This window comes from Bacillus sp. ISL-78 (genome assembly GCF_018613455.1).
Classification (GTDB): Bacteria; Bacillota; Bacilli; order Bacillales; family DSM-1321; genus Peribacillus; species Peribacillus frigoritolerans.
This window is the reverse complement of record NZ_JAGGQC010000012.1, coordinates 1-54,674: the sequence shown is the minus strand read 5'-3', so window position 1 is coordinate 54,674 and position 54,674 is coordinate 1. Positions and strand designations below refer to the sequence as shown.

The 54,674-nt window shown below is 39.9% G+C and carries 53 protein-coding genes, 15 tRNA genes, 1 rRNA gene and 1 riboswitch; of the genes, 55 read left to right on the top strand and 14 right to left on the bottom strand.

Annotated features, from left to right (window positions below; genetic code table 11):
- Positions 1 to 143: 143 nt before the first annotated feature.
- The 17 genes from rrf (at position 144) to J7I96_RS13825 (ending at position 4,553) form a co-directional block, all read left to right on the top strand.
- Positions 144 to 259 (top strand): 5S ribosomal RNA (rrf, locus tag J7I96_RS13905).
- 9 nt (positions 260 to 268) lie between these two features.
- A tRNA-Asn gene (locus tag J7I96_RS13900) sits at positions 269 to 343 on the top strand.
- A 5-nt stretch (positions 344 to 348) separates the two neighbouring features.
- Positions 349 to 440 (top strand) — tRNA-Ser (locus J7I96_RS13895).
- Positions 441 to 449: 9 nt separating this feature from the next.
- Positions 450 to 524, top strand: a tRNA-Glu gene (locus J7I96_RS13890).
- A gap of 15 nt (positions 525 to 539) precedes the next feature.
- A tRNA-Val gene (locus J7I96_RS13885) sits at positions 540 to 615 on the top strand.
- Between the two features lie 103 nt (positions 616 to 718).
- Positions 719 to 792: transfer RNA gene (locus J7I96_RS13880), tRNA-Met, on the top strand.
- 5 nt (positions 793 to 797) lie between these two features.
- Positions 798 to 873 (top strand) — tRNA-Asp (locus J7I96_RS13875).
- A gap of 12 nt (positions 874 to 885) precedes the next feature.
- Positions 886 to 961 (top strand) — tRNA-Phe (locus tag J7I96_RS13870).
- Between the two features lie 7 nt (positions 962 to 968).
- Positions 969 to 1,044 (top strand) — tRNA-Thr (locus J7I96_RS13865).
- A gap of 16 nt (positions 1,045 to 1,060) precedes the next feature.
- A tRNA-Tyr gene (locus tag J7I96_RS13860) sits at positions 1,061 to 1,144 on the top strand.
- Positions 1,145 to 1,154: 10 nt separating this feature from the next.
- Positions 1,155 to 1,228, top strand: a tRNA-Trp gene (locus J7I96_RS13855).
- A 17-nt stretch (positions 1,229 to 1,245) separates the two neighbouring features.
- Positions 1,246 to 1,321 (top strand) — tRNA-His (locus J7I96_RS13850).
- Positions 1,322 to 1,356: 35 nt separating this feature from the next.
- A tRNA-Gln gene (locus J7I96_RS13845) sits at positions 1,357 to 1,431 on the top strand.
- A gap of 3 nt (positions 1,432 to 1,434) precedes the next feature.
- Positions 1,435 to 1,509, top strand: a tRNA-Gly gene (locus tag J7I96_RS13840).
- Positions 1,510 to 1,518: 9 nt separating this feature from the next.
- Positions 1,519 to 1,592: transfer RNA gene (locus tag J7I96_RS13835), tRNA-Cys, on the top strand.
- A gap of 8 nt (positions 1,593 to 1,600) precedes the next feature.
- A tRNA-Leu gene (locus J7I96_RS13830) sits at positions 1,601 to 1,681 on the top strand.
- A 187-nt stretch (positions 1,682 to 1,868) separates the two neighbouring features.
- Positions 1,869 to 4,553, top strand: coding sequence for an Ig-like domain-containing protein (locus J7I96_RS13825; RefSeq protein ID WP_214926081.1), 2,685 nt, complete (start codon positions 1,869 to 1,871; stop codon positions 4,551 to 4,553).
- Positions 4,554 to 5,618: 1,065 nt separating this feature from the next.
- On the opposite strand, the gene J7I96_RS13820 is transcribed toward J7I96_RS13825, so the two are convergent.
- Both J7I96_RS13820 and J7I96_RS13815 read right to left on the bottom strand, forming a co-directional pair.
- The gene (locus tag J7I96_RS13820) at positions 5,619 to 5,909 is read right to left on the bottom strand and encodes a hypothetical protein (protein ID WP_214774123.1); all 291 of its coding nucleotides are present in this window, start codon (positions 5,907 to 5,909) and stop codon (positions 5,619 to 5,621) included.
- 382 nt (positions 5,910 to 6,291) lie between these two features.
- On the bottom strand, positions 6,292 to 6,498 hold the full coding sequence (locus J7I96_RS13815; protein WP_133352275.1) for a hypothetical protein: 207 nt from the start codon (positions 6,496 to 6,498) through the stop codon (positions 6,292 to 6,294).
- A 470-nt stretch (positions 6,499 to 6,968) separates the two neighbouring features.
- Here J7I96_RS13815 and glsA point away from each other — a divergent pair, with 470 nt between their 5' ends.
- A complete protein-coding gene (gene glsA, locus J7I96_RS13810) occupies positions 6,969 to 7,910 on the top strand; it encodes a glutaminase A (protein WP_214926091.1) in 942 nt (313 codons plus the stop codon).
- 128 nt (positions 7,911 to 8,038) lie between these two features.
- On the opposite strand, the gene J7I96_RS13805 is transcribed toward glsA, so the two are convergent.
- Positions 8,039 to 8,233, bottom strand: a complete 195-nt coding sequence (locus tag J7I96_RS13805; protein WP_053533812.1) for a hypothetical protein — start codon at positions 8,231 to 8,233, stop codon at positions 8,039 to 8,041.
- A gap of 49 nt (positions 8,234 to 8,282) precedes the next feature.
- Positions 8,283 to 8,741, bottom strand: coding sequence for a tyrosine-type recombinase/integrase (locus tag J7I96_RS13800; RefSeq protein WP_214774145.1), 459 nt, complete (start codon positions 8,739 to 8,741; stop codon positions 8,283 to 8,285).
- Positions 8,742 to 9,099: 358 nt separating this feature from the next.
- On the opposite strand from J7I96_RS13800, the gene J7I96_RS13795 reads away from it, so the two are divergent.
- The 4 genes from J7I96_RS13795 (at position 9,100) to J7I96_RS13780 (ending at position 12,080) form a co-directional block, all read left to right on the top strand.
- Positions 9,100 to 9,426: a hypothetical protein gene (locus J7I96_RS13795; RefSeq protein WP_214926073.1), complete on the top strand. Its 327-nt coding sequence runs from the start codon at positions 9,100 to 9,102 to the stop codon at positions 9,424 to 9,426.
- A 341-nt stretch (positions 9,427 to 9,767) separates the two neighbouring features.
- Positions 9,768 to 10,475: a sigma-70 family RNA polymerase sigma factor gene (locus J7I96_RS13790; protein WP_214926070.1), complete on the top strand. Its 708-nt coding sequence runs from the start codon at positions 9,768 to 9,770 to the stop codon at positions 10,473 to 10,475.
- 30 nt (positions 10,476 to 10,505) lie between these two features.
- The gene (gene clpP / locus J7I96_RS13785; RefSeq protein WP_034305312.1) at positions 10,506 to 11,090 is read left to right on the top strand and encodes an ATP-dependent Clp endopeptidase proteolytic subunit ClpP; all 585 of its coding nucleotides are present in this window, start codon (positions 10,506 to 10,508) and stop codon (positions 11,088 to 11,090) included.
- Positions 11,091 to 11,492: 402 nt separating this feature from the next.
- Entirely contained in the window at positions 11,493 to 12,080 is a 588-nt protein-coding gene (locus J7I96_RS13780) for a DUF6241 domain-containing protein (RefSeq protein ID WP_214926068.1), read from the top strand.
- A 135-nt stretch (positions 12,081 to 12,215) separates the two neighbouring features.
- On the opposite strand, the gene J7I96_RS13775 is transcribed toward J7I96_RS13780, so the two are convergent.
- Together J7I96_RS13775 and J7I96_RS13770 are read right to left on the bottom strand one after the other, a co-directional pair.
- Entirely contained in the window at positions 12,216 to 13,109 is an 894-nt protein-coding gene (locus tag J7I96_RS13775; protein WP_214926065.1) for a TauD/TfdA dioxygenase family protein, read from the bottom strand.
- A gap of 29 nt (positions 13,110 to 13,138) precedes the next feature.
- Positions 13,139 to 14,128: an aliphatic sulfonate ABC transporter substrate-binding protein gene (locus J7I96_RS13770; protein WP_214926062.1), complete on the bottom strand. Its 990-nt coding sequence runs from the start codon at positions 14,126 to 14,128 to the stop codon at positions 13,139 to 13,141.
- Between the two features lie 379 nt (positions 14,129 to 14,507).
- Here J7I96_RS13770 and J7I96_RS13765 point away from each other — a divergent pair, with 379 nt between their 5' ends.
- Positions 14,508 to 15,275: an ABC transporter ATP-binding protein gene (locus J7I96_RS13765; protein WP_214926053.1), complete on the top strand. Its 768-nt coding sequence runs from the start codon at positions 14,508 to 14,510 to the stop codon at positions 15,273 to 15,275.
- 26 nt (positions 15,276 to 15,301) lie between these two features.
- Entirely contained in the window at positions 15,302 to 16,135 is an 834-nt protein-coding gene (locus J7I96_RS13760) for an ABC transporter permease (RefSeq protein WP_396020107.1), read from the top strand.
- 61 nt (positions 16,136 to 16,196) lie between these two features.
- Here J7I96_RS13760 and J7I96_RS13755 read toward each other — a convergent pair whose 3' ends face one another.
- A complete protein-coding gene (locus J7I96_RS13755; RefSeq protein WP_214926051.1) occupies positions 16,197 to 17,141 on the bottom strand; it encodes a sensor histidine kinase in 945 nt (314 codons plus the stop codon).
- 850 nt (positions 17,142 to 17,991) lie between these two features.
- On the opposite strand from J7I96_RS13755, the gene J7I96_RS13750 reads away from it, so the two are divergent.
- The 7 genes from J7I96_RS13750 (at position 17,992) to J7I96_RS13720 (ending at position 25,045) form a co-directional block, all read left to right on the top strand.
- Entirely contained in the window at positions 17,992 to 18,921 is a 930-nt protein-coding gene (locus J7I96_RS13750; RefSeq protein WP_396020104.1) for a glycerophosphodiester phosphodiesterase, read from the top strand.
- A 159-nt stretch (positions 18,922 to 19,080) separates the two neighbouring features.
- Positions 19,081 to 20,220, top strand: coding sequence for a zinc-dependent alcohol dehydrogenase (locus J7I96_RS13745; protein ID WP_214926042.1), 1,140 nt, complete (start codon positions 19,081 to 19,083; stop codon positions 20,218 to 20,220).
- A gap of 325 nt (positions 20,221 to 20,545) precedes the next feature.
- Complete coding sequence (locus tag J7I96_RS13740) at positions 20,546 to 20,998, top strand: hypothetical protein (protein WP_214774141.1); 453 nt, start codon at positions 20,546 to 20,548, stop codon at positions 20,996 to 20,998.
- 219 nt (positions 20,999 to 21,217) lie between these two features.
- Positions 21,218 to 21,763, top strand: coding sequence for a histidine phosphatase family protein (locus tag J7I96_RS13735; RefSeq protein ID WP_214774982.1), 546 nt, complete (start codon positions 21,218 to 21,220; stop codon positions 21,761 to 21,763).
- A 150-nt stretch (positions 21,764 to 21,913) separates the two neighbouring features.
- Positions 21,914 to 22,702 carry an HAD family hydrolase gene (locus tag J7I96_RS13730; protein WP_214926032.1) on the top strand — a complete coding sequence of 263 codons (789 nt, stop codon included), beginning with the start codon at positions 21,914 to 21,916 and terminating at the stop codon, positions 22,700 to 22,702.
- A 118-nt stretch (positions 22,703 to 22,820) separates the two neighbouring features.
- Positions 22,821 to 22,935, top strand: a riboswitch (TPP riboswitch).
- 135 nt (positions 22,936 to 23,070) lie between these two features.
- Positions 23,071 to 24,852: a phosphomethylpyrimidine synthase ThiC gene (gene thiC, locus J7I96_RS13725; protein WP_214774978.1), complete on the top strand. Its 1,782-nt coding sequence runs from the start codon at positions 23,071 to 23,073 to the stop codon at positions 24,850 to 24,852.
- Between the two features lie 22 nt (positions 24,853 to 24,874).
- On the top strand, positions 24,875 to 25,045 hold the full coding sequence (locus J7I96_RS13720) for a hypothetical protein (RefSeq protein ID WP_214774976.1): 171 nt from the start codon (positions 24,875 to 24,877) through the stop codon (positions 25,043 to 25,045).
- An 81-nt stretch (positions 25,046 to 25,126) separates the two neighbouring features.
- On the opposite strand, the gene J7I96_RS13715 is transcribed toward J7I96_RS13720, so the two are convergent.
- On the bottom strand, positions 25,127 to 25,627 hold the full coding sequence (locus J7I96_RS13715; RefSeq protein WP_214774974.1) for a DUF3231 family protein: 501 nt from the start codon (positions 25,625 to 25,627) through the stop codon (positions 25,127 to 25,129).
- A 98-nt stretch (positions 25,628 to 25,725) separates the two neighbouring features.
- Positions 25,726 to 25,869 (bottom strand): hypothetical protein, encoded by a 144-nt coding sequence (locus J7I96_RS13710; RefSeq protein WP_214774972.1) that lies wholly within the window; start codon positions 25,867 to 25,869, stop codon positions 25,726 to 25,728.
- A 178-nt stretch (positions 25,870 to 26,047) separates the two neighbouring features.
- Between J7I96_RS13710 and J7I96_RS13705 the strand changes: the two genes are divergently transcribed.
- Entirely contained in the window at positions 26,048 to 26,680 is a 633-nt protein-coding gene (locus J7I96_RS13705; protein ID WP_063577311.1) for a spore coat protein, read from the top strand.
- A gap of 57 nt (positions 26,681 to 26,737) precedes the next feature.
- Here the strand turns inward: J7I96_RS13705 and J7I96_RS13700 are convergent, their stop codons facing one another.
- The 3 genes from J7I96_RS13700 to J7I96_RS13690 form a co-directional block, all read right to left on the bottom strand.
- Entirely contained in the window at positions 26,738 to 27,103 is a 366-nt protein-coding gene (locus tag J7I96_RS13700) for a carboxymuconolactone decarboxylase family protein (protein ID WP_034305272.1), read from the bottom strand.
- A gap of 111 nt (positions 27,104 to 27,214) precedes the next feature.
- Complete coding sequence (locus J7I96_RS13695) at positions 27,215 to 27,940, bottom strand: cytochrome c oxidase assembly protein (RefSeq protein WP_396020106.1); 726 nt, start codon at positions 27,938 to 27,940, stop codon at positions 27,215 to 27,217.
- A 46-nt stretch (positions 27,941 to 27,986) separates the two neighbouring features.
- Positions 27,987 to 28,505 carry a DUF2243 domain-containing protein gene (locus tag J7I96_RS13690; RefSeq protein ID WP_214926025.1) on the bottom strand — a complete coding sequence of 173 codons (519 nt, stop codon included), beginning with the start codon at positions 28,503 to 28,505 and terminating at the stop codon, positions 27,987 to 27,989.
- Positions 28,506 to 28,779: 274 nt separating this feature from the next.
- On the opposite strand from J7I96_RS13690, the gene J7I96_RS13685 reads away from it, so the two are divergent.
- The 6 genes from J7I96_RS13685 (at position 28,780) to J7I96_RS13660 (ending at position 34,561) form a co-directional block, all read left to right on the top strand.
- The gene (locus J7I96_RS13685) at positions 28,780 to 29,625 is read left to right on the top strand and encodes a manganese catalase (protein WP_034305265.1); all 846 of its coding nucleotides are present in this window, start codon (positions 28,780 to 28,782) and stop codon (positions 29,623 to 29,625) included.
- A 180-nt stretch (positions 29,626 to 29,805) separates the two neighbouring features.
- The gene (locus tag J7I96_RS13680; protein ID WP_214926024.1) at positions 29,806 to 30,786 is read left to right on the top strand and encodes an NAD(P)H-quinone oxidoreductase; all 981 of its coding nucleotides are present in this window, start codon (positions 29,806 to 29,808) and stop codon (positions 30,784 to 30,786) included.
- 199 nt (positions 30,787 to 30,985) lie between these two features.
- Complete coding sequence (locus tag J7I96_RS13675; RefSeq protein ID WP_214926022.1) at positions 30,986 to 31,753, top strand: arylamine N-acetyltransferase family protein; 768 nt, start codon at positions 30,986 to 30,988, stop codon at positions 31,751 to 31,753.
- A 329-nt stretch (positions 31,754 to 32,082) separates the two neighbouring features.
- A complete protein-coding gene (locus tag J7I96_RS13670) occupies positions 32,083 to 32,706 on the top strand; it encodes a hypothetical protein (protein WP_214926019.1) in 624 nt (207 codons plus the stop codon).
- A gap of 238 nt (positions 32,707 to 32,944) precedes the next feature.
- On the top strand, positions 32,945 to 33,523 hold the full coding sequence (locus J7I96_RS13665) for a YdhK family protein (RefSeq protein WP_214774959.1): 579 nt from the start codon (positions 32,945 to 32,947) through the stop codon (positions 33,521 to 33,523).
- 552 nt (positions 33,524 to 34,075) lie between these two features.
- Entirely contained in the window at positions 34,076 to 34,561 is a 486-nt protein-coding gene (locus J7I96_RS13660; protein ID WP_251029171.1) for a GNAT family N-acetyltransferase, read from the top strand.
- Positions 34,562 to 34,720: 159 nt separating this feature from the next.
- Here J7I96_RS13660 and J7I96_RS13655 read toward each other — a convergent pair whose 3' ends face one another.
- Positions 34,721 to 35,557 (bottom strand): RMD1 family protein, encoded by an 837-nt coding sequence (locus J7I96_RS13655; RefSeq protein ID WP_214774955.1) that lies wholly within the window; start codon positions 35,555 to 35,557, stop codon positions 34,721 to 34,723.
- A 433-nt stretch (positions 35,558 to 35,990) separates the two neighbouring features.
- Between J7I96_RS13655 and J7I96_RS13650 the strand changes: the two genes are divergently transcribed.
- The 8 genes from J7I96_RS13650 (at position 35,991) to J7I96_RS13615 (ending at position 41,683) form a co-directional block, all read left to right on the top strand.
- On the top strand, positions 35,991 to 37,175 hold the full coding sequence (locus J7I96_RS13650; RefSeq protein ID WP_214774953.1) for a glycosyltransferase family 4 protein: 1,185 nt from the start codon (positions 35,991 to 35,993) through the stop codon (positions 37,173 to 37,175).
- 20 nt (positions 37,176 to 37,195) lie between these two features.
- Positions 37,196 to 37,519, top strand: a complete 324-nt coding sequence (locus J7I96_RS13645) for a hypothetical protein (RefSeq protein ID WP_214926017.1) — start codon at positions 37,196 to 37,198, stop codon at positions 37,517 to 37,519.
- 35 nt (positions 37,520 to 37,554) lie between these two features.
- Positions 37,555 to 39,351, top strand: coding sequence for a glycosyltransferase family protein (locus J7I96_RS13640; RefSeq protein WP_214926015.1), 1,797 nt, complete (start codon positions 37,555 to 37,557; stop codon positions 39,349 to 39,351).
- Positions 39,352 to 39,640: 289 nt separating this feature from the next.
- Positions 39,641 to 40,126 carry a PaaI family thioesterase gene (locus tag J7I96_RS13635; protein WP_214774949.1) on the top strand — a complete coding sequence of 162 codons (486 nt, stop codon included), beginning with the start codon at positions 39,641 to 39,643 and terminating at the stop codon, positions 40,124 to 40,126.
- Positions 40,127 to 40,322: 196 nt separating this feature from the next.
- Positions 40,323 to 40,628 carry a hypothetical protein gene (locus J7I96_RS13630; protein ID WP_214926006.1) on the top strand — a complete coding sequence of 102 codons (306 nt, stop codon included), beginning with the start codon at positions 40,323 to 40,325 and terminating at the stop codon, positions 40,626 to 40,628.
- A gap of 84 nt (positions 40,629 to 40,712) precedes the next feature.
- The gene (locus tag J7I96_RS13625) at positions 40,713 to 40,877 is read left to right on the top strand and encodes a hypothetical protein (protein ID WP_214774945.1); all 165 of its coding nucleotides are present in this window, start codon (positions 40,713 to 40,715) and stop codon (positions 40,875 to 40,877) included.
- Between the two features lie 94 nt (positions 40,878 to 40,971).
- Entirely contained in the window at positions 40,972 to 41,187 is a 216-nt protein-coding gene (locus J7I96_RS28850; protein WP_214926002.1) for a DUF3021 family protein, read from the top strand.
- Positions 41,159 to 41,683 (top strand): hypothetical protein, encoded by a 525-nt coding sequence (locus tag J7I96_RS13615; RefSeq protein ID WP_214925999.1) that lies wholly within the window; start codon positions 41,159 to 41,161, stop codon positions 41,681 to 41,683. Before J7I96_RS28850 ends, J7I96_RS13615 begins: the two co-directional genes overlap by 29 nt.
- Before the next feature lie 72 nt (positions 41,684 to 41,755).
- Here the strand turns inward: J7I96_RS13615 and J7I96_RS13610 are convergent, their stop codons facing one another.
- The gene (locus J7I96_RS13610) at positions 41,756 to 43,822 is read right to left on the bottom strand and encodes a Na+/H+ antiporter (RefSeq protein WP_214925997.1); all 2,067 of its coding nucleotides are present in this window, start codon (positions 43,820 to 43,822) and stop codon (positions 41,756 to 41,758) included.
- Between the two features lie 436 nt (positions 43,823 to 44,258).
- On the opposite strand from J7I96_RS13610, the gene J7I96_RS13605 reads away from it, so the two are divergent.
- From J7I96_RS13605 to J7I96_RS13565, 9 genes are all read left to right on the top strand, one after another.
- Complete coding sequence (locus J7I96_RS13605; RefSeq protein ID WP_214926083.1) at positions 44,259 to 45,782, top strand: spore germination protein; 1,524 nt, start codon at positions 44,259 to 44,261, stop codon at positions 45,780 to 45,782.
- Between the two features lie 53 nt (positions 45,783 to 45,835).
- A complete protein-coding gene (locus J7I96_RS13600; protein WP_215048084.1) occupies positions 45,836 to 47,023 on the top strand; it encodes a Ger(x)C family spore germination protein in 1,188 nt (395 codons plus the stop codon).
- A 274-nt stretch (positions 47,024 to 47,297) separates the two neighbouring features.
- Complete coding sequence (locus J7I96_RS13595) at positions 47,298 to 48,398, top strand: GerAB/ArcD/ProY family transporter (protein ID WP_214925988.1); 1,101 nt, start codon at positions 47,298 to 47,300, stop codon at positions 48,396 to 48,398.
- A gap of 171 nt (positions 48,399 to 48,569) precedes the next feature.
- On the top strand, positions 48,570 to 49,676 hold the full coding sequence (locus J7I96_RS13590) for a GerAB/ArcD/ProY family transporter (RefSeq protein WP_096340298.1): 1,107 nt from the start codon (positions 48,570 to 48,572) through the stop codon (positions 49,674 to 49,676).
- 424 nt (positions 49,677 to 50,100) lie between these two features.
- Positions 50,101 to 50,838, top strand: coding sequence for an extracellular solute-binding protein (locus tag J7I96_RS13585; RefSeq protein ID WP_396020105.1), 738 nt, complete (start codon positions 50,101 to 50,103; stop codon positions 50,836 to 50,838).
- A 22-nt stretch (positions 50,839 to 50,860) separates the two neighbouring features.
- Positions 50,861 to 51,331, top strand: coding sequence for a COG4315 family predicted lipoprotein (locus tag J7I96_RS13580; protein ID WP_214925979.1), 471 nt, complete (start codon positions 50,861 to 50,863; stop codon positions 51,329 to 51,331).
- 78 nt (positions 51,332 to 51,409) lie between these two features.
- Positions 51,410 to 51,964: an RNA polymerase sigma factor gene (locus tag J7I96_RS13575; protein ID WP_214774926.1), complete on the top strand. Its 555-nt coding sequence runs from the start codon at positions 51,410 to 51,412 to the stop codon at positions 51,962 to 51,964.
- Complete coding sequence (locus tag J7I96_RS13570; protein ID WP_214925976.1) at positions 51,965 to 52,687, top strand: anti-sigma factor; 723 nt, start codon at positions 51,965 to 51,967, stop codon at positions 52,685 to 52,687. It begins immediately after the preceding gene.
- 424 nt (positions 52,688 to 53,111) lie between these two features.
- On the top strand, positions 53,112 to 54,386 hold the full coding sequence (locus tag J7I96_RS13565; protein WP_214926303.1) for an IS110 family RNA-guided transposase: 1,275 nt from the start codon (positions 53,112 to 53,114) through the stop codon (positions 54,384 to 54,386).
- Positions 54,387 to 54,674 lie beyond the last annotated feature (288 nt).

Here is a 54,674-nt window from a genome sequence, read left to right as displayed (position 1 = left end):
CTAATAGATCGAGGACTTAACCAACGCTTTTTAAAAAATGAAATACCTTCTTATTATCTAGTTTTGAAGGAATGAAAATTTCTTCTTGCATTTTCTCGAAAAGACGTTATAATAATATATGTCTTGAAAAAATGTTAACATTGTTTGGTGACGATAGCGAAGAGGTCACACCCGTTCCCATTCCGAACACGGCAGTTAAGCTCTTCAGCGCCGATGGTAGTTGGGGGTTTCCCCCTGTGAGAGTAGGACGTCGCCAAGCTTATATTGTTCCGCAGTAGCTCAGTGGTAGAGCATTCGGCTGTTAACCGAACGGTCGTAGGTTCGAGTCCTACCTGCGGAGCCATTATTGGAGAGCTGTCCGAGTGGCCGAAGGAGCACGATTGGAAATCGTGTAGACGGGTAACCCTGTCTCAAGGGTTCAAATCCCTTGCTCTCCGCCATTTATACCTGGCCCGTTGGTCAAGCGGTTAAGACACCGCCCTTTCACGGCGGTAACACGGGTTCGAATCCCGTACGGGTCACCATTTAGACAACATATTGGAGGATTAGCTCAGCTGGGAGAGCATCTGCCTTACAAGCAGAGGGTCGGCGGTTCGATCCCGTCATCCTCCACCATTTTTCAATAAGATCAGGTTGTTTCTGCATAAAGGATTGATTAATCAGACCATTGAAACGCTTAACACGAAAACTTGATGTATAATAGCAACATTATTACCGTCGCGGGGTGGAGCAGTCCGGTAGCTCGTCGGGCTCATAACCCGAAGGTCGCAGGTTCAAATCCTGTCCCCGCAATCTATGGTCCCGTGGTGTAGCGGTTAACATGCCTGCCTGTCACGCAGGAGATCGCGGGTTCGATTCCCGTCGGGACCGCCATTTTTATTGTTTGGCTCAGTAGCTCAGTCGGTAGAGCAAAGGACTGAAAATCCTTGTGTCGGCGGTTCGATTCCGTCCTGAGCCACCATAGTAGTGCCGGTGTAGCTCAACTGGTAGAGCAACTGACTTGTAATCAGTAGGTTGGGGGTTCAAGTCCTCTTGCCGGCACCATGTTTCATCCATATGCGGAGGGGTAGCGAAGTGGCTAAACGCGGCGGACTGTAAATCCGCTCCTTCGGGTTCGGCAGTTCGAATCTGCCCCCCTCCACCATTTTTATTACAGGGGTATAGTTTAAAGGTAGAACAGAGGTCTCCAAAACCTCCAGTGTGGGTTCGAGTCCTACTACCCCTGCCAATTTAAATTCTATAATGGCGATTGTGGCGAAGTGGTTAACGCACCTGATTGTGGTTCAGGCATTCGTGGGTTCGATTCCCATCAGTCGCCCCATTTTAAAAAATATGATATAATGATTACAACGTTAATGGGCTATAGCCAAGCGGTAAGGCAACGGATTTTGATTCCGTCATGCGAAGGTTCGATCCCTTCTAGCCCAGCCATATGCGAAAGTAGTTCAGTGGTAGAATACAACCTTGCCAAGGTTGGGGTCGCGGGTTCGAATCCCGTCTTTCGCTCCAAAAAACGTTGGCGGCATAGCCAAGCGGTAAGGCAGAGGTCTGCAAAACCTTTACCACCGGTTCGATTCCGGTTGCCGCCTCCAACATACATGCCGGTGTGGCGGAATTGGCAGACGCGCACGACTCAAAATCGTGTTCCTCTGGAGTGCCGGTTCGACCCCGGCCACCGGTATCATGAAAAGGGTTTAACCCTTTTAAGTCAATGCTTTGAGACAATCTCAGCATTGGCTTTTTTTTGTTTAATTGACTAAAGCAGAGTGCTGATCGTGTGGACAACAACTTCGATTATTAAATGCCTTTAAGAAATTCTCTTGTTATTATGGTAAAATTTAACTGATATTATAGAAGGGGGCGAAATTATGAAGTGGTTGCTTAAATGGGTAATAATTGTTTTTATTTGCATCATATCAGGATTCAGTATAAATCCAGTGGTTAAGGCAGAAAGTACAAAGCCAAATATTTCTTTTAGTATTATTTCACCTACGTCAAATACTACGAAAAATGATGAATTAAAAGTTATTATTTCTAAACCCAACTCCACCTATCAAGTAAGTGAAGTTAAGGCAAAGGTTGAGGGAAAGGAAATCCTTCTAACATATGATAACAATGCTTATGGTGAACATCTTCCAGGCTGGGTTGGTACATTAAATTTAAATGGTTTATCAAGAGGAATAAAAACACTTGAAGTCACTGTCTATGATGTTTATGGGAATGCTGTAGCGAAACAAACGACATTTAAGTATACGCAGCCACCAGGTTTGAATATTATTTCTCCTAAATCTTTTGATTTTGCAAATGGAGAATTACGGATCACTGCAGAGGCTTCTGATTTAGCTGGTGAAACCTCTACAATAGGGGTATATGTCTCTTCCAATGATGAAGGTTATGGGACGAAATTGCTGGAGAGAGTAAATAGAATCGATGAGACTGTTGATATTAGTAAATATAATGGAAGAGAAATCTATATGAATTTTGTAGTTTCAAATGAATCTGGGGGTACATTTACTACAACTAGGGAAATTTATGTTGATAATAGCCCACTCTTAAGCCCAAAAGACCGAATTGATGGGGAAATATTAGATTATAAGGATAATAAAATATTATATCGAACTAATAATGTTGTAAGAATAAAAGATTTACACACAACTAACGATACATTAGTTTTTTCTCATGCGAAAAATAAAGTGGATTATGGTTATTTAACTCCTTTAGGTGTGATGCTAGTTGTACAAAATGTTGATCCATATTATATCTCCAATAGTTTATTTGAATATAAAAATGGTACTCTTACTTATTTAGGGAGATTAAACTCAAATAGCTCTTTAAAGGTTAATGGTCATTACGCCATTTGGAATGGTGATTTAAAACCTCTTTCAACACCTGGTATTGCATTTGGAACCGAATTATATTTAAAGAATCTAGAGAGTGATAATATCACACTTGTATCTAACGAAGCAGGAAATTGGATGAATAATGTAACATCTAATGGTGATGTGATTTATTGGTCAGGTTCTGGATGGAATGGGTCAGGGGATACAATATTTAATTACAATATTTATAAATATTCCAATGGAAATACAAGTAGGCTTTCTTCTGATGGAAGTTATTTTAATGTATATCCAGTGTCGGATGGAAGCTTAACTGTATATGAAAGACATCGATATAATGAGAATACACATTTCTTAATTTTGAATGTTGATGGAAAAGATGAGACGATTGCTACATCATCAAATGATTTCTCACCTGGAAGAGATTACACTATTAACAATGGCTATGTGGCGTATACCAAGTATATAAATGGAACAAAGCAAATTTTTATTTGGAAAGATGGTATTTCTAATCAAATCAGTTATTTAGGATCTGATACATCAATTGTATCTCTAAATGCTAATGGTGATGTCATAGCAAGGTTTAGTAATGGATACTACCTTATCAAGAATGATGGTAGTCAACCAATAAAATTATATACAATAGGTTTGAACAATTACTGGGTTAAGAATGAGCTTTATGGCGTTATCGGTGGGTCACTTTTAAGAATAGAGACAAAACCAGTTTTAGTTACAGGAGTTACTCTTTCAAAAATGGATCTTGAATTAAAAATTGGAGAAGCATTTTATTTGACTGCTAGTGTTTTGCCTTCTAATGCAACAAATCAAAGGGTCAAATGGGAAAGTAATCATTCAGATATCGCAACTATTGATGACACAGGTAAAATAATCGCAAAAAAAGAAGGTACAGCTACCATAACAGTAACCACTGAGGATGGAATTAAGACCGCAAGCTGTACTGTGGTGATAAAAGATGTAACAGCTCCATCCATACCAACAGTCAATACTGTATATGATAATGCTACTGTTATTACTGGTAAAGCTGAATCAAATGCAAAGATATATGCGATGGTAGGAAGCAAGAAAATTGGAGAAACAACTGCAAAAAATGGTCAATATACGATTAAGATTGCAAAACAAAAAGCAGGTACAACCATCGTTGTTTATGCTAAAGATACTTCAGGTAATAAGAGTGCAAGCAAATCAGTAAAAGTTTTAGACAAAACTCCACCATCTGTCCCAACCTTCAATACAGTAACTGATAAATCTACAATAATAACTGGTAAAGCTGAAACAAATGCAAAAGTTTATGCAATGGTGGGAAGCAAGAAAATCGGTGAAGCAACAGCGAAAAGCGGTTCGTATACTTTTAAGATTGCTAAACAAAAAGCCGGCACCTCCATTACCGTTTATGCGATAGATGCTTCAGGGAATAAAAGCTCCAACAGAACCCTTAAGGTGATGGACAAAACAGCTCCACCTGTTCCTACAGTTAGTAAGATAACAAACAAGACCGTAACAGTTACGGGTAAGAGTGAAAAATCTGCATCTATTTATATGTACAATGGAAGTAAGAAGATAGGGCAAGATGTCGTAGATAGCCGAGGAAATTATAAAGTGAAAATCAAGGCACAAAAGAAGGGTTCCACAATAGCGGTATACGCTCAAGATAAATCAGGAAACAAGAGTAAAAGTAAAACGGTAAAAGTGAGTTAATATCAAGTTTAAATTAGATAAATTTGCTATTAAGCTACCTGTTTATAGATCTTGCGGTAATACTGAACCAAGTATTACCTCTTTTTTCATCTATTTATTTATATAACTATATAGCTAGGATGGATAAAAGAGAGGTTTTAAACACCTGATACAACCTAGAAATCTTATTAATAATAACACGAGGGAAGATGGAGGGAATCCTCTTACATCACCTTTAGAATACCTTTTAGTCCAAATAGTATGCTTGAAATCTATATGTTATGGTATAAAAGATGGGGAAAGTCGTATTTTGCAGAAAATTATGGTTTGAAAGTAATATACTCCTATTACTAAAGATGGTAGTATTAAGTAACAAGTTTTTTAAAAATAAACATCATATTGTAAATATGTACCTGGACTTATAAAAGAAAATATACTTTACACAGTCTAATAGATAAATGAGAGGTTAAGTTGGACGATTATGATGGACCTGTAGTAGTTCAAGGAAGGAAATTGCACAATAGAATTAATTAATTCACAAAATGGACTTTTTGTTTACTTTCAAGAAACGGAGAAGCCGTTAGATAAGTGTATTTAATAATCGTATGGACAACAACACAAATTAGCATTGATATAGACAAGCGGAAACCTATTGGTGAGGGGCTTGTGCGGAATTGGCAGACACGCTCGACTCAAAACCGTATTCCTCTGGAGTGCCGGTTCGACCCCGGCCACTGGTATCACGAATAGCGAAGGATCCTATTACAAAAAGCTTCACACTTAATTGTGTGAAGCTTTTTTGTGTTCATGACACAACAAAAAAAGTACAAGTAATGTGGGGGATTATGCAATGATTGTTTATCACTCAAGAATGAAGAAGAAGTGAAACGAAGGAGCAAACAAACTCATGGAAGTGATTAAAGGTATTAGGATATCATGTGAACACTGAGGCAGACGCCTATTGCTTACAAAACGATACATGAATTCTCCATTAAGGAGCACGTTTGTAACTACGATTAAAAATAAAAACGAATGGGTCAAAGAGTATTAACTCTACCATTCGTTTCGTAAAATTTGTTAAATGATTTAGATTTCAATATTCATAGTATTCAAGTCTGCTTCCGTATAGCCAGAAGCGGATAGTGCGATTTCAATTTTTTCAGCAGCCTTATAATCAAATAATTTGAATTTAGACATTAATGCGAAAGCATTTTGATTTTCGATCGCCAAGGCAACAGCCTCCACGTCTTGCAGTAACTTCAGGTCTTCAATGTAGAATTGGGCGGTTCTCATCGCTAAATACTCATTCATTGTAGTCGAACTGTAGAAAAGCCTTGTTAAAGTGGCGATTGCGTTAGGAACGAAAATCTTATTCATAATTACCCCTCCACTATTCATAATATTCTGTCACCCGAGTCACTTTTAGTATGAGTCACTCTAAAAATGTTGTCAATCTTTATCTTTTGAGCATTTTTACTCACCAGTTGAAAGTGGGTATATATTCAAATTGAGTAATAGAATACCTGAGATTTTCCAAAGACAAAAATCATTGCACCGAAGTGCACGAAGTAGGCGAAAGAATGAAGTTTGTTTACGAAACGAACTAAATTATATATAACATGTTCATTCAGGCTCGATCTTAACCAGTTTGATTATATACTTCATCCATTTACTTTATTCTACAAAGGGGCCATTTTTTTATAAATTCTTTCAATGATGAATTCGTTCTGTGTTCGAAATTTTAAAAGGGCATAGATCCTTATAAACTGTAAAGAAGGCGGGCTTCCACATTACGCAACTCTCCAGATGAAACACTATCAGCCACAATTATTTGCATGGTTCTCGTAGTTGTCATTCGTTTGTCTGGATGCTTCATTTGTAGCTGCTGTTGTATCGCTCGGAAAAGTTCATTATTTTCTGGACGGTTTGCGTTATAGATTTCTTGTAAACTTTTTGATTTTTCCATGACTTTTCCTACTTTCCATCAAGTATGAATACATATAAAAGCTTATGATAATATTCTTATGGTCTATATTTCCGTCTAATCGCTTCTAATTCCTTCTTTTTTCAATTAAATCTTTAAAGAACTGAGAAGTTGCTCCTGATTTTTTACAAGGCATTGGCTCACCTGTCTTACAGTTGACCTTTGTTATATATGTTGTTGTTTCCTTAGTCTTTAAAAAGCAACCTGTGCATTAAACAGGAGGGAGGTATATCAGGATCTTATAAAGGGTGAATTAAAATCAGTAAATAATAAATGGAGGAGCATTTAAAAATTTCTTTAAAGAATCATTATTTAAGAAATCCAAGACCAGGAAAGTAGCCGCTTTGCAGTTTTTTAAATAATATCGGTGGAATATGGCAATAAATAAAAAAACACTATGTAGGAACACTTCACAAAACATATTTTCTAAGGGGCGGAAAATTGTGAACAATATGGGATGTCAATGCAGGTCCAATGACGAATTACAGCAACTGGTTGATGAGGCAAAAAAATATACGGGTAACGGGACAGTGGCAGACTATATACCGGCTCTTGAAAAGGCGAATCCTGGGGATTTATCTGTTGCTATTTACTATCCTGACGGGAAAGGATATTGTGCGGGTGATGTAAGCGGTAAAATGACCCTGCAAAGCATATCAAAAGTTTTGACACTTGCACTTGTGTTAATGGAAAAAGGGGAGGATTATGTCTTTTCCTATGTAGGAAAAGAACCCACTGGCGATCCTTTTAATTCGATTGCCAAGCTAGAGACAAACAAGCCATCCAAACCGTTAAACCCCATGATCAATGCAGGAGCATTGACTGTGACCAACATGATTGCAGGTAACAGTGTAACCGAGCGATTTGAACGTGTTTTACATTTTATCCGGGAGTTGACGCAAAATCCGAATATCGGCTTTAATGAAGAAGTTGCCCGGTCAGAATATAATACAGCAGACTTGAATAGGTCGTTAAGCTATTTTTTAAAGCAGCATCATGTAATAAATGAGGATGTGGAGGATTTAATCGAATTGTATTCGAAGCAGTGTGCCATTGAAATGGACAGTCAGGATTTAGCGAGGATAGGCTGTGTGCTTGCCATGAATGGGAAAGATTTGCTGACGGGAAGGCAAATCATTCCCGGGGATATTGCCCGTATTTGCAAGACATTCATGGTTACCTGCGGCATGTATAACGCATCAGGTGAATTTGCCATTAATGTTGGCATACCGGCTAAAAGCGGTGTGTCAGGGGGAATCATGGGGGCCGTCCCCGGAAAATGCGGGATTGGAATTTATGGTGCAGCGCTGGATGAGAAGGGGAACAGCGTTGCCGGGATAAAAATCTTGGAAATGATGGCGAAAAAGTATTCCTTAAGTATGTTTAATTTGTAAACATTGAAACCAGTACCGAGTCAGTCTGATGTTAAATGAGTTCAGGATATAGCCTTAAGGAAACAAATCATTTACTTTCAAGGCAAAAAAAAGACCTCTGCGCATAAGGGCAAGGTCTTAGGACTATTTCATAACAAGTTGGAGAAAAGAGATACTTTTTTATATAAAGCATTTACCTCTTTATTTCGGTGTTCCCCGATTTCATTTTTTAGCTGGCCTTCCATATCGGTCATCAGATCAGCTAACTTCAATGCCTTTTGTCTGTCGGAAATATTGCTGCGAATGATAGATTCATATTTTGCATTGTATTCAGTCAATGACATTTCTTCGGTCCTCCCATAATGTAAAGTCATATAAGCTTTCCTCTATTCCTTAACCATTCACCCCAATGTACTTAAGTGTAATTACAGGGTGTGAATGGTTAAGGATCATTTGTAACTCAGCGAGGTTCTTACTTCGTTTATAGTGCCAGTACCCGAATGTTTTCCGCATGGTATGTGTACCGATGCCCTCGATGTCCACCATGTCCGCTGCTTTATTAAGCTGTCTGTAAGCTTGTATCTTACTTATTGGCTTATCGCCCTTGCGTGAGGGGAATAGCCATTCACCATCAATGGTGGCTATATAGGCGGCCAATTCATTACATATAGTATTAAGCTGTATCATTCTTGGCTTTTTTGTTTTCCCTTCCTTGATGATGACTTCCATCTTGCCTTCAATGTCCTTTATCTTCAGCGATAATAGATCAGTCACCCGTAAGCCGGTATTGATGCCTAACAAGAACAATATGTAGTCTCTCTCGCTGCAATGTCTTTTCAATGACCATTTCATATCATCTAATTTTTCCGTTGATCTGATTGGTTGAACGTCTATTAAATGTTCTTTTGGCAAAAGTGATCACCCTTAATTCACGCCAATGGAATCAGCATTTTGAATGTATACTTTTAAGAGTAACACTGAAAAAGGAGTGAAGTCAATTTGAGGGGTATATTGATATTTTTGGGGCTGTCCATTTTATAAAGGATTCGGAGAATTTTTAGTTATTTATTGGATAATAATCGTTAAAAACTTCTGGGACTTGATATAATGAAAATAGTAATATTTTTCTAAACTAGTGTTTTTGATGGGATATTTAATAGATGAATTCATTCTGAATTTAATATGCTTTAGCAGGATTGGGGAAACCACCATGAAGAGAGATTTGGCTATTTTGAAAAAATTACTGCCTATGATGTCAAGGTTGATTACCATGGCAATTATGGTTTTGGTTTTTTACTGCATGTTCATGTTCGCAGACCTGGATAATGAAAAGTCAGACAGCGGGCGTCATAACGTGCGGTCGGTGAATTTTGAAGAGATGAGCGATCAAGAGTCTGAAGAAAAGCCAGCAGGTTCTATGGTGAACTATTGTAAAGAAAGCGCTAATGAGAGTCGCTCCTCCAGTTGGTTTGGTATGGAAGTAAACGAAATGGAACCTAGCGAATACACGGTTGAATGCATTGAACATTTGGAATAGCAGTAGAGTTCTCCTATGGGATCGAATTCAGGATTCACACCAAGGACATTAGGTACGTCACATCCAAGCGTCTGGCTGGCTTAATGGAATGGAGCAGAATAATAAATGTTTTGGAAAATAAGGTCTGCACTGAAATGATTGGTGACGAACAGGGTACACAGCGGTGGAGGTATATATTAACCTGTTTGGATCTTAACCAAACAGGTTTTTAGTATGAAAGGAAATCCAATGGAAAAAATGGAATAGAATATAATGAGGCATGAAGGAAAATTTTTCACCCCCATATCTTTTTCTCTTTCTGAAACGTTTAGAGGATAGAGGGTGTTGAAGGAGTGAGAAAAATGATAAATAAGTTGAGGGAAGATATTTCTGAAGAAAAGGATAACGTTGCAATTTTGCGTGAAGTTTATCCTGAATTGAATCGGTTTTGCCGATTTCTGACCCAAAATAATTGGGATGGGGATGATTTGGCTCAGGAAACGATATTGAAGGCAATGCAGGGTTATGGGAAAAAAACGGTGATAACCACAGCTTTATTGAAGACGATAGCCCGGCATTCCTGGATTGATACGATACGAAAAAGGAAAAAAGAATCTTTAGACGATCTGTTGGATGCAGAACAACTGGGGGCAGTTGGGGAAAACGTCTTTGAAACGGTTGAATATATAATAAAATCCCTTACCCCGAAACAAGCTGTAGTGTTCATATTAAAGGAAGGATTCCTCTACCGGTCAAAAGAAATCTCAGAATACTTGAACACCACGGAAACGGCTGTAAAGGCAATCCTGAACCGCGTGAAGAAGCGTTTTGAGAATGACGTTGAAGATCGCAGGTTGACTTGCGTGGAAGATTGGCAGTATGAGGAGGAACAGCGGCTCATGTCGCTGATGACACAGGCTTTAAAAGCCCAAAATCCTGATATCCTCATTAGAAGCATCCCATCTTTCAAATCCCTGAACAGTGAGTCGATGATTCCTAAACTGATGAATCGTTCGAATCTTTCCAAATCAAGCTTCACTCCTTCAAACACACTCTCAATGGCTGCATAGCCAACATTATTGTTAGGAGGAAGAAGAGATATGACCACCATTCCATATGTAATTGAGCAATCCAGCAAAGGTGAGCGCTCGTACGATATTTATTCCAGACTTCTAAAAGACCGTATCATCATGATTGGGGAAGAGATCACCGATCATTTAGCCAATAGTGTGGTTGCCCAATTGTTATTCTTGGCAGCAGATGCACCTGACAAAGAAATTACCATCTTCATAAACAGTCCAGGGGGATCAACCAGTGCCGGTTTCGCCATTTATGATACGATGCAATATATTAAGCCTGATATCAGGACTGTATGTACGGGGATGGCCGCATCATTCGGTGCCATGCTTTTATTGGCGGGTACGAAAGGGAAAAGGTGCGCTTTGCCAAATAGTGAAATCATGCTTCATCAACCACTTGGTGGGGCGAGGGGGCAAGCAACGGAGATCGAAATTTCTGCCCGAAGGATTTTGAAGCTAAAGGATCATATCAATCAAATCATCTCCGAAAGGACCGGTCAGCCTATCGAAAAGGTGGCAAAGGACACAGATCGCGATTACTTCTTAAGTGCAAATGAGGCGAAGGATTACGGTATAATCGATGAAATAATCGTTCAGGACAATTAATTCTGATAAAGACGCCGGCTGTACGAAAACGAAAAGAAACTGCCGATTTTAGATTGGCAGTTTCTTTTTTACATTACTCCATCTATTTATCGACAAACCCCAGACCTTGTTCCTAATACTATTCCAATCCACTACCTTAGCTTCATCCTGCCCGGCACCCGATATTATCAATTTTTCATTGTCCACTGTTGCTGCATTATATGTGTCATCCAGTATGCAATAAGTGACGAATGAATCTTCTTGAAAAAATGGAATGGTATGTTGGGTAATTATCGATCTGAAACGACTTTAATTCTTATTGAAGGGATGAGAGGGTTGGATGTCTTCTATTTTGGATAGTTATTCCATTCAATATGTTAAAATAAATATTATCTGACATTATCAATCTTGGAGGAAGTTTTTATGAAGAAAACGCAAAAGGTTTTACTTATTAGCGTAATCTCTGCTTCTGCATTATTCGGGTTGGGGGTTGCTTCCTTTAAAATCATGGAGAACTCCAATGAGTACGAAAAAGCTCAACTGGCAATGGAAGCCAGGGAAGCCAAGGAACAAATTGAAAGAGAAAGAGAAGATGAAAAAATCGAAGCCCAAAGGGAAGCGAAAGCGAAAGCTGCGGAACTTGAAGCGAAAACAGCGATATATGATGGGATTGAATTTGAAACAGGACTTGATGAAGGCTCAACCGAAACGGAAGTCATGGACGTCATGCATAAAATGACTCATCAAAAGGTTCGCTCGCAAGATAAATGGGGAGCTATACCGATGTCCCCTAAGATTATAGAAGAAGTTTATAAAATAGTGGATTCAAGTGATTTTCATCATAGAGATAGATTGCTGTCCATCGCTGCGGGGTGGCGAGACTTTGATTTTAGCACGATCGTTCAGGACCATAACTTCTTTTGGGAAGACAAAGAAGGCACCGTTGGAAAAGCCCATGGAACATTAAGTCGGGCAGAAGAGGTTGAATTCATTGAAGTTAATTTTAAATGAGGGGAAAGTAATGATATGCCAAAGGGCGAGTTGGCAAAGTCCGCTCAATAAAGAAAATACTCAAACTTCCTGCACTAAGGCCAGTTCCTCAGGAAGTTTGAGTATTTTCGGAAGCTTTAATTCGAGACAGGAGTTTTATTTCTTAATAATTAGTCTGCTGGACTCGTTCTCCTTGTTTACGGGAACGTCTTTTCCAACTGTGACCCTACGAACGACGCGGTGCTGGTCCCCGTAATCGGCAATAGCGTAATGCTGCGTGGCTAGGTTATCCCAAATGGCCACGTCGCCTTCACTCCATTGCCAACGCACGGTATTTTCTAAGCGCGTGACGTACGAATCGAAGATGCTTAATAATCTTTCGGATTCACTTGTTGTATAGCCTTCCACTCTACCAGCAAAGCCGCCTAATAACAAATGCCTTTTTCCGGTTTCGGCGTGTACGTGAACGACTGGGTGCCTTGTTTTATAAATTGTCGATTCGAATATATCACGATATTTCTTTTTAACCTCATCATCAATGTTTTCGGCTGGTTTGAATTGAGCATAATCATATTCATTTGTATGGATTGCCCATAGTCCGTCCGCTAATTTCTTCAATCCATCCGGCAGGTCCTCATATGCTTCATTCGTATTGGCCCAAACTGTATCTCCGCCAACATCAGGGATGGTTACCCCTCTTAAAACTGAGTATTTAGGAACCTCTGGAACGAAAGTGACATCAGTGTGCCAATGGTTTGCTTTAGCACCGCGTTCGGAGTCAAGTTCGAAAATATAATTAGTATTATCTTTGACGGGTACCGTAGGATGTGCATAAGGTTCACCCAATAGTTTGGCAAATGCTTCTTGGCTGGCATCGTCCAAATGATTTTGACCTTTGAAGAATATGACTTTATAATCGTTTAACGCTTGTTTGATTTCATTGAAAATAGTTAAATCCAAGTCCCCGCTTAATTGCACTCCTTGAATTTCCGCTCCAATCCTTCCTGCTACCGGTACCACTTTCAATTGTTGTGTTTTAGTTTCCGTCATAATCAATCTCCTCCTGTAAGGTTAGTTTTTTATTTTTTAAAGGCTTCATCAATGTATTCATTGTTGATGTGATCTTTAAAATTAAATGATTTCTTGATATAGCCCACATCAGCTAAAGTATCGATGGATTCTTGTTGTGCTTTGATGGCATCTTCGGTAAAGAAGATATTTGGTTCTTCGGCCGTTATTATTGTCTTTACCGTGCTCACAGGCAATTTCGTTTCTTTGGAATAAATTTCAGATGCTTCATCTGGATTCTCAATTTGCCAATCGGCAGCTTTTTTATAAACCTTTAAATAGGCCTCGACAATTTCAGGATGCTCTTCGGCAAAGCCGTTGCGTGCAATGATTGCACCTGGAGCTAATATTTTTCCTTTTACTTTAAGTGCGACAGCATTCCCTTTTTCAATATTATTAAGGTAATAGGGGTTCCATATCGCCCAGGCGTCCAATTGTTTCGTTTCAAAAGCCGCCTGAGCATCATCCGGTTGCAAATTGATGAGTTTAATATCATCAGTCGTTAAACCATGGGCTTTCAACGCCTTGATTAAATACACATGACCCGTTGTCCCCGAAGCAACACCGACCGTTTTTCCCTTTAAGTCTTCAATCTGCTTTATATTACCTTCCGCTTGAGCCAGGATCCGGACAGATGACTCACCCCGGCCTGTTTGTGCAATCACTTCGAATGGCAGATTCTTATCAATGCCGGCAATCAGTGCACCATCCCCTAAAAAAGACAGGTCAACCCGATTGGAAGCAAGGGATTCCAAAAGCGGGGGACCACTCTGGAATTCACTCCATTCGATTTGGGCATCCAATTTAGAAAACTCTTCGTTGAACAATCCCTTTTCCTTTGCTATGACCAATGGCCCCATCTTGCCATTTAAGGCAATATGAACTTTCAGTGGAGCACTTTTCCCAGAAGCTTTGCCGTCATCGGAATTACAGCCCGACAATACAGCGATACTAATGATGGCAAGTAGTACTGCGGTTAGATGTTTACGATATTCCTTCATGAATTCCCTCCTTTTTTACAGCTATACACATCTGGATAGTCAGAATAATGACAAAAAGAGATTCAACGAAGAGTTTGCTTGGTTACTCTTCATTGAATCTCCGGTAGTCCAGTTGATTCACATGACCTTTATTAAATTGGCTCCAGTGTGAAGTGGGTTTGTGTATGAATGCATCTTAACAGCTGTTAGAATTATCTGTCAAACACTTTATTGATTAATCCGATAAAATAAATTGGTATTAGGTGTTGATTCTAAATAATCGATAAGTTAATATAAAATGAAATATTGAATCGACTAGTTAACTGGAGATTCAGCAAAGGGACAATATGTGCCTTATTGCTGGATCTCTATTTTTTTTAATTGAGAAAGGGTGACGGGATTGGTTGTGACGTTAGAAATTAATCAGGTAAGCAAAACATTTAAGAATGAGAATGAAAGTGTCCATGTTTTGGATCATTTAAATCTGACCGTCAACAATGGTGAGTTCGTTACCATCATTGGTCCAAGCGGCTGCGGGAAAAGCACATTATTAAAGTTGATTGCAGGACTTGATTCAGACTTTGATGGCACGATCATGGCAGGGGATCTTACGGTTAGCGGCCCTTCTAAAGACCGTGGTTTCATTTTTCAGGAGCATCGCTTATTTCCCTGGCTAAACGTGGAGAAGAATATTGCAGGTAACCTTCCATTAAAGAAACCGGACATACGAAGAAGGGTGGATGATTTGATTACACTCGTTAAACTAAAAGGGTTTGAAAAGGCGTATCCACGCCAATTATCCGGTGGAATGTCGCAGCGTGTTGCCATTGCCAGGGCCTTATTGCGTAATCCTGAAGTTTTATTGCTGGATGAGCCATTCGGTGCATTGGACGCATTCACGCGAACTCATCTTCAAGAGGCTTTACTGGAAATATGGGAGAGGAATAAGACAACGATGGTGCTTGTCACCCATGATATTGATGAATCCATCTTTTTATCGAAGAAGGTGGTCATCATGGATGCAAAGCCTGGACGGATTAAAGCTATCGTTCCGATTGATTTGCCATACCCAAGAATCCGAACAAGCAAAGCGTTCCAGGAATTCAGGTCCGTCATATTAACCCAACTTGAACATCATCCAGTAGAGGTGGAAGATTGGAGCATTTAATTGAATTTTTGAAAAAGGAAGGATGGATGGAAATTATGTCTACACAGACCGTTGCACAAAACAAGCACCTTGTCATAAGGGAAACGACAAAACAATCCAAACTTGCCAAATCGGCATTGCGGGGTTCGGTTCTTCCCGTTGTCGTGTTGATTGCATGGCAAGCATTAGGTTCGGTTGGCATCCTGCCTGCCCAATTGTTCTCATCCCCTTTATTGATCGTCATGACGTTCATTGATCTCGTCCAGTCGGGGGAAATGGGCATGCATTTACAGATCAGTTTAATGCGGGCTTTTATTGGCTTTGCCCTAGGTGGGTTTTTAGGCTTATTGTTTGGAGTCATCGTTGGGATGCAAAAAAAATCCGAAGAGTATCTTAACCCAAGCATTCAAATGTTACGAACGGTTCCTTTACTCGCGATCACGCCTTTATTCATTATGTGGTTCGGGTTTGGTGAACTATCCAAAGTGCTGCTTATTGCTTTAGGTGCTTTTTTTCCACTATATCTACAAACTTTTTTGGGCCTTCGTAATGTGGATAAAAAACTCTACGATGTTGCCCTAATCTTGGAGTTTAGCCGTCGGGAACAAATAACGAAGCTAATGATTCCGGCAGCATTGCCTAACATATTACTTGGTATCCGTTTAGCCTTAAGTGCGGCATGGATGTGCCTGGTGGTCGCTGAATTGCTTGGTGCGGATAGAGGGGTGGGATTCATGATCCAGGATGCCCGTTCATTCATGAAAACGGACGTCGTATTCGTAGGCATCATCATTTTTGCCCTCGCTGGTAAAATTTCAGACTCATTCGTACGCTTCTTAGAAAATCATTTGCTGAAATGGCAAGATAGTTTTAAAGCCTAATTGAAAAAGGATGACCGCCCGGTGATGGGTGGTCATCCTTTTTCTTATTAGGTATGTATGTTTAATCTATTTCTTTATATAAGGGCAAATAAATGGTGAACGATGTTCCTTTGTTCACTTCGCTCTGTACCACGATTTTCCCTTTGTATTTTTGAACGATGGAATAACAAACGGTCAGACCGATACCGGTTCCCCTATCTTTAAGTGAGTAAAATGGGGTGCCGAGTATTTCAAGCTGCTCTTTTGATAGGCCTATTCCTGTATCCGTTATTCGTATTTTAGCCATAGTGCGTTCCTGCTCTGTTTCCACCTTGATGAATCCGGGCTTGTTCATTGACTCAATTCCATTTTTCATGATATTGACCAGTATCTGTTTCAGCTCGATGGGATTCATGTTAATGTGCAGGTCGTCACGGAAATCGAGAAGAAATCCGATGTTGCGATTATTGGCAAAACTGGTTAATAGGTCGGAAATCTTTTGGATTTCATCATTTAAAGGAATGACCTGTACATTATCCGTTTGCGGTTTTGCTAAAGACAAATAGTCATTGATAATCACTTGTGTATATTCAAGTTCCGTAAGCATGGTCTGTACATAAAATTTTTCCGTTTCATTCAGTTCCTTCTCTTGATCTAATAGCTGGGCAAACCCTTTAACGACCGTAATCGGATTACGTATCTCATGTGCAATGGTGGCAGCTAGCTGTCCGACTGAGTTCAATTGCTTGGCCTGCTGTATTTCCTTATGAAATGCATTATTGGATTCCATCCTATTATTGGTTCCTATGAATACGAATACCAATATGATTTGTATAGCGATGAAATTAAGCGTGTTGCCGAAACTATCCAAAGCGACATATTCATAAGTGTGTTGAAGATCCGTTTTTGAAATGATCAAGATGGAAGCGGGACCTAATATGATATTTAAAGTGGCCACAATATAAAACCCGATCTTATCAAAGAGAAAAATGGGAAACAAGGGTGCTATTGCAAATATGGCCAGCATGATGGAAGTATCCGGGAATATCCAAAATTTGCTATAAAAATAAACAGTAATTAAGAAAATGAATAGGGTTTTATAAAAATTGACTTCTGTTTTTAAGAAAAATAACAGAGAAATTATCATCCCCGATATTAAAATGACCTGTATTGTCATCTCGTAGGGATTATCTTTCCAACTTATAGGTGATACAGAAATCCCAACTAATAGTAAAAAGGATATCATTGCCATGAAAGCCTTCAGTATAAATCGGTGTTTATTTTGATAATATTGGTAATTTTTTAACATAATTCCCCTTAATATTAATATTCTGTTTGCTTAATAGTAATATGATACTAGTTTTTTGTAAATCAGAAAAAGATAGATTTTGTCATTGATAACCTTTCTATCTATATTGTGGAAAGGGAAAGGTTCTTGAGGAAAGCACCCTGACCGGCCCAAAAGGTGTGTACATCCTTTCCAATATCTAGAGTTTATCGTAGATATGGGAGACTTACATTGTGTGAATAAGAAGCATGACTTGCATAAAAGCGGAGTAAGGAGTTAAGAAATGCGGAGGGATTGGGAATATTTAGTTATGCCATTTGGATGACCGTTGATTACCAGTATCCATATATAGCAGATTTTTCATATGCGCTTTTTTGGAAAAAGAGGCTTTTTGGAGGCTTCTTATCATTAATCAAACAATAAATTTTTATTCAACTTTTTAGTTGGGTAGAACGAACTGCATGATTGCCCTGTTTTTGATAGGTTATTTTAACCATTTTAACTACTATATTATTTCTTTACATTATATTCGCTGTAGATTCACATTCCCCTTTTAAAATAATGGTAATAATGGGAGGGAGAGAGGGAAATGAGAACGAATCTAAAGAAATTCGGTTTTTGTATGATGAGTGCGGCCTTTATATTGCAGGCTACTTCAATGGGGGCCTCCGCTGCAAATGGAAATCATTCCAATTCATCTATTTATGAGAAGAAAATTGTGAATGTGGCACATAGGGGAGCTTCTGGTTATGCACCTGAACATACCATTCCCGCTTATCAAATGGGAGAACAAATGAAAGGCGATTACATAGAAATCGATCTTCAAATGACCAAGGATGGTAGATTGATAGCAATGCATGATGAAAAAGTGGATCGTACAACGAATGGTACTGGCCTTGTGAAGGATTTAACGCTGGCAGAAATCAAGAAACTGGACGCCGGTACTTGGTTCAATGAAAAATATCCACAATTGGCAAAAGAGGTATATGAAGGGGTAAAGGTTCCTACTCTTGAAGAAGTCTTTAAGAAGTTTGGAAAGAACGCCAATTACTATATCGAAACAAAGTCCCCTGATGTGTATCCAGGTATGGAAGAAGAGCTTCTGCAGGTTCTGGCAGAATATAAAATGGTGGATTCGAAGGGCCGTACAAAGAATGTATTAATACAATCATTCAGTAAAGAAAGCCTTATGAAGGTTCATGACTTGAATCCAAAGTTACCTCTTGTGCAACTTTTTTCTTACAAGACCCAAGCAACTATTTCCGATGAAGAATTGGAATCCATAAAGGAATATGCAGTTGGCGTTGGCCCGAACTTCAGTAAAGTTGACGGACAATATGTGAAGATGGTTCGAAACCATGACCTCCAATTCCATCCATATACAGTAAATGAAAGAGCCGATATGAAAAAGGCGCTTGAATGGGGTGCAACGGGGCTGTTTACGAATTATCCCGATGTGTTCAACGAGGTACTAAGTGAGTATAAGCAAAATGATAATGGAAATAAAGTTACTAAATAAATGGTTTCAAATGTGAGTTCCGGTTTCCGGGGCTTTTTTTTTGTCATCCAGGTGCAGCATAATGGGCGATTAATTCTTGGGGAAATTAGATGTCCATAGGCTTAGTGGTCTTTCGGACGGGTATATAAAATAAATAAAGAAAATTTTAGGAGGTTGATTATGAAGGCTGTAACTTTTCAAGGAGCAAAAGATATACAGGTAAAACAAGTTGAAGATCCGAAACTTCAGCAAAAGGATGATATCATCGTCCGAGTGACTTCAACAGCTATATGCGGGTCCGACCTCCATATATATCAGGGTGCTTTGCCGACGCATAAAGATTATGTCATTGGCCATGAACCGATGGGCATCGTCGAAGAAGTGGGTCCGGAAGTGACAAAGGTGAAGAAAGGGGAAAGGGTTGTCCTGCCTTTCAACATTTCTTGCGGGCACTGTTATTATTGTGAACATGATATGGAGAGTCAATGTGATAATTCCAACCCTAATGAAGCGGTGGATACAGGCGGGTACTTTGGTTTTACGGAACGATATGGGAACTATCCAGGCGGGCAGGCAGAATATTTAAGGGTACCATATGGAAACTTCATGCCGTTTGTCATCCCAGAGTCATGTGAACTAGAAGATGAGGCGTTATTGTTCATGTCCGATGTGCTGCCAACCGCATATTGGAGTGTAGAGAACGCTGGCGTCAAGAAAGATGATACGGTAGCGGTATTGGGCTGTGGGCCGATTGGCTTGATGGCTCAGAAGTTCGCTTGGATGAAAGGAGCAAAAAGGGTCATTTCCATCGACAATCTTCCTTATCGACTAAATAAGGCTAAACAGATGAATAAAGTGGAGGCATATAACTTCGATGAGTATAACGATATGGGCAGCTACATTAAGGAAATCACATCTGGCGGTGTCGATGTGGTCATAGATTGTGTGGGAATGGATGGCAAGAAATCGCCGCTTGAGGCGGTTGAGCAAAAGCTGAAACTTCAGGGTGGAACGTTAAGTGCGATCGAGATTGCACTTAACGCCGTACGTAAATTCGGCACGATTCAACTGACGGGCGTATATGGTTCGAAATATAATATGTTCCCATTAGGCAATATATTTGAGAGGAACATTAGCCTGAAAATGGGACAAGCACCGGTCATTCACTACATGCCCAAACTTTTTGAAAAAATCACGGCTGGAGAGATCGACCCTACGGAAATCATATCCCATAAAGTCCCTCTCGAAAAAGCGAGTGAGGCTTATCGAATCTTTAACGATCACGAAGATGGATGTATTAAAGTGGTGCTAAAGCCATAATGTGAGCTACATAAAAAATCCAATGCCCCTGAGCTGCATTGGATTTTTTAGTTGAGTTCATAAATAGATCAAAGTGTATGGTGCATGATTGATAAACGTATAAATGACGCTTGATAAATGAACATCATACACGTGAACTGAGGAAATCGGGGTTACACTGTTTTTTTACTATGATGCCGTTTAAAGGGGATTCCGGGAAAGTGACGATTACCCTTCCGATGATGAAGGAGAGATGCAGTGCCAAGTGATATTGAATAAGGGTTTTTGGTAAGGGAATTGAGTATTTATATTATATAATGATAGTGACAAAAGGAGGATGTTTCAGATGGTATATAACTCGGCAGCAGAAATTTGTGAAGGGTTTGGTTATCCGCCCGTTCACGTTAAATTGACGATAGAGATCATCGATAAGAGATTGGGACCTGTAAAGGCAGAAGCAGAGATTGCCATCAAGCCTGTTAAGTCAAAGGGATATCTGGAAGTATTGGTGGAAGATTTGGAATCGGAGCATATCTTTGCTGATGAAAATGGCAGTATCTATGGCAGCTTCGGCATCGATCAAAGCATCCAGATATATGATGAAGTCCTGACTACCATTCCGTTCGAAGAAATAATGGGAAATGAAAATTGGAAAGAGACAGTTGAGGAATCCATCACGGCGGATAAACTAAAGGAACAACTGGGAAAATCCCTAAATGATTATCAATTCAGTGATTTGAGTGGGAAATATAAATTCAGGAAAAGATGTACGATAACAGAACTCCAATTCATAGATTAAACGAAAGGAGAAGGCGATATGCTTTCTCTTTTTTCGATCATTACATATGGCCATGATATGTTTCCGTATCATAATCAGTTGCAAAATATGGAAAACCTTTGATTAGGTTTTAATGATTTCAACTTGCATTTATTATATTACTTTACATAGGTTAATATATTGTTAAGGGATTTTATAAGAAATAGAAATGAATATTTTAAAAGATAAAAAGGAGAATATATGAAAATTGGTTTGGTACGGCATTTTAAGGTGGCACATGAATTTCCTACTGGGAAATCTGTGACGGCGGATGATATGAAGCAATGGTTTGTGGACTATGATGCAGCGGATATTATTTATGGAACGACTTTATTTGGCGTGGAGGAATGGCAGGAATGTTATTGTAGTGATATGTCGAGAGCCGTCAAGACAGCGGAACACATCTTTCCAGGCACGGTTCATCGGATGGAGGAGCTGCGGGAAATACCTTCTCCCCCTCTGAGAGGAAGGATTAAGCTGCCGTTCATCCTTTGGGCCATCTGGATTCGCTGCTGCTCGGTGATCAACAAGGAGACAAGGGCGGAAATTAAGTTTGCTGAGCAAAGAATCAATAAAGTATTGGATGAAGTCTTTGCAAAGGGGGAAAGGAATGTCCTGATCGTGAGTCATGCCGCCCTCATGGTATATATGAGGAAAGAGCTGATCCGACGTGGGTTCACCGGTCCAAAGTTCAAAATTGCCAGTAATGGAAAACTGTATGTATTTGAAAGTAGAAAAGGGAAATGAATATATGATTCCGACCGGAAAAGGTAAGCCATTTTGCGAAGAAAGGGCATGCATTTTCCGAATAGTTATTCTTTTTTTATTAGTTGTGGTTTATTATTGTAATAGTGTAATTTTTACGAATTCAATATTGGGGAAAGAGGGGTGGACATTTTGCTGAAGGCAGTTTTTTTTGATTTAGATGATACATTACTATGGGATCAGAAAAGTGTAAAAGAGGCTTTTGTGGCCACATGCGAAGTTGCCAAGGAGAAATATGGTCTGAATGTCGACGAGTTTGAAGAAGCGGTGCGGAAGGAAGCGCGTGATCTTTATTCTTCTTATGATACATATGCATTCACTCAAATGATCGGAATCAATCCATTTGAGGGACTATGGGGGAATTTTCAGGATGATCATGATGAATTCCGGAAGATGGCCGGGATTGTACCGGCTTATCGGAAAGAAGCGTGGACGAGGGGCTTGAAGGCATTAGGGATCGATGACCCGGAATTTGGGCTTGAACTGGCAGAACGTTTCCCGGCAGAAAGACGCAAAAAGCCATTTATCTATGAAGAAACATTCCGTGTTCTGGATGAATTAAAAGGGAAGTACAAATTGCTGTTGCTTACGAACGGATCTCCTGAGCTGCAAAATACCAAACTTGAAATAACACCTGAACTGGTTCCTTATTTCGACCAAATCGTGATTTCAGGCGCATTTGGACGAGGTAAACCGGATGCCTCCATTTTTGAGCACGCTTTGGAAATCATGGAGCTTGATAAGGATGAAGTATTGATGGTCGGCGATAATTTAATGACCGATATCCTTGGAGCATCACGGGTAGGCATAAAGTCGGTCTGGATAAATCGCCATGATAAGGAACGGAATGAAGTGCTTCCAACCTATGAAATCAAGCATTTAGAGGAGCTTTTCCCTATCCTTGAGAGCCTGGGGAATTAATTCGCGCTCCTCCTCCAAATAACAAATTTTAGATGATTGCAGAGAAAATATTAGGTCTTTCAAATTATTTACAGAATGAAAAGGGTGATATATAGTTACCCTGTAATCAATTAAATTATTTTCAGACTAGGGGTGTCCAATAAAAGTTGGGCTGAGAGAGAAGCGCTTAAGCTTCTTAACCCTCAGGACCTGATCTGGTTCATACCAGCGTGGGGAAGTTAGAATCTACTAAACGATGACCTTTCAATTGGTCATTTCTGTAGTCATACTAACGTTAGCCGGGTCTTAAATATGAGACCTGGCTTTTTCGTGCGAAATGGATTGGATTTCGTCCTTTTTAAATGAACTTAAAAAGGAGAAATGAAATCATGAAGAGTAATTCAGTAAATGACATGAACGTTTCAATTATGTCCAGTTTTGCCGGGAGTAAAAAAGTGTATGTTGAGGGATCTAGGCCCGATATTAAAGTACCTATGCGTGAAATTGGGCTAAGTCCGACGACTGGGGCATTCGGAGAAGAGGAGAATCCGCCTTTACGTGTATACGATACAAGCGGCTTCTATACGGATTCAGAATATCCGATTGATATTCATAAAGGCCTTGCCCCGATTAGACGCAGCTGGGTTCTTGAACGGGAAGATGTTGAAGAGTATGAAGGGCGTGAAATAAAGCCCGAAGATAACGGATATAGAAAAGTGGAGTCACAATCCAATGCCGAAGTTTTTCCAGGGTTGAAAAGAAAACCATTGCGTGCAGTGAAAGGGAAAAACGTAACCCAGCTTCATTATGCCCGCAAAGGGATCATTACTCCAGAAATGGAGTTCATTTCGATCAGGGAAAATGTAGACCCTGAGTTTGTAAGGGAAGAGGTAGCTAGCGGGCGGGCAATCATTCCGGCAAATATTAACCATCCTGAAAGTGAGCCCATGATCATCGGACGTAATTTTCACGTGAAGATAAACGCGAATATTGGAAATTCAGCTGTCAGTTCATCGATCGAAGCTGAAGTGGAGAAAATGACTTGGGCTACACGATGGGGTGCAGACAACATAATGGATCTTTCCACAGGAAAGAATATTCACACGACGCGGGAATGGATTATCAGGAATTCACCTGTGCCGGTTGGGACGGTTCCGATATATCAAGCATTGGAAAAAGTGAATGGGGTGGCGGAAGATTTAAATTGGGAAGTTTTCCGGGATACATTAATCGAGCAGGCTGAGCAAGGTGTCGATTACTTCACCATACACGCTGGTGTGCTTTTGCGATACATCCCCATGACAGCAAAGCGAGTTACGGGTATTGTTTCACGCGGAGGCTCCATCATGGCACAATGGTGCTTGGCCCACCATCAGGAAAGTTTTCTCTATACCCACTTTGAAGAGATTTGTGAAATCATGAAGACGTATGATGTTTCTTTCTCATTAGGTGACGGTCTCCGTCCGGGATCCATTGCAGATGCAAACGATGAGGCACAATTTGCGGAATTGGAAACACTTGGCGAATTGACGAAGATTGCTTGGAAGCACGATGTTCAAGTCATGGTGGAGGGACCCGGTCACGTACCGATGCATTTGATTAAAGAAAATATGGATAAGCAGCTGGAAGTCTGTCAAGAAGCACCCTTCTATACCCTGGGACCTTTGACGACGGATATAGCTCCTGGATACGACCATATCACTTCTGCGATTGGTGCAGCCATGATTGGTTGGTTTGGAACGGCCATGCTTTGCTATGTGACACCGAAAGAGCATTTAGGACTTCCGAATAAAGAGGATGTTCGGGTAGGGGTCATTACTTATAAAATTGCAGCACACGCAGCTGATCTTGCAAAAGGCCATCCGCAGGCAAGAAAACGGGATGATGCCCTTTCGAAGGCTAGATTCGAATTTCGTTGGAGAGATCAATTCAATCTTTCCCTTGATCCTGAAAGGGCGGTTGAATATCACGATGAAACTCTTCCGGCAGAAGGTGCTAAAACAGCCCATTTCTGTTCAATGTGCGGACCGAAATTCTGCAGTATGAGAATTTCTCAGGACATCCGTGATTTGGCGAAGGAAAAGGGTCTGGGTTTTGAGTCGGTAATCGATGAAGGGCTTAAAGAAAAAGCGAATGAATTTAGGAAAACGGATGGGAAAATCTATCAATGATTCCGACGAGAGGGAGAATTCGATGAATCGAGTAATCCAGATAAAAGTTGAAATGAAACAGTTGGAAATTCAATTGGAGCAGCTGAAAAGGGAGCTGAACATTTTTCGGGAGAATTGTAACCATGAATTTATCAAAAATGATTATAGTCAACAATGTACAAAGTGCCACTTGATCGAAAGTCTTCAATGGTAATGATTCCTTAATCGTCATCATCCCCTTAATCATGTTGAACATTCAATCACAAAACATGATTAAGGGGATCTATTTACATACTTATTTTTTAATATGAAGAGGAGGAGGGACAAGCCATCCTTTTTCCTTATTCAATCTTAGGAAGTCGGCACCCAATGCAGCTTTATTCGTATGGAATTGCGCAAACATCTGTGCAATATCTTCGCGGATGCATTGACCCATCATTTGGCTGCAAGCAACTAATCCCGCATTAATATCGATTGATACTGAAGCGGAGATTTCAGGATCTTGAAGACGTGCCCCGACGGGAATATCCTCCAAGTTAGCTTTAGGCCTTTCAGGTGGTGATGGAGGCAGTCCTACGTTATTTTCTTTTAATAATGATTCAAGTTGGTCATGTTCCTGTTTCCCTTGATTGATCACTTCTACTAGCAATTTATGCAGGTCCTTGTCGCCAGTATGATTAAGCATGGTTTGATGACATGCAATCAACCCTTTTGTAGTGGTCAGAAATGCCCATGTTCCAAATACCTCTCCGTAATGCATAGGCTCATCTTTCGGATTTCCGCTTAAAATTCCCATAACCATCCTCCTTGAAATTCATTAACGCATTTAAGTTACCCTGAATTCATCCAAGCATGCAACGTTGTGTTTGGGAAATGTTAGAGGGCTTTTAATGCTTACCCTTTTATTCCTTGCAGCCATTCTTGATAACATTCATCACAGAGCATTTCATTTCTATCCGTGTCAGTAACTTGAAATGCTACTATATGGATATTTTTTTCTTCCGTGACATCACTACAATAGAAGCATTGATGTGTCATTAGGAATCCTCCCATGTATTAAAACTGTTTATAGTTTAAAGCGCTACGGTTTTTTTATACAGAAAAAATGATGCAGCAGTTTATTGGTCTTCTTGGAAGAGTTTAGATTGAATAATCCGGTTGGGGTTTAACATACTAAACGTGTTCGCTTGATTGATAAAATGAGGAGGGAAATACAATGCAAAACCAATATCAACAAGGTCAAGTACACCAGAACATGCAAACGGGTGCCATCCCCCCACAATTGAATCACGGTGGTCACGAAGTATTCGATGTACATGAAGTGCTGTCGGGAGCGATCGGTACTTTAAACACATATACTCTTTTGCGTCAGCATGTCCAAGATCAGGAATTACTCGACATTCTGGACCGGCAATATCAGTTCATCCAAGATGAATATAATATTTCATTGGAGTGCTTCCAAACGGGCCAGGATCCTTCTAAACCGACTCAGAGCTACAAAATGAATCAAGGTAACGATTTTATATATGGATTGACACCGACTCAGCCAAAGAAACCTTTGCAATCCGTATCGGAAATTACGGATGAATGCATTTCAGGCTTGATGCTTGCAGCTGTTAAGTCTGCAGCATCCATGAAGGCGATGGCAGCGCTTGAAATAACGAATCCGGTTGTTCGCCGCGTATTTGCGGATTCAGTTCCGAACTGCATTGAAATGGCCTATGAGATTTCGATATATCAAAACAAACATCATTATTACCAAGTCCCGCAGCTTGCACAGCAGGATATGCAGCAAATGATGAATTCGTATGCACCGGCACAAGGAAATAACAACAACATGAGTCATTAAAAGCATTTATTAAGAACATAAAGAAGGGATAGGACTAATTCTCCTATCCCTTCTTTATCATTGTTTCATCTGGTTTATTTCCTGAATGCACTCCTGGACGAGGGTAACAGCCTGACTCATGGTTGCTCCTCCGCCAAATGCCGCGGTCACACCAATGGCTTCAAGAATTTCTTGTTCGGAACAGCCTTGATCAAGACATCCCTTTGTATGATAGATAATACAGTATTCATCTTGTGAGTATAAGCTTATTCCTAGTGCGATAAGCTGTTTTTCTTTCTTGGACAATTGACCTTCTTTAAAGCACTCTTCCGTAAACGAATTGAATTTCTCAGCAAGATCTGGCATTTTATGCGTAAAGACACCGATTCCAGCTTTATAATCACGAAGAGCATTTTCAGTAGAATTATTCGCTTCATATTCCATTTTTCATTCAGCTCCATCCAAAATTTTTTCATCAAAAATTAGTATGAGCTAAATGTTGGACGATTAAACAGAAACGCAGGAGTTTACCGAAGTAATCATGGAACCGCCTTCCTACAAGGCAAGTGACCCCTTGGGCCGGGTGGCTTTGAACCATTGATAGCAAAGGAGGCATATAAGTGCAACGTCAATCGCATCACCGGCATAGTACATTAACATTCCGCCATTTTCCGCTTGTACCTTGGTGACTCCGCTTGGCGGGTGGGAAAAAATATATTTAGAAAGGATATCATGTCCGGCCAATGAAAGTGTAAATACGATAGCTCGAAACATGAAGCTGAACCTGTGGGGCGCAGGGTCCATATAAATCATAGACGCAGTGAATAGATAGCCCGCTATGAATACGTGAAAATGCACTAATGCATGCAGAAGGGCATACTGGTGCATCAACCCGTACAAACCGGTCGTATAAAGAATCCAAAGCCCCCCAATATTAAGCGCGGAGGCAGTGATTGGATTGCTTATAAAGCGCAGCGGCCAACTTTTCAACACCCTTGAAAGGCGTCTTGCTGATTGTACATCAAGTGTTCGCAGTGCAAGCGTAATAGGTGCAGCAAGCACAAGCAGGATGGGGGCCATCATTCCAAGCAGTAAATGGCCGACCATATGCGCCGTGAAGTCCATATGCGCTCGATTGGCTATGGGACCTATGATTGCTGAGGCTGCACAGAGAGTGCCAAGAATCCAAAAGAAGGTACGGTATAATGGCCATTTTTTATAGCGGCGGTTCGAAATGATGACAGCAGCGATATAAATCACTATAACCAGCATGAGTAGCATCAATAAAATCGGTTCAAAACCAGTTCCATTATCATGAATATGTCCATTACTGTGCATTGCTGGCCTCTTCTTTCATTTTAAGTAAGCTGCGCCTTGTTTGAATGACGAGGGCAATCCCGATCAAAATCATGATTGTGGCGGCAATGTTCCAAGTCAAGTCGTATGGGAAAATATCGACATTGTAACGGATTTGATGGAGGCGCATGAGCTTGTGCTGGATGATTCCGTCATATAACTGGAAAGAACCTGCCCCGAGCAAAACTCCCCCTATCCACCTTTTCAGCCATAATCCTTTTCGACGGCGAAGGTCAGCGAACATGAATAAAGACCCGACCGTTGCGAACCAGCTTAGGGCATGAAATAAACCATCCGAAACAAGCCCGATATTGGTTGTGGACTTGTCATAGAAATGGTGCCAATGTAATAGTTGATGAAAGATGGCTTCATCGATGAATGCAACCAATCCGATCCCGAATAGAAAACCGGAACATAGGTTACGAGCGGAATAAGTATAACGTAATTCTGAAATGGATTGATCTCTTTGATTTCGGGGCTTGAAACCCATTTTCCATCCTCCTTTTAAAATTTTTCCTATATATGGTTCTTTCTACTTTACCCTGTATTTTAAAGTTATAGACAGGTAAATGGACCTTTTATAAATCTTATTTTTTGAGCGATTCATAACACAAAGATAATCCTTGGCTTTTTAGTTCAGTAATTAATGTTAATGATATGTAAATTTTTTCTAATTATTTTTTATTATAACTGGATTAAGGTTTTAAGCATGGACAGGCGGGTAATAAAAAACCGTACATCATATAAAAAAAGGAGGAGTTAATATGTTTCGCCATCAAAAAGAATTGCAATTTGAAGTTAAGGTAGATCGACCAGATCCGATGCTTGCCCGTCAAATTCAGGAAGTGCTAGGTGGACAGTTTGGGGAAATGACTGTCATGATGCAATACCTTTTTCAGGGATTTAACTGCCGTGGAGAAGAAAAATACAAAGATATGCTGATGGATATCGGTACAGAGGAAATCGGACATGTAGAGATGCTTTGTTCACTCATTAGTCAATTGCTTGATGGCGCTTCTCCGGAAGATCAAGCAGAAGCCGCAAAAGATCCTGCGACAGCAGCGATCATGGGTGGTATCAATCCCCAGCATTTGCTCGTAAGCGGTCTTGGCGGACTGCCAACCAACTCGAATGGGGTGCCTTGGAACGGATCTTATATCGTAGCCAGCGGAAATTTATTAGCGGACATGCGATCGAATCTGCATGCTGAAAGCCAAGGACGCCTTCAAGTGGCCCGTTTATATCATATGACCAAAGATGAAGGGGTACGTGCTACCTTCCGTAAAATGTTAGCGCGTGATCGTTACCACCAATATCAATGGATGGCGGCCATTGCAGAACTTGAAGAAAAAAATGGCGTGGTTGTTCCCGCATCATTCCCGCCGGAAGCGGAAATGGAATCTCAACCGGAAGCGTACGAATTCTGGAACTTGTCGGAAGGTAATGAATCGGCAGACGGCCTGTGGGCAACAGGAAGCGCCCCGGATGGTACGGGAGATTTTGTTTATGTAGCTGAACCAGTTGCAAAAGGACAGATTCCTAACCCTAAGGTTCCGGCAGCACAATTGCATCATGACCTGGATAGAAGTCAATCGCTTAATAAAAGGTAATATAAACTTTTCAAAAAAGCTCGATGGCCCAGAAAGGGACATGGGCTTTTTTAATTCTATCTTGTTTGCCAAAACCAAATTATTTGCTTGTGGATATTTTTTGGAGTAGGATAGTTTGCATCTTCAAGACAAACCATTTTAAATGGATCATCACTAATTTAATGGTAAGGAGTGGGGCAAATGAAAGCAGTAGTGGTCAAAGAACCGGGTGGTGCAGAACAATTATTATTTAAAGATTTTTCAAAGCCTGTGCCCGGTAAAGGGGAAATATTGATAAAGGTGAAAGCTTCTGCGATAAATAGAACGGATATTGTTTCCCGGGAAGGGAAATCCGGTTATATGGCCAATCCAATTTTGGGGATTGAAGTTTCTGGGGAAGTAGTGGAAACCGGGGAAGGTGCAAATATACAAACGGGGACGAGGGTGATGGGCCTTGTAAACGGCGGCGGTTATGCTCAATATGCCTTGATGCCGGCTGATCGTGCAATGAAGATTCCGGATAACCTGTCATTTGAAGAAGCGGCAGCGATTCCTGAAGTATTCTTGACTGCGTACCAAACCTTGTTTTGGTTAGGTGAATTGACGGATCAAGAAACGGTATTGATTCATGCTGGCGGAAGCGGTGTAGGCACAGCAGCTATACAACTGGTAAAAAAACTGACAAAAGCGAAAATCATCACTACAGCCGGCTCAAAGGGAAAATTGGATTTCTGTCACTCACTAGGAGCGAATATCTGTATCAACTATAAAGAACAATCTTTTGATGAGGAAATCCTGAAAGCTACAAATAATCAAGGAGTGGATGTCATCCTTGATTTCATCGGTGCTTCTTACTGGGAGAAAAACCTTAAAAGCATAAAAACTGATGGACGATGGGTGCTGATTGGCATTCTAGGCGGAACTGTAGTCGAGAAGGTGAACCTGATGGAACTTCTCTTAAAAAGAGTTCAATTAAAAGGCACTTTACTAACTCCTCGGAGTGATGAATATAAAAAAGAGTTAACGGAAGAATTCGTTAAAAAGGCAATGCCATTGTTCCGCAAAAATGAAATCAAGGCAATCGTGGACCATGTCTTCCCTTTTGAAGAGGTACAAAGGGCACATGAACATATGGAAGCGAATAAGAATGTAGGTAAAATCATCTTACAGGTAAATGAATGATTAAAGAAAAACTGCCTTAGGGCATGAATGAGGGAGGTTGCCCAGGATTAAGACATGATTGGGCGACCTCTTTTCAGGGTGATGAGGAAAAGGTGGAGCTGATGGCAGATTGATTGAAGGAAGAAATATGGACAAAGTATAATGAATATATACATAGTCAAGATACGCTTCGCCGGTATCTGACTAAGGGGGAATCTTAATGAATGAACTGAATGCATTATTCAGGAAAAGAATAGGGCTCCAGGAAGATGTGAAACTGACATTTGAGAAATTAGACGAAATCCTGGATAAGACAGCAAAAACCATTCCTTTTGAAAACTTATCAATCATGGCATCCCATCTGAGTGATATCGATAAAGCGAATATCATGAACAAAGTCCTCGTGAGGAATGAGGGGGGATTATGCTATGAATTGAATTCAGCCCTTTATTTTTTCTTGTTGGAAAATGACTTTGATGTATCTTTGGTTCGTGGTGTCATCTATAATCAGGGGTGGATGACCATAGGAAGGACACATGTCACCATTCTATTGAACCATGATAGCCAAACCTATTTGATCGATACGGGTTTTGGCGGGAATCTGCCTTTAAAACCAGTTCCGTTGAACGGAAAAACGGTCGTTTCCCGAAATGGCGAATTCAGGATAAAAAAAGAAAGTACCGATCATGGAGATCATATCCTTGAATTAAAACTGAAACATAAAGATCGCGATTGGAGAATAGGCTATGCTTTCGATTCTTCACAACCCGTGGGAAATGTAGCGGAACTTAATGAGGTCCAAACGATCATCAGGGAAAATCCCCAATCGCCATTCAATAAGCATCCATTAATCACCCGTTTGACAAACAGCGGGAACATCACTTTAACCGATACTTCCTTTACACAGTGGGAAAATGGAAAAGTGACGAAAGAAGAAATTGATGGAAAACGATTTAAAGAGTTAATGAAACAGCACTTCGATAGATAATGGAAAAAAATCTGAATATCAAAGGCATCCTTATCGAAAGATTGTCCATCCTCGACAGATTTTTATGAATAGAATGGTCATTCCATAGAATGTCATTGATATGCAAGACTTAGAAAACTATTACAATATTAATTTGCGACACTCCTGCCGAATAGTTGGCTGGTAGAGAACCCGCTGGATGCTTTTTGGCGGAAAAGGAGCGAATTTCTGAGAACACTTGAAAACTGTAGGCAAACTGGCTTTCTACGAATTTGTCTACGTCTAAAACATCCATTATGGATGTTTTACTATTTATTCAATAGATTCGAATTCAGTGGGGTGAGAAGGATATGGAGAAGAAGAACCGATTGGTTTTTACTAGATCGAATGCAGCTGCTAAACGAAAATTCGATGAAGCCATCACCATTTTGGAATATAGTGTAATGCTTGTTGAATTCTTTGGATTACAAGAATTCAACAATATAATTGCCGGACAGTTAAGGCTGATTCTATGTGAAACGAAAAATACGCGCATAAAGCGGGAAAAGGTCACAATTGACCAATCATTAATAAAGAAAATCAATCCTAACCCGAAATTGTATCCCATTAAAGACTCCAATCAAATGAGCAATGATCATGATCATATTACGGAAGAATTCTTCGATTATACTAAACAAAGGATTGAGCTAAAGCTTTGGAGAAATCAAATTATCTATAAAATCGATATCGAAGGAAAAACCCAGGAAATTAAAGTCATTGATTTTATTAAGGAAACAGCTAATAAAATTGGCGGTGCGCATGCTGAATCAAGTTTCCCTAATAAGTCCATTATTTCGGATGGACATACGAAAATCATGTTAATAGGTATAGCGAAAGGGTTATTCAAATCCATAGGCAGGGATTATAAAAAACATGCCTCCATGAACCTTTCACATATCATGCAAAAAATCGAACAATCAACTTTAGAAGACTAGACAGAGGAAGGACTTTTGACCAAGTCCTTCTTGCTTGATTTCCAAGCACCCGGCAGGATTGAATACCTCAAATAACCGCTATCACTAAACCATTCTTTTTCCTCGTTAAACCACGCTCGATGGCTGTTCACTTTTATCCAGAACGCCATCAGGTTAAATTCAGTCACGAGTGTACTCCATATTTTCTGCATATTTAATTGGTAAGATGGGTGTAATCATAAAGGAGGTTGTATTCAATATGAAAAAAAGAACAAAATTGCCTACCATCTTATCCCTATTTGCAGCCGTGTTTTTAGTCCTTGGAGCATGTTCCAACAGCGATAATAAAAGCAAAGAAGAGAAGGAAGAAAATGAACATAAGGAACATAGTGAAATGGACATGGATCATTCTAGCTCGGGTGATATTCCGGAGGGATTAAAAGCGGCAGAAAATCCAACTTATGAAGTTGGAAGTCAAGCGATTATCGAATCAGGTCATATGGATAGCATGAAAGGGGCGGAAGCAACAATAGTGGGTGCCTTTGATACGACTGCTTATGCAATTTCGTATACGCCTGCAACCGGTGGAGAAAAAGTGGAAAATCATAAATGGATCATTCACGAAGAAATCAAAGATGCAGGTGAAGTGACGTATGAACCCGGAGCGGAGGTCACAGTAAATGCTTCTCATATGGAAGGGATGAACGGGGCAGTCGCTGAAGTTGAATCTGCCGAAAAAACGACTGTTTATATGGTCGATTTCACACCGACTACGGGTGGAGAAAAAGTGAAGAACCATAAATGGGTAACCGAAAGCGAATTATCAGCGTCTAAATGATTTAACATCATGAGTTCAAACCAAAAAATTGATGAAACAGCCAGACTGTAGACGAATTGAAAAAGAGCCAGTTTCCCTACAATATTTCTTTTATAAAATTCCAGTTGATTGGAACGGAAGGTACGAGACTCCTGCGGGAAAAGCGTGGCCAGGGAGACCCCGCAGGCGAGCGCCGAGGAGGCTCCCGGACCGCCCGCGGAAAGCGAGTGCCTGGAGTGGAAATCATTACACATACCCCCTTTTGGAAATCCGATCCCTTTCCACCGACTGTCTGCCAAGCCTCCTAGGCACAAGCGCCTGTGGGGTCTCGGCTAGCCAGTTATTCGGCAGGAGTGTCGCAAATCTCTTCAATCCTATGAGGCTTACAGTAAAAAAACATCAATGATAATCTAGTCTTGTTTTAAAAATCATGGTTCGGGATGAGAGCATTCCGAATCCCCTTTTGTTACAAACTGAAGGAGTTTCCCTACTTGAAAATTACTTTACAGTGGAGTGCAAAACTTTAGTTTCTGTTAATATGGCTTTATCAGAATGTGAAAATGGGGTGCAAGTATGATGGCTGGATTAATTATTAGACCTTTTATTATGGAAACTGACCTGGAGGAGCTGAGCAATTATTGTTTACCTATAGAACAAGCAATCTATACTTCTTTACCTTTAAAAGTTATCGAAGACTTCAGAAAGGATAAATATAACCTCCCCATGGTCATTTATTTAGATGAGGATTTGATTGGTTGTTTTGCCTTATATACGGATAAAGCGGGAAATCAATATACAAGTAATGAGAATGCGATCCTTCTTAAATCATTCTCCTTGGATTTGCGCCATCAAAAAAAAGGGCTAGCTTTTAAGACGTTAAAAGTGCTGCCTGATATGATCAAACTAAGTCATCCAGAAAAAGATGAGATTATTCTAACGGTGCATCATTCAAATGTCCCAGCGATAAATTTATATAAAAAAGCTGGATTCATTGACAAAGGATACAGATTTAATGGGGAAGAAGGGGAGGAATTCATTTTCCACTTTGCTTTGGATTAAGGGGAATATAGCTAACATCCGGAATGCTTCGACCCGATAGGAAAAAGCATGTAATTAGTATACAGTCAGCTTAAATATGATGAAGTGGTTAAACGCAAAATAAGCATCAAAAAGATGCTTATTTTTTTGGAAAGTATTCCTTACGATTTGATTAAGAATTCATGGAATCCATCCAACAATTTCTAAAATCGTCAGAAGAATCTCAAAGACAATTAGAATTACAATGATCCATTCAACGAATAGTCCCCTGATCGAATGGCTGATGTTAGAAAACCCATCCATAATGTTATATAAAATTTCAGTTTTACTTTTCAGGATTTTATACCGATCATTCAATTCAAAAAATTCAAGCATTCTATCATAAAATTCGCCGGCAATGCTGCTTGTCCATGTAATATCAGGTTTATCCAGAATCATGATATATGCCAGGGTATTGTACTCGTGACGTACGATTTTTGCCGTCGTCCTCGCTAGTTCCTTATTACCGATTCTGAGCTTGCCTTTTTCCAGTCGGTCAATCATGGCTTCAAGCTTGTCGTGGATTTTTCCTAGTTGCTCCTCAGTCTTTTCAAGTGCCACCGATTTTGCGAGAATGGTGGAAATTAATTCAGGGTAGAAAAATTCATATTTAGGAACAACTACATATTCGTCTGTCAAATTGATGTTTTCAGTTTCACTGAAGTGAAGGCTGTAATCATCCGTATATCTATCTACATTGACGAGATCAATGTCCGGCTCGAATGAATGGATAAAGGAGGAAAATGCCTTGATCTCATCCGCGTGCGAGTAATTGATGAAGACGATGCTGCCAAAGGAAAAAACCAGCACCTGCTGCGATTCGTCCACATTTTTATTAAGGATGGAACGCAGAATATCGCCTTTAAGAATTAAAGGCTCTTCCCAGGTGAATTTTTTGGGGATGCCGCAATGAATGGCGATTTTGTTCAAATCGATTTCATTAGTGATTGCACATGCTTTAAAGGTAATTACTTCCATCTATATCACTCTTTTCAGCAAATTGGTCTTTTTTCGATTCTATTCTATTCTTACAAAAACATGCTTGAATAATTCTGGAGTGTAGAGAAAAGTCAACAGACTGGTAACTAAACCAATAACCCCATTATGGATATAAAAAAATCAAGTCTAAGCTTTTGGGAAATATATAAAAGGGCGATTCCGGTAACTGGATCGTCCTTCTTTACTTTGCTTGTTTATACATACTTAAACTTTACAAAAACATATAAAAGTTCATGAAAACTTTACTTATATTTACAGAATTCTCATATTGATGTCAATATTCAGTAATACATGTTTGTTATAATCGATTGACGGTTTTAAAAGTGATTGGAAAAGGGTCTTCTAAAAATCCTTCATTTACAGATGAGTAGCAGGCTGATTGAAGATGACTGAATAGTAGGAGTGAACAAAAATGGAGGAATCTATAAATCTATATGAGCTTACATTTAGTGAAAAAGATAGATATGTGATCATTACGAATGCTTATCCACATGAAGATCAGCTATATCGGAATGGGTTTATCCACAGAAGAGTCAAGGCTTATCTAGATGAGGGTTTGAAGGTCGATGTCTTTGTTTTGCATCCTGCCTATAAAAAAGCAGAAAAGTATACGTATGAAGATGTGCCTGTTTATCGAGGAACTGAACAGCATTTGCGCATTTTCTTAAATCATAAAGTACATAAAAAAGCGCTCATTCATTTTGTTAATCCAAAAATGATACAAGCGATAAAAGAAACGAACACAGATTTACCGATTATCACCTGGATACATGGATTTGAAACGGAGGCATGGCATAGGAGATGGTTTAATTTTCTTGAAAGCCCTGAAAGCTTGAGGAAGATACTTGAAATGTCGGAAGACTATTATGTAGAACAGCTTTCTTTTATGAATTGGTTTTATCAAACGAATGAATTGGATACAACCTTTGTTCATATTTCCAAATGGTTCAAAGAGCATATAGCGGAATGTGATGCAAGAGCAGAATCGAAAAATTCAGTAATCATTCCTAATGTCATAGATGACAATCTGTTTACCTTTTTTGAAAAGCCAGCTGAAATGCGGACAAAAGTCCTTTCAATCAGGCCATACGCTTCACGAAAATACGCCAATGACCTATCGGTTAAAGCAGTGCTGGAACTATCGAAGAGACCATACTTCGATAAGTTGGAATTTGCATTTTATGGCGATGGAAAATTGTTCGATAAAACCGTTGAGCCAATCAGGGATTTTGAGAATGTAACGATTCATAAAGGTTTCCTATCTCAGGAGAAAATCGCTGCATTACATAAGGAGTATGGAATTTTCCTTTGCCCGACCCGTTTGGATTCTCAAGGGGTTTCCATGTGTGAGGCAATGTCGAGCGGACTAGTGCCGATTTCAACAGATATTACGGCAATCCCGGAATTCGTTAAACATGACGTATCTGGCCTTCTGACAAAACCTGAGTCTCCTATCGATATTGCGGATGCAATAGAGCGCTTATATTACAACTCGGACGTATTTTTAAGAGTGTCAAAACAAGCTTCTCAGTCGATTCGAGAAAAATGCGCGGTAGATGTTGTTATAAAAAGAGAATTGGAGATCATCCAAGGTTAATGGAGGGGAGTTTTTTCAATATGGACGAACGAAACGAATATTGGAAAACGATGTATGAGGAACTCGAATTACAAATGAAAGACATGATGTCCATGACATTGGAGCTCATTGAGAGCAATGGCATGGAAAAACAAAAAACCATTGAGAAAGTTACAAATGAAAATAATAGGCTGCGAGAAGAATTAGAAAAAAGTAAGATGGCCCAAAAGGAAAATATTCAGCTTAACAAAGAAATACGAAGACTTAAGTTGTTAGAACATAAATTCAACGTTACATATGCAGGGAAATTCACATTAAAATATCTTGCGCTTAAATCATCTATTAAAGAACAAATAAAGAAATAAAAATATATCAGAATTCAGTCATTGGAGTGAAAACTTTGAATTCACATGAACTAGTTGAAAACAGAAAAATGAAGGTACTTCTATTTGGCTTTATTGACATGAATTCAATGGATGGATCTGCAGTATTTTTATCTTCCTTAGCATCGACCATTGCGTTAGACTCCAACATCGAAGTTGATTTACTTTTAGCTAGCCCGGTCAAACGTGATATCTTAATTCAGCCACTTGAGAAATTTGATAATATAACCATTCTCAATCCTTTTGTCGATCCTTTTTTTAATGCCGCAGGTGATGAATGGGTAAAAAAAGGTGTCATTGATTTCGATGTAGCTGAAATGCTCATTTCTCATTATTGGAGTCAAAATGACTATGATTGGCTATTTGTTAGAAGCATTGAGACTGTTGAAAAAATCGCAAAGCATAAGCAAATCATAAAGAATACATTAGTTTATGCTACAGGATTGACTCACATAGGTCAGGATGTTAATGAAGAAAAATTCGAGAGCATCAAAAATATATATGATCAGTGTGCGTATTTCTTATGTCAAACAGAAGAGATGTGCGAATTTGTCATTGAGATCCTTAATTTGAATAAAGAAAAAAACAAAGTTTCCCTGCTTACCCCGATGATACCAAACGTTGAATCAGCGGAAGGGCAGACCCGGTTAAAAAACAAACTTGTATATACAGGGAAATTCGACCCGGATTGGAAGACCATTCCCATTATTACTGCTTTTAAAGAATTAAAACGTGAGATCCCGAATCTATCACTTGATGTGGCGGGGGATAAATTCAAATGGGTTAAAGGTGATTCTCAGTTTAAGGAAGAAGCTGCATACCTCCTTAAAAATACGGATGGGCTTACATGGTACGGTGCTTTGACAAGGGAGAAGGCCCAACAATTAATCGTGAATAGTGATATTGGGATAACCTGGAGAAGTGAGGAAATGGACAGCAGTCTGGAACTGTCTACAAAGCTATTGGAGTATGGGATTTTAAGGAAGGCTGTAATAATGAATCCAACCAAAATGCATATGAAGCTTTTTGGCGAAGATTACCCGTTATATGCTGTTACAGAGAAGGATTTCCGTGACGCTGTCAAATTAGCATTATGTAATAAGGATATATATGAGTTTGCGGCACGACGAATGTATCAAGTTAGCAGGAAGTTTTTATTTTCGGAAGCTATAAAAAAACTGCAAGGACCATTATGGAGCAAGCGCATTACTGATTATGTGAATGAAAGTGCGAATATGTTTTATATTGATGAAGATGACTTTGATGAACTGATCAGGCATACATCATTAAAAAAAGTGAAAATACTGCCTGCGGAGTTTAAGGTTGACGAAGTTTTCACCTATATTGTCAAAAACATACCTGAAGAAATAAAACGAGTCGAAAAACTCTTTAAACTGTCTGGGTATGGTCAAATCATTTCAGCAGAAAAAGCTGGATGCTATACATTTCTCCACATCCATAAAAGGTATGGAAACTTTGAACTGAATTTTCAAAATAACATCCCCTATTTAAAAACGATAGGATTTGAAACTGAAACCTTTGGCAATCCTAAATTAAAACCAAAAGATGTGGAGATTTCAATAAAAGAACGGGCAATTGTTGATAAAGAGAAATATGATATGAAAGGGAAAAATAAAGAATTAGCAAAAGAAGTAAAGCAATTAAAAAAAATGAACACAGTTCAACTGAAACAAATTACTAAGCTAGAAAAACAAAACCAAGCACTTGGACGTAAATATGATTCACTTTCGAAGTCGAAAATGGGTAAAATGACATTCAAGTATTGGGATTTAAGAAAAAGGCTTAACTTTTAATAAGCAATAGAATGTTAGACACTTCTTAACTCTATATTAGTCAAAGTAAAGCTCCTGATGCTGCTGCACAGGGGCCTTTGTCAATTATATCGAGTAAAGGGGCAGGTATTCTTGCAAACATTTTATGTGTGTTAAAGCTCGTCAGGTTACTATTCTATGAAAATTAAAACTTGGTAGTAAGCTCAATTAAGATTCATGGAATTTCAAAAAACTAACCTTTCGGCATGTATCCAAATAGACCCCTTATCCTTTAATAGTGTTATAATATTCTGAAAAAGGAGGAGTGATGATGAAGGAGAAAGTGCTAAAAGCGATTCAAGATGATTATCCAGATGCATTTGCATGGTGTTATGGATGCGGTCGCTTGAACAAAGATGGTCATCATTTTCGAACGGGTTGGCATGACGAGCAAACACGGACAATTTATACACCACGCCCAGAGCATATCGCAATTCCAGGATTTGTTTATGGCGGCTTGATTGCCTCATTAATTGATTGTCACGGAACAGGTTCCGCTGCATTGGCTTTACACCGTAAAAACGGTCATGAAGTTGGAGATGGAGTGGAACCACCGAGGTTCGTGACTGCGTCACTGAATGTGGAGTTCGTGAAGCCAACCCCAAATGATGTGCCATTAATGGCCGTTGGGACGATTCATGAAATTCATCCTAAGAAATGGAGAATCGAAACAGAAGTATTTGCACTCGATAAACTTTGCGCCCGTGGAGAGGTAATCGCTGTGGTGATGCCAAGTACTTTTACAAGCAAAGAGTGATCTTAATTAATGTAAACGCATTCGAAATCGGAATTAAATTTTTCTATCGGCCGTCCAATTATTTGGACGGTTATTTAGTGTATCTGAGTATCCATTTCAAGCATGTTATCGTAATAAAGGGGCATGCAGCTGGAATTACAAGCGAAATAGTAAGATATTAATATACTTACATTATAAGCAAAGGGAGGTTGCATGGATGAAAATAAACGTAGAGATAGATAAGGAGATCAAGTCGATAGAGGTGCTTATCCGCAATCATGAAAGGAATGAGGAAGTGCAGGAAATGATGGAGCGCTTGAAGGAGAGGAAAAGACCGTATTTTGTCGGCAGAAAAGGAGAAATGCAGCATGTTTTCCGGGCAGAAGAAATCATCTGTTTGTTCACAGAGCAAGATTCCATAATGGTGCGGACGAAACAGGGGATTTTCGAAATGATAGAAATGTTATATGAACTGGAAAGGGGCCTTCCAGGTAACAATTCGGGCGATTGTCCAAGTCAGTGATCGCCCACTAAGATGAGTTAAGCAGATTTGAGGCATCTTTCAGCGGGACCTTATGTGTGTACTTCCGATCAGGGGAAAAAGAATATGTTTCCCAGTACTATGATCAAAGGGATCAAGAAAGCATTTCAATGGAAAAAGGAAGGGATTATGATGAAAACACTATTATTCCGTAGCTTTGTTGGGATTTGCTTTGGGGCACTCGTGATGGTGCTGACGTGTTTTGGAGTGGTCGCCTTTGGGGGGCATTAGACAGTGGAATATTTGTAAAAAACGCGTAGGCTGCATATTATGTGGCTGGTTCTTAAGCACGGCAACAATCTTCTTTGAAAATGAAAAATGAAGTTTGTTATCTCAAACCATTCTGCACTTCCTTACTGTCAGCATTTTTTACATCCTATTATCTTTCTTTGTTGGTTGGATTCCGTTCAGCTTAAAAGGATTTGCTATAGGAAATGGGATTTTCATACCATTCTATATGATCATTTGGACCGCTTTCTATCTCTACTTTCGCTTCCAAGTGAAAATAATGAATGAAGGAATTCATAAAAGAAGGGATTGAGAAGGATCGACACAGAGGATTGATGGAATCAGAGTTAATTGGAAGGGTGCATGCGGCTTTTACTGGTGAGTTTGGAGCGATATTCGAGAGTTTGGAGAGAATACTCGTGAGTTTGATGTTTTTACTCGTGAATTTGGAGGGAATACTCGTGAGTTTGATGTTTTTACTCGTGAATTTGGAGGGAATACTCGTGAGTGATGCTTTTACTCGTGAGTTTGGAGGGAATACTCGTGAAACACAGAAACGAATATGCCTTTTTCCTTTGTTATGTACGATGAATGTTGTATTCAAGGAAGAGTTCGTTGTATTGACCAGGCAGCTTAAAATGATACTTGTATTAACTGTTTTAGGTTCAATTGTAAAAGCCGCAAAACAGTTATTTAACTCCATTGTGAGGGCCATAAAGAATAATGGGAACATATGTCATGAATCTTCTGAATTTGACGAAGCCCTTGTACCTGCTCAATCTACGGTCTTTTCATTTCAATTTTCCTGAGGAATTCATCCTTGCTTTAAATGCAAATAAAGAGACACCGCTTCCTGTTGCATCGGAGTCTCTCAACACTAATCATTTTTGTATCATTATTATTTCATCGTAGATTAAGTTTTGTCTAATCTCAGTTGCTGTTTGTATGGATATTTGCTCATCTTCAACCATTTGTTGAATGATATCACGTTCGATTTGCATCGCATTCAACTGAAATTGACTTACCATCTCTTCAAAGCGATGTGCTTCTTTTTCAGTTAATGTTCCGAATGGATTCAAATAACGATTATATCTTTGAATGACAAGCATCACTTCATGACGGTTTTCAGGTGCAGTTTGTTGTTTGAGCAATAAAATGGCTTCCTTTGAAGCCTCTTTTTGGGCTTTACGAAACTCCCGGATCAGGTCCGCATTTTTAACGATGGAGTCCTCTAATTTCGCTTCCCATTTCTTATCCCATTTGACATTGATCTTTTTTTTGAAAAGAATCGCCTGCAAATTGATCCAAGCCCTTTTTAGGGAGGATTTTTGCATATAATTCGAGGTTCTTGAAAGATACACTTTATATAGTTCAAAGGCTGTTTCAGATATAGTCCCTTTTTCGACTAATCCAGAAACGACTTCCAATTCTTTATTGGCTCCTAGCTCCACTAAATCGCGTATTGTCCGATTATCGGGTCTGTTCGTGATCCCCCGTTCCAAATCAATCAGTTGTTCATTTAAATCTTCCATTACTTGATGGACCGCTTTCTGATTCTCGATGGTTGCTTCTTTGCTCAGCTGATTGATCGTTTTATTTAAAACAATTTTATAAGCCTCCTCAGAGGTTAGCCGCTCATCTTTGAATTCAATCGGTGTCTTTACCAGCAATGGCAAGAGAACCGTAGCCAAGGTGACGCTTAACAATATAACGCAAGCTGCGATAAACAAGACTGTATTACGCATCGGGAATAAAGTGTCATCCCGCATGAAATATGGTATCGATAAAGCTGTAGCTAATGTAATGGTTCCATGAATGCCGCAAACGGATGTCAAAAATGCAAATCGGGATCTTGAAACATTCTCCTCATCGGTGTCATTGCTATCTTCTGGATGAACCCTGGACATGATGAATTGCTCTAATGGATTCACTCTGTTTTTCGTAAAAGTATCATGGAGAATGTATACCCAAATAAAACGGATCAACAATAATAAAAGAACGATCAAGACACTTATCCCAAAAAGAATGCCCCTATTTAAGTTGGACTCAATTTCCTGATAAACACTCGGCAACATAAATCCTAACAAAGCAAATACAAGTCCATTCAAAACATAACCTAATACAGACCATGTATTAGAGGATACTATTTGCAATTTAGTCGTGGAACTCTGAAGGCGATCCCGCTCGATGCCATGAATTACACCTGCAGCAACAACTGCCAAGATTCCGGAGACATGGAATTCTTCAGCTGCCATATAGATGGCAAAAGGCGTAATTAGTTCAATGACAATAGACATTGGGATTTCTTCAAGTCCATGAATCCGTAAATATAATCGTAATTTAACGATTATATAGCCCAATAGGACCCCTATAAAGATACCGCCTAAAGCTACAAATATAAAATTAAGCGAGGCATCTTTTATAGAAAACATTCCAGTTAAGGCGGCAGCCAGGGCAACTTTAAAAGCGACGATTCCGGCAGCATCATTGAAAAGTGATTCACCCTCAAGGATGGGCATCATGTTTCCAGGCAATTTCAAACCTTTTGTAATCGATTGTACCGCTACCGCATCCGTAGGGGTAATTGTTGCGGCTAAAGCAAAAGCCACAGCCATCGGCATATCAGGTATTAACCAGTGGATGAAAAAACCTCCTGCAAAAACTGTTACAAATACTAACCCAAAGGCTAATAACAGAATAGGCTTACGCAATTCAAGCATTTCTTTACGAGACGTATTTTTTCCTTCTGTAAAAAGCAGCGGAGCTATGACACAGATCATAAATAATTCTGAATGAAAATCAAATGATAATTGAAATGGTAATAATGAGAACACTGCTCCCATGGATATTTGATATATCGGAAGTGGGATACGAGGCCATATAGCATTTAATATTGTAGCGATTATTGTGGACACCAATAATCCGAGCAATGTGATTAAGAATGACATAGAATCTCCCTTATCTTCTAATGTTTTAGTCTGATTGCCCATGCAATGTATAAAAAAACAGAGGTTTTTAAAAAGCAAAATCCATCCTTTTAAAAGTAACCCCTACTTTATGGTCCTGTGTAGCTTATTCAAAAAACAATACTTAGCCATAGACAGTGTTTTCGACTAGTATATAGCCTCGGTTTTTGATATACCCCTTAGTCATTAATTACAAACAGGATATCACAAGAGTTTACGGTTTATTCAAAATCAACTTATGACATAGCTTTTCCATGAAAATTAGTTCATGCCGGAAACAGGATTTCCTGTATAAAATACCCTTAATGAAGAAACATAGAAAAATGGAGTTAGAGCGACCTGCAAAAAAATGGGGGTATTCATCTTGATTCGTAATGTGGGCAAATTGTTAAGAAAAAAGAAAGAAAAAAAATCCCAGATGCAAAATGATTACCTGGATTCCAAGCCTTCAGATTCACTTGATGTGAATTTCAATCAAAATGTAGAAACACTTCGTTCTGTTTATGATAATTGCTCGGATGTCATGTTCCGCTCGTTCTTACTTTTCGGAAAGACGCGGGCGATGCTCATTTACATTGCGGGACTCTCAGACATCGAGGCAATAGAGCAATATGTGCTATCTCCACTCATGCAGGAGTCATCAAAAGAACCACAACCATTAAATGAGTATATTGAACATAAAATGCCCGTTCCTAAAGTGGTTAAAGTGAATATGTTGGCGGATTGCATTGAATCGATTTCCTCTGGAAACCCGATCCTTCTATATGAAGGGGAAAGCGATGGATTTTCTCTAGGATTGTCCAAATGGGAAAAGCGGGCGATTGAAGAACCTGTGGCAGAAGGAGGAGTTAGGGGGTCACGAGAGGGGTTTATTGAATCTCTGGAAGTAAATACGTCCCAATTGCGACGTATTATTAAAAGCCCTGCCCTTAAAATACAATCAATGAAGATTGGAACTCTTACCAGGACGAATGTTTCAATTGCTTATATTGATGGCCTTGCGGATAAAACACTGATTGAAGAGATTACAACTCGGTTGGAACGAATTAAAATAGACGGAATTTTAGAAAGCGAGTACATCGAGGAAATGATCGAGGACAATCCGTTTTCACCTTTCCCTCAGATCATGTCGACAGAACGGCCGGATGTAGCCTGTGCCAGCTTGCTGGAGGGACGGGCTGTCATTCTTGTTGAAGGAACCCCTTTTACATTAATTGCACCAATATCCTTCTTTTCTTTGATTCAATCACAAGAGGATTATGCTCAACGTTTTATGGCAGGCACTTTTATCCGTTGGTTACGATATTTTTTTATGGGATTATCTCTTTTGCTTCCATCACTTTATGTTGCTATTTTGACATTCCATCAAGAGGCGGTCCCGACCGCACTCCTGCTAAGCGTAGCAGCATCCCGGGAATCGGTCCCTTTTCCTGCAATAGTAGAGGCATTGGCTATGGAAATTACATTTGAAGCACTAAGGGAGGCAGGGGTTCGCTTGCCGAAGCAGGTAGGTTCCGCCGTCAGCATTGTTGGAGCGCTGGTCATTGGTCAAGCTTCCGTACAAGCGGGGTTGGTTTCAGCGCCAATGGTCATTGTCGTTGCAATTACGGGAATCGCTTCTTTTATGATGCCTCGCTATATTGCCGGAATTGCTTTCCGGATGCTGCGTTTCCCGATGATGCTGCTTGCCGGTACCTTAGGACTGCTTGGCATCATGATGGGGATCATCGCCATAGTCATTCACTTATGCAGCTTACGTTCCTTTGGCGTTCCATACTTAGCGCCACTGGCACCGTTAAAAGGTAAAGAGCTGAAAGATGTGCTGTGGAGAGCCCCTTGGTGGAGGATGGATTCACGCCCGCGCCTCACAGGGGAATCTAATGCATACCGTCAAGCCCCGGAACAGAGTCCAAATCCAAAAAGGGGGAGTGAAGAGGAGTGAATAATGGCTGGAGGCGAAAAAGGATATTGGAGAAAGGAAAGAGGCGTCATTTCATGAAAAGCGTCCTTCTTTTGCTCGTTATTTGTGGAACGACCCCTTTTTTAAGCGGTTGTTGGGATCGAATAGAAATCACTGATTTGGCGATTGTCACAGCAGCCGCCATCGATAAGAACGATAATGATCAAGTCGAACTATCTGTCCAAGTCTTTATTCCAAGTTCAATTACCAGTGGAGGCGGTCAAGGAGGGGGCAGTCAAGGGGGGAGTGGGGTTACGACAATGGTGAGACATGAAAAAGGCGCCAATATTTCAGATGCATTGTCTAAGCTTCAAAGCAAGCTTCCGCGAAAAATATTTTGGGGACATTGTAAAGTATTTGTATTCGGTGAAAAGTTAGCGAAAAAAGGAATTCAAGAGCAACTTGATTTTTTGCTGCGCCATCCGCAGCCGAGAGAGAAAGCAAATATTTATGTCAGCAAAGGGGATGCAAAGCCTATCCTTGAATCTTTGCCACCCCTGGAAAACTATTCAGGGGAAGTGCTTAGAGAACTATCTGATTTACATATTGGGATGCTGGTCACAATGCAGGATTTAGATGAAATGTTAACCGGTAGGCCTCAAGCGGCCGCAATTCCAATCGTTAAAATATTGCCGCCAGCGAAAGGGCAAACGAAATTACAGGGAATTCCTTACATTGTCGGGACAGCCGTGTTCAAAAAAGATAAAATGACTGGGACGATGACTGAAAAGGAAACTAGAGGGCTATTGTGGTTAAGGGATGAAGTGGAATCATACACCGTGACCTTCCAACCCAAAGGGATGAAAGGGAAGATATCTTTAAGTCCAGTGTCAGCCAAAGTCAAGATCATTCCGCAAATTATCAATGAAAAATGGAAGTTATTAGTGAAAATAAATACAGATGGAGCGGTTATACAAAATGGAACGAATTTGAACCTTTCAAATCCTAAGTCTCTAAAAGCTGCAGAACGAGCATATCAAAAAGATATAAAAAAACGCATCGAGATGGCTTTTCTGCATACTCAGGATAAGAAAGCGGACATTTTAGGATTGGGTAAAGATTTCTATCGGAAATACCCTAAACAGTTTAATAAGGTAAATAACCACTGGGATGAGATATTCGCGGAAATGGAAGTGGAAGTTGATGTTGCGGCCCATATTCGAAGACAGGGCTATATAAACAAACCGGCGGCATTGTCTGAGAAAGAGGTGAAGGACAAGTGAGATGGGGGGCTTTTATTTGTACAACCGTGATCGTAGCTTTAATCATTTTGTTTGAATGGCCAAAAATGAAACAAAATCCTAAAAAAGATAAAGTGGCATTTCTTACACTGCTCCTCACTGGCTTGGTTCTATCCATGTTCAATCTCCCACAGATGTCAGGACCCACTCAATGGGTGGAAACTCTTTTTAGGCCATTTGGAGAGTTTATGGAAAAGTGAGTCTATTAGTGGGTGTTGCGGGATTAATTTCATTCTATTAAGAAAGGAGGAAGCAGATGGAGAAAGGGAAAATTTCATCTCTGCAGATGGCATTCATGTTGTATCCGGCGATTGTGGCAACGGCTATTCTCGGGGTTCCCAGCATCACCGCCAAATATGCCAAAACTGATTTATGGCTGTCCCCCATTTTTGCTGCGCTGATAGGGTATCTGACGGTGTATATTGCTTATAAACTGCACAAACTTTATCCAAAACAAACGGTGATCCAATTCAGTGAACAGATCATTGGTCGGATTCCGGGGAAAATTCTTGGTTTTTTATTCTTGTTTTTTTATATCCAGAACGCGGGGCTAATCCTTAGAGGCTACGCAGAATTTGTTATCACCTCTTTTCTGGTACGTACCCCGATTGGTGTGATCATGGCATCGATGGCTCTTCTCTGTGCATTTATCGTACGCGGTGGGATTGAGGTGTTGGGAAGAGCTGCCGAATTGTTTTTACCGGTTTTCATTTTTCCAATCATTATCGTAATCCTTTTGCTGATTCCTGATCTTGAAGTCAAGAATATATTCCCGATATTGGCGGATGGAATGATGCCTCCAATCAAGGGTGCGATTGTACCGGGGGGATGGTTTAGCGAGTTTTTCCTGATCATTTTTCTCCTTCCTTTTTTAGTGGATATGAAAAAAGGGATGAAATCCGGGATGATGACTGTGTTTGCCGTGATGATGACGTTAATTGTGGTTAATCTCATGGTTCTTTTTGTACTTGGGTCAACAACATCCACAAAGCTTTATCCCCTGATGAATGCATCTCGATACATCAGTTTTGCCGACTTTTTTGAACATGTGGAGTCCGCCGTCATGGCGGTATGGATAGTGGGAGCGTTTGTTAAAATTTCCGTGTTTTATTATGTATCTGCCTTGGGTACAGCGCAGTGGCTGAATCTCTCCGACTATCGGCCCGTTGTATGGCCGGTAGGGATTTTGATTGTTGTATTCAGTCTTTGGTCGTTGCCTAACTCGATAGATGTTAGCCGTAATGATATCAACGTCTTCCCTTTACAAGGAATTTTGATGCAAACGATCATTCCTATCTTATTGTTGGTGATTGCTGTTGTAAGGAAAAGAAATCGTAAAGGAACCGAAAACGGCTGACTTGGCGTTTATCGATAAGGTGCAATCTATGTTCGGACTCGCGCAAAGGGCAGGACCAACTGAATGGATTTCATTTCTTTTTTAACCGTTTAAGGGGTTTATGAAAAAGTAAATCTATCAGTGGGTTGCGTGATTTCGAATTTCCATACTATTACGGAAAGGAGGAAGATGATGGAGAAAGGTAAAATTTCAGCTTTACAAATGGCATTCTTGATGTATCCGACTATTGTGGCTACGGCTGTTCTCGGGGTTCCAAGCATCACAGCCAAATATGCCAAAACTGATTTATGGCTTTCCCCCATTTTGGCATCCCTCATTGGGTATGCGACGGTATATATTGCTTATAAACTGCACAAACTTTATCCGAAACAAACCGTTATCCAATTTAGTGAACAGATCATTGGTCGGATTCCGGGAAAAATTCTCGGTTTTTTATTCTTGTTTTTTTATATCCCGATCACAGGGCAAATCCTAAGAAGTTATGGGGAATTTATTGTCGACTCTTTTCTGGTCAAAACCCCGATTAGCGTGATCATGGCATCGATGGTACTCCTCTGTGCCTTTATCGTACGAGGAGGGATAGAAGTGTTGGGAAGAGCTGCCCAATTGTTTGTTCCTGTTTTTATCTTTCCAATCCTCCTCTTAATCATCCTACTGGGCGCAGATCTTGAATTTAAGAATATATTTCCGATATTGGGGAATGGAATTATGCCTCCAATCAAGGGTTCGATTGTACCGGGTGGATGGTTCAGCGAGTTTTTTCTGATGATTTTTCTCCTCCCTTTTTTAACCGATATGAAAAAAGGAATGAAATCCGGGATGATGACTGTGTTTGCGGTGATGATGACGTTAGTTGTGGTGAATCTTATCGTTCTTTTTGTACTCGGATCAACAACCGCCAACAAGAATTATCCCATGATGAATGTATCCCGGTACATCAGTTTGGCTGACTTTTTTGAACATTTGGAGTCCGCCATCATGGCCATATGGATAGTAGGGGCGTTTGTCAAAATTTCCGTTTTTTATTATGCGGCTGCTTTAGGTACCGCGCAGTGGCTGAATCTCTCCGACTACCGTCCGGTTGTATGGCCAATAGGGATATTGATTGTAGAATTCAGCTTTTGGTCGTATTCTAGCTCCATGGATGTCAGTCGCTATGATATCATCGCCTTCCCTTTTCAAGGCGTTTTGATGCAAACGATTATTCCTCTCATATTGTTGGGAATTGCTATGATCAGTAAAAGAAATAGACAGAGAAAGGGAAGCAAATCAAGCTAAGCTTTTCTGCCGAGTTTTTGATATTTGCTTTAAAAGGTGCTCTATCTTAATGTTAAAACGAAGTTGATTGAAAGGTATGAGACCCCTGCTTAGAAAAGCGCTTCCATGGGAGAACCCGCAGACGCAATGGCGCCGAGGGCCCTACGTTCCAATCAACGGCCAAATTTAAAAACTTATAAAATGTAGAAAGACTCAATTATTATGGAGTTTGTCCACAGTCTGAAACCATTCCGTTTCCGAATGGTTTTTTTGCTGCGGGTTGAAAACTGGAAATCATCGGATGTACTTTGCAAAAGTTTAAAAAAATTAACAATTTTTTTCAAACCGTTTGGAAGTTTGTCCCGTTATCTATAGTACAAAGGCTTTTTGGAAGGGAGAGAAGAAAGACTTGAAAAAGGTCATCTTTGTCGGGTGGATATCATTGATGCTAGTACTGATAGGATTTTCACCGGAATTGGATTCGAATCGGGGGCATGCTGTCAACGATGTCGTAAAAGTTTACGGTCCAGGTGGCCCTCTTGGGCCTATCAAGGAAGTGGCGGAACGATTCACCAAAGAAACGGGGATAAAAGTTGAAGTAACAGCGGGACCCGAAGAAAAATGGATTGATCAAGCTAAACGGGATGCAGATATCATTTACGGAGGGTCCGAATATATGCTGACTGAATTCATGCATGATTATCCGGAGGTCCTTGATGGAAAAAACCGTACAGAATTGTATGCACGGTCAGCTGGAATCCTGGTTAGAAAAGGAAACCCAAAGAATATCCAGTCATTGGAGGATTTAACGAAGAAGGGCGTAAAGATTGTAGATGTTAATGGAGCCGGGCAACTGGGGCTATGGGAAGATTTGGCTGGAAGAAAAGGATTGATCCCTGGAATTAGCAGGAATATTGACATTTCAGTGAAGTCCAGTGCAGAAGCTATCGATCTATGGAAGGCAAATTCTAAATTGGACGCCTGGATTACTTATGAATCCTGGCATTACCGTCTGGCGGATGTGACTGACCTGGTTCAGCTCCCTGAGGAAGACAAGCTCTATAGAGGAACCCCGATAAGCATAACACGTAAGAGTGATAACAAGAAAAAGGCAAAACAATTCATTGATTATCTTAAAAAGGAAAAATCCCATCAAGTATTTCAAAAATGGGGATGGAAGTAAAGTTCATGAGGAGTGAGAGTATATGAAAAAGTGGATGGTATTTTCAGTTTTTATGATGGTCCTAGTATTGGCGGCATGTGGAAATGAAGCGAAGGATTCACCCGAAAAGGATCAAGCTGTTAGTGGTACTGCCGATGAAAAAGCGGTAACCCTAAAATTATTGGAAAGTGAACCATTAGGCGAATACCTGGCTGATTCCAAGGGAATGACACTTTACTATTTCAAGAATGATAAATCAGGAAAAAGCAATTGCATGGGTGATTGTCTCAAAAAATGGCCGCCGTTCATGGAAAGGGATTTTGCTGCCCCTAAAGGATTTGAGGAAAATGACTTTGGAACCATTCAAAGGGAAGATACAGGGGAAGAGCAGGTGACGTACAAAGGATTTCCACTCTACTATTTTGCGAATGATAAGGCAGCGGGAGATGTCAATGGTGAAGGTGTGAAAAATGTTTGGTATATTGTGAATGATAAGACTATTTTTCCAAAATAAGAAAAAGGGGCGATCAGTGATGGTCGTTCCTGTTACACGTTTTTTTCCAAATTTACTTGTGAGGAGTTGCAGGTGCGATTGAAAGAAAAACTTGATAAGGAATTGATGGCATTAGTCATGAAAAAGCATCGTCCTGCTCTGGAAGAACTTTATGACCGGCATATTAAATTAATCTATGGTTATATTTTTAAGTTCACAAATGGAAATGCTGAAAAAACTAAGGAGATTGTGCAGTTGGTCTTTTTAAAGCTCTGGACCACAAAAAGCAGTTACAATTCCGAAAAGGGGCACTTTGTCAGCTGGCTTTTGACCGTTACACGAAATGTGTGTGTGGATTATGTCCGTAAAGACAGCGTTCATATCCGGAATAACAAACACATGGACATGAGTCATCCGATAGACATAGAAGATCCTAATAATGATATAGAAAATGGGCTATTGCACAGTGAAATTGCCAAGGCAAAAAGTAAGTTAAGCAAGCCGCAAAAAAGGCTGATTGATTTACTGTATTGGAAAGGGTACTCGTTAACGGAAATTGCCAAAATTGAAAATGAACCGGTTGGTACCATCAAGAGCAGACTTCACCAATCGCTTAAATTGTTGAAAAAGCATTTGGAAGTAGGTGGTTTGTAAATGAATACAGAGTGCGCTAACCTGCTTTCATTTTTATCGGGTGAACTGGGAGAAAAAGAAAAAAAAGCATTCACGGAACACTTAATGCAATGCTCTGAATGCACTAGGGAGTATGAACAAATGACAGAAGCCTGGAATTCATTGAAATGGGATTTCGAAGAAATGGAACCTTCTTCTTCCCTGAAATCAGAGGTCATGAATTTTGTCTTTGAGACTGACGATGAAGTCCCGGTGAGAAAGGAAAAGAATTGGAGTAGTTTTTTCTTTAAGCAGTTTACACCAGTCACTTCAGGTCTCTTGCTGGCTGCACTGGTTTTAGCGTTTGGGCTGTTATATTCCAATATTCAACTGAAAAAAGAACTGGCAACTATCAATCTGCCAATGGAGGTTAAAACGTCGCTATCTTTGCAGCCTGCCGATAAGACCGCTGTAAATATGAATACGGACGGGGCTGCATACATTTTGCAGCAAGGTGAAGAAAGAAGGTTAATCGTGCAAATTAAGAATTTGCCTAGCCTTCAAGAGTCCGAGGTGTATCAGGTGTGGTTGCTGAAAGATGGAAAACGGAGAAATGCAGGAACTTTCAAGCCTGATGAAGCCGGCACGGGATCATTGACATACAAACTGTCCATAGATGATAAATTCAATCAAATTGGCATCACAAAAGAACCGGATTCAAATAGTACAAAGCCGAGGGGCGAAAAAATAGTAGGATCTTCATAAAAATAAGGGACTTGCCCGCAAAGGGGAAGTCCCTTATTTATTGTTCATATTTAAAATGATAGCTGTCCATTATAGAATAAACGCCATGGTGATGAAAAAGTAAAGATTATAAGTTTACCATTAGGAGTCATCCTCTATAAAAAACCATACAAAAGGATAGCCAATTTGTTATATTTAGGTTAGTTAAGTGAAACAGTTGACAGTAAAAGGACCGCACATTTTAGATATGTCTAATATGTGCGGTCTTATTTATTATTATCAAAGTTTAGGCTATGTTAAAAGGTAAAGGTTGATTTTGATGAACTAAAGGGGCAGGTTAGCATTCCTGTAGTTCGTTATTTTTCAGCTTTGAAAAAAATAGGGCTCCTCAGTAAGATATGAGTAAGACACCACTCTAACTCAGATCCTTAGGAGGAACCCTAATATGAAGTTTAAAATGCAAGATAAACAAAATCAACTAATAGAGAGAATTTCCGATAAACACCTTGTTGTTGGAGTGGATATTGCTCAACAATTACATGTGGCTAGAGCAGTGAATTTCCGTGGAATTGTAGTCGGAGATCCACTTGTATTTGAAAATAATGAAGAAGGATTTGCTAGTTTATTAAAATGGATGGATAAGCTTCAAAGATTAAATAAACTGGAGGTAGCCATTGTGGGAATGGAACCTACAGGCCATTACTGGATTAATCTTTCAAAATGGCTGTTTAAACAAGGAATTGAGGTAGTAACGGTAAACCCTCACTTAGTAAAAAGGAATAAAGAAAACCGTGACAATACTCAGTCGAAAAGTGATAAGAAAGATGCCCTGGTCATCGCTGATATGGTGAAGAACGGTTACTACGCCTTTGTCAGGAAGACTTCAGAATCATTTGAAATACTTAGAGTCCTTATGTCTAACCGTGATGTGGTAGTTAAACGACTCGTTAGCACGATTAATCAATTAAACCGTTGGGTGGATATCGTCTTTCCCGAACTCAGGCAAGTATTTAAAGACATGACTGCTAAAGGGGCAATCGCCACACTTCGTTTATTTCCATCTCCAATGGAACTGCGTTCCCTGAAACCTGATGATGTTGTTTCAGGATGGAAATCAATAATGAAGAGGCAGCCTGGATTAAAGAAAGCTCAATTACTTCTTCAGTTAGCTAAGAAATCTGTCGGCACAAGACAAGCACTTGAAGCGTATAAATTTCATTTGGAACAATTATTAGAGGAGTATGATCTCGCAGTCTTACAACTCGAAAGAGTGGAACAAGAGGTTAAGGATGTATTAAAACAAATACCTTTTGCCAAGAAGCTGCTTGCCATTAAGGGAATTAGTGAAATTTCTTTAGCCGGAATATTAGGTGAAGCAGGAGATCTAAGTGGTTTTTCACACGGTAATTCTTTACTGCGGCACGCTGGGTTGCATCTGGCTGAAGCAAGCTCTGGTAAGTGGAAAGGTCAAATTGTCATCTCTAAGAGAGGGCGATCCAGGCTAAGACGTTTCCTTTACTTAGCCACCATGAGCCTTGTGATGAATAACACGGAATTTCGAGCTATTCACTCCCATAATGTTAAGGTTAAAAAAATGAAGAAAATGAAATCGATTATGAAATTGGTAGGTAAGCTAGCCAGGATATTTGTTGGAATAGCACGCAGAAACGAGACTTATTGTGCAGATAAAGTTCAACCTATTACTGAACTGGTTGCGTAGTTTTAAAGGGGGATTTTTTTATTAGGTTCTCGAAGAGAACCTTCATAAACTAATTTTCATAGACTTTTTCTTTTTACGAATGTTGACTTATTCGTAGGATTTCAAATATGTACGGAGTACCAGATTTCTTCAACATAAGGGCACTGACCCATCAGGTTAGCATAACTGGCCTCCACCCCCTTGGATAGGCATGACGAAGGAATGATAGGGCAAATGACCCGTTGAGACATGGGAGGGAAAGCCTCCAGGGGCGGCGTGGAGAATGTACATCATATGGAAATATATGGG

Excerpts from the sequence above, each read along its gene's own strand:
- J7I96_RS13825 (WP_214926081.1), top strand. The coding sequence starts at position 1,869 with ATGAAGTGGTTGCTTAAATGGGTAATAATTGTTTTTATTTGCATCATA.
- J7I96_RS13820 (WP_214774123.1), bottom strand. The coding sequence starts at position 5,909 with ATGAATAAGATTTTCGTTCCTAACGCAATCGCCACTTTAACAAGGCTT.
- J7I96_RS13815 (WP_133352275.1), bottom strand. The coding sequence starts at position 6,498 with ATGGAAAAATCAAAAAGTTTACAAGAAATCTATAACGCAAACCGTCCA.
- glsA (WP_214926091.1), top strand. The coding sequence starts at position 6,969 with ATGGGATGTCAATGCAGGTCCAATGACGAATTACAGCAACTGGTTGAT.
- J7I96_RS13805 (WP_053533812.1), bottom strand. The coding sequence starts at position 8,233 with ATGTCATTGACTGAATACAATGCAAAATATGAATCTATCATTCGCAGC.
- J7I96_RS13800 (WP_214774145.1), bottom strand. The coding sequence starts at position 8,741 with ATGAAATGGTCATTGAAAAGACATTGCAGCGAGAGAGACTACATATTG.
- J7I96_RS13795 (WP_214926073.1), top strand. The coding sequence starts at position 9,100 with ATGAAGAGAGATTTGGCTATTTTGAAAAAATTACTGCCTATGATGTCA.
- J7I96_RS13790 (WP_214926070.1), top strand. The coding sequence starts at position 9,768 with ATGATAAATAAGTTGAGGGAAGATATTTCTGAAGAAAAGGATAACGTT.
- clpP (WP_034305312.1), top strand. The coding sequence starts at position 10,506 with ATGACCACCATTCCATATGTAATTGAGCAATCCAGCAAAGGTGAGCGC.
- J7I96_RS13780 (WP_214926068.1), top strand. The coding sequence starts at position 11,493 with ATGAAGAAAACGCAAAAGGTTTTACTTATTAGCGTAATCTCTGCTTCT.
- J7I96_RS13775 (WP_214926065.1), bottom strand. The coding sequence starts at position 13,109 with ATGACGGAAACTAAAACACAACAATTGAAAGTGGTACCGGTAGCAGGA.
- J7I96_RS13770 (WP_214926062.1), bottom strand. The coding sequence starts at position 14,128 with ATGAAGGAATATCGTAAACATCTAACCGCAGTACTACTTGCCATCATT.
- J7I96_RS13760 (WP_396020107.1), top strand. The coding sequence starts at position 15,302 with ATGGAAATTATGTCTACACAGACCGTTGCACAAAACAAGCACCTTGTC.
- J7I96_RS13755 (WP_214926051.1), bottom strand. The coding sequence starts at position 17,141 with ATGCTGGCCATATTTGCAATAGCACCCTTGTTTCCCATTTTTCTCTTT.
- J7I96_RS13750 (WP_396020104.1), top strand. The coding sequence starts at position 17,992 with ATGAGAACGAATCTAAAGAAATTCGGTTTTTGTATGATGAGTGCGGCC.
- J7I96_RS13745 (WP_214926042.1), top strand. The coding sequence starts at position 19,081 with ATGAAGGCTGTAACTTTTCAAGGAGCAAAAGATATACAGGTAAAACAA.
- J7I96_RS13740 (WP_214774141.1), top strand. The coding sequence starts at position 20,546 with ATGGTATATAACTCGGCAGCAGAAATTTGTGAAGGGTTTGGTTATCCG.
- J7I96_RS13735 (WP_214774982.1), top strand. The coding sequence starts at position 21,218 with ATGAAAATTGGTTTGGTACGGCATTTTAAGGTGGCACATGAATTTCCT.
- thiC (WP_214774978.1), top strand. The coding sequence starts at position 23,071 with ATGAAGAGTAATTCAGTAAATGACATGAACGTTTCAATTATGTCCAGT.
- J7I96_RS13720 (WP_214774976.1), top strand. The coding sequence starts at position 24,875 with ATGAATCGAGTAATCCAGATAAAAGTTGAAATGAAACAGTTGGAAATT.
- J7I96_RS13715 (WP_214774974.1), bottom strand. The coding sequence starts at position 25,627 with ATGGGAATTTTAAGCGGAAATCCGAAAGATGAGCCTATGCATTACGGA.
- J7I96_RS13710 (WP_214774972.1), bottom strand. The coding sequence starts at position 25,869 with ATGACACATCAATGCTTCTATTGTAGTGATGTCACGGAAGAAAAAAAT.
- J7I96_RS13705 (WP_063577311.1), top strand. The coding sequence starts at position 26,048 with ATGCAAAACCAATATCAACAAGGTCAAGTACACCAGAACATGCAAACG.
- J7I96_RS13700 (WP_034305272.1), bottom strand. The coding sequence starts at position 27,103 with ATGGAATATGAAGCGAATAATTCTACTGAAAATGCTCTTCGTGATTAT.
- J7I96_RS13695 (WP_396020106.1), bottom strand. The coding sequence starts at position 27,940 with ATGCTACTCATGCTGGTTATAGTGATTTATATCGCTGCTGTCATCATT.
- J7I96_RS13690 (WP_214926025.1), bottom strand. The coding sequence starts at position 28,505 with ATGGGTTTCAAGCCCCGAAATCAAAGAGATCAATCCATTTCAGAATTA.
- J7I96_RS13685 (WP_034305265.1), top strand. The coding sequence starts at position 28,780 with ATGTTTCGCCATCAAAAAGAATTGCAATTTGAAGTTAAGGTAGATCGA.
- J7I96_RS13680 (WP_214926024.1), top strand. The coding sequence starts at position 29,806 with ATGAAAGCAGTAGTGGTCAAAGAACCGGGTGGTGCAGAACAATTATTA.
- J7I96_RS13675 (WP_214926022.1), top strand. The coding sequence starts at position 30,986 with ATGAATGAACTGAATGCATTATTCAGGAAAAGAATAGGGCTCCAGGAA.
- J7I96_RS13670 (WP_214926019.1), top strand. The coding sequence starts at position 32,083 with ATGGAGAAGAAGAACCGATTGGTTTTTACTAGATCGAATGCAGCTGCT.
- J7I96_RS13665 (WP_214774959.1), top strand. The coding sequence starts at position 32,945 with ATGAAAAAAAGAACAAAATTGCCTACCATCTTATCCCTATTTGCAGCC.
- J7I96_RS13660 (WP_251029171.1), top strand. The coding sequence starts at position 34,076 with ATGATGGCTGGATTAATTATTAGACCTTTTATTATGGAAACTGACCTG.
- J7I96_RS13655 (WP_214774955.1), bottom strand. The coding sequence starts at position 35,557 with ATGGAAGTAATTACCTTTAAAGCATGTGCAATCACTAATGAAATCGAT.
- J7I96_RS13650 (WP_214774953.1), top strand. The coding sequence starts at position 35,991 with ATGGAGGAATCTATAAATCTATATGAGCTTACATTTAGTGAAAAAGAT.
- J7I96_RS13645 (WP_214926017.1), top strand. The coding sequence starts at position 37,196 with ATGGACGAACGAAACGAATATTGGAAAACGATGTATGAGGAACTCGAA.
- J7I96_RS13635 (WP_214774949.1), top strand. The coding sequence starts at position 39,641 with ATGAAGGAGAAAGTGCTAAAAGCGATTCAAGATGATTATCCAGATGCA.
- J7I96_RS13630 (WP_214926006.1), top strand. The coding sequence starts at position 40,323 with ATGAAAATAAACGTAGAGATAGATAAGGAGATCAAGTCGATAGAGGTG.
- J7I96_RS13625 (WP_214774945.1), top strand. The coding sequence starts at position 40,713 with ATGTTTCCCAGTACTATGATCAAAGGGATCAAGAAAGCATTTCAATGG.
- J7I96_RS13615 (WP_214925999.1), top strand. The coding sequence starts at position 41,159 with ATGAAGGAATTCATAAAAGAAGGGATTGAGAAGGATCGACACAGAGGA.
- J7I96_RS13610 (WP_214925997.1), bottom strand. The coding sequence starts at position 43,822 with ATGTCATTCTTAATCACATTGCTCGGATTATTGGTGTCCACAATAATC.
- J7I96_RS13605 (WP_214926083.1), top strand. The coding sequence starts at position 44,259 with ATGCAAAATGATTACCTGGATTCCAAGCCTTCAGATTCACTTGATGTG.
- J7I96_RS13600 (WP_215048084.1), top strand. The coding sequence starts at position 45,836 with ATGAAAAGCGTCCTTCTTTTGCTCGTTATTTGTGGAACGACCCCTTTT.
- J7I96_RS13595 (WP_214925988.1), top strand. The coding sequence starts at position 47,298 with ATGGAGAAAGGGAAAATTTCATCTCTGCAGATGGCATTCATGTTGTAT.
- J7I96_RS13590 (WP_096340298.1), top strand. The coding sequence starts at position 48,570 with ATGGAGAAAGGTAAAATTTCAGCTTTACAAATGGCATTCTTGATGTAT.
- J7I96_RS13585 (WP_396020105.1), top strand. The coding sequence starts at position 50,101 with ATGCTAGTACTGATAGGATTTTCACCGGAATTGGATTCGAATCGGGGG.
- J7I96_RS13580 (WP_214925979.1), top strand. The coding sequence starts at position 50,861 with ATGAAAAAGTGGATGGTATTTTCAGTTTTTATGATGGTCCTAGTATTG.
- J7I96_RS13570 (WP_214925976.1), top strand. The coding sequence starts at position 51,965 with ATGAATACAGAGTGCGCTAACCTGCTTTCATTTTTATCGGGTGAACTG.
- J7I96_RS13565 (WP_214926303.1), top strand. The coding sequence starts at position 53,112 with ATGAAGTTTAAAATGCAAGATAAACAAAATCAACTAATAGAGAGAATT.